Source organism: Pseudomonas sp. CFBP 8758 (genome assembly GCF_014841725.1).
GTDB classification, from domain to species: Bacteria; Pseudomonadota; Gammaproteobacteria; order Pseudomonadales; family Pseudomonadaceae; genus Aquipseudomonas; species Aquipseudomonas baltica.
On the sequence record NZ_JACYUK010000005.1, the window covers coordinates 284,279 to 340,812 of the forward strand.

Annotated in this window: 53 protein-coding genes (2 of these 53 running past the window's edge); 29 read left to right on the top strand and 24 right to left on the bottom strand. The window is 63.9% G+C overall.

Annotation, left to right across the window (positions count from 1 at the left end; translation table 11 throughout):
- The 3 genes from dut to argB form a co-directional block, all read left to right on the top strand.
- On the top strand, positions 1–435 hold the 3' portion of the coding sequence (gene dut / locus IFT75_RS13090; protein WP_122479962.1) for a dUTP diphosphatase. The gene continues 21 nt to the left of window position 1, outside the view; only the last 435 of its 456 coding nucleotides appear in the window; the start codon falls outside the window, past its left edge; its stop codon occupies positions 433–435.
- A gap of 1,158 nt (positions 436–1,593) precedes the next feature.
- The gene (locus tag IFT75_RS21415; RefSeq protein ID WP_244652751.1) at positions 1,594–3,018 is read left to right on the top strand and encodes a phosphomannomutase/phosphoglucomutase; all 1,425 of its coding nucleotides are present in this window, start codon (positions 1,594–1,596) and stop codon (positions 3,016–3,018) included.
- Positions 3,019–3,042: 24 nt separating this feature from the next.
- Positions 3,043–3,948, top strand: a complete 906-nt coding sequence (argB, locus tag IFT75_RS13100) for an acetylglutamate kinase (RefSeq protein ID WP_043192190.1) — start codon at positions 3,043–3,045, stop codon at positions 3,946–3,948.
- Positions 3,949–4,353: 405 nt separating this feature from the next.
- Here argB and IFT75_RS13105 read toward each other — a convergent pair whose 3' ends face one another.
- Positions 4,354–4,926 (bottom strand): DUF4124 domain-containing protein, encoded by a 573-nt coding sequence (locus IFT75_RS13105; protein ID WP_244652752.1) that lies wholly within the window; start codon positions 4,924–4,926, stop codon positions 4,354–4,356.
- 31 nt (positions 4,927–4,957) lie between these two features.
- Positions 4,958–5,599 (bottom strand): orotate phosphoribosyltransferase, encoded by a 642-nt coding sequence (pyrE, locus tag IFT75_RS13110; RefSeq protein ID WP_122479964.1) that lies wholly within the window; start codon positions 5,597–5,599, stop codon positions 4,958–4,960.
- A gap of 82 nt (positions 5,600–5,681) precedes the next feature.
- On the opposite strand from pyrE, the gene IFT75_RS13115 reads away from it, so the two are divergent.
- Entirely contained in the window at positions 5,682–6,461 is a 780-nt protein-coding gene (locus IFT75_RS13115) for an exodeoxyribonuclease III (RefSeq protein ID WP_043192186.1), read from the top strand.
- A 156-nt stretch (positions 6,462–6,617) separates the two neighbouring features.
- Here IFT75_RS13115 and rph read toward each other — a convergent pair whose 3' ends face one another.
- Positions 6,618–7,340, bottom strand: a complete 723-nt coding sequence (rph, locus tag IFT75_RS13120) for a ribonuclease PH (RefSeq protein WP_122479965.1) — start codon at positions 7,338–7,340, stop codon at positions 6,618–6,620.
- 247 nt (positions 7,341–7,587) lie between these two features.
- Between rph and IFT75_RS13125 the strand changes: the two genes are divergently transcribed.
- The 6 genes from IFT75_RS13125 to IFT75_RS13150 all read left to right on the top strand — a co-directional run bounded on the left by IFT75_RS13125 (position 7,588) and on the right by IFT75_RS13150 (position 12,826).
- Positions 7,588–8,451, top strand: coding sequence for a YicC/YloC family endoribonuclease (locus IFT75_RS13125; protein ID WP_122479966.1), 864 nt, complete (start codon positions 7,588–7,590; stop codon positions 8,449–8,451).
- Between the two features lie 12 nt (positions 8,452–8,463).
- A complete protein-coding gene (gene gmk / locus IFT75_RS13130; RefSeq protein WP_122479967.1) occupies positions 8,464–9,084 on the top strand; it encodes a guanylate kinase in 621 nt (206 codons plus the stop codon).
- Positions 9,085–9,181: 97 nt separating this feature from the next.
- The gene (gene rpoZ, locus IFT75_RS13135; protein WP_043192179.1) at positions 9,182–9,445 is read left to right on the top strand and encodes a DNA-directed RNA polymerase subunit omega; all 264 of its coding nucleotides are present in this window, start codon (positions 9,182–9,184) and stop codon (positions 9,443–9,445) included.
- 63 nt (positions 9,446–9,508) lie between these two features.
- Positions 9,509–11,620 carry a bifunctional GTP diphosphokinase/guanosine-3',5'-bis pyrophosphate 3'-pyrophosphohydrolase gene (gene spoT, locus IFT75_RS13140; RefSeq protein ID WP_122479968.1) on the top strand — a complete coding sequence of 704 codons (2,112 nt, stop codon included), beginning with the start codon at positions 9,509–9,511 and terminating at the stop codon, positions 11,618–11,620.
- Positions 11,621–11,651: 31 nt separating this feature from the next.
- Positions 11,652–12,032 carry a RidA family protein gene (locus IFT75_RS13145; RefSeq protein ID WP_122716145.1) on the top strand — a complete coding sequence of 127 codons (381 nt, stop codon included), beginning with the start codon at positions 11,652–11,654 and terminating at the stop codon, positions 12,030–12,032.
- 59 nt (positions 12,033–12,091) lie between these two features.
- The gene (locus tag IFT75_RS13150; protein ID WP_192055128.1) at positions 12,092–12,826 is read left to right on the top strand and encodes a hypothetical protein; all 735 of its coding nucleotides are present in this window, start codon (positions 12,092–12,094) and stop codon (positions 12,824–12,826) included.
- Positions 12,827–12,844: 18 nt separating this feature from the next.
- Here IFT75_RS13150 and IFT75_RS13155 read toward each other — a convergent pair whose 3' ends face one another.
- Positions 12,845–13,696: an SDR family oxidoreductase gene (locus IFT75_RS13155; RefSeq protein WP_192055129.1), complete on the bottom strand. Its 852-nt coding sequence runs from the start codon at positions 13,694–13,696 to the stop codon at positions 12,845–12,847.
- Between the two features lie 195 nt (positions 13,697–13,891).
- Here IFT75_RS13155 and exbB point away from each other — a divergent pair, with 195 nt between their 5' ends.
- The 6 genes from exbB (at position 13,892) to IFT75_RS13185 (ending at position 20,619) form a co-directional block, all read left to right on the top strand.
- Positions 13,892–14,872 (top strand): tonB-system energizer ExbB, encoded by a 981-nt coding sequence (exbB, locus tag IFT75_RS13160; protein WP_192055131.1) that lies wholly within the window; start codon positions 13,892–13,894, stop codon positions 14,870–14,872.
- A 3-nt stretch (positions 14,873–14,875) separates the two neighbouring features.
- Positions 14,876–15,301, top strand: coding sequence for a TonB system transport protein ExbD (gene exbD, locus IFT75_RS13165; RefSeq protein ID WP_122479972.1), 426 nt, complete (start codon positions 14,876–14,878; stop codon positions 15,299–15,301).
- Complete coding sequence (locus IFT75_RS13170) at positions 15,298–16,041, top strand: energy transducer TonB (protein ID WP_122479973.1); 744 nt, start codon at positions 15,298–15,300, stop codon at positions 16,039–16,041. Before exbD ends, IFT75_RS13170 begins: the two co-directional genes overlap by 4 nt.
- Positions 16,042–16,134: 93 nt before the next feature.
- Entirely contained in the window at positions 16,135–17,061 is a 927-nt protein-coding gene (locus tag IFT75_RS13175) for a hydrogen peroxide-inducible genes activator (RefSeq protein WP_122479974.1), read from the top strand.
- The gene (gene recG / locus IFT75_RS13180; protein WP_192055133.1) at positions 17,058–19,133 is read left to right on the top strand and encodes an ATP-dependent DNA helicase RecG; all 2,076 of its coding nucleotides are present in this window, start codon (positions 17,058–17,060) and stop codon (positions 19,131–19,133) included. Before IFT75_RS13175 ends, recG begins: the two co-directional genes overlap by 4 nt.
- 88 nt (positions 19,134–19,221) lie before the next feature.
- Positions 19,222–20,619: an aminoacyl-tRNA deacylase and HDOD domain-containing protein gene (locus IFT75_RS13185; protein WP_192055135.1), complete on the top strand. Its 1,398-nt coding sequence runs from the start codon at positions 19,222–19,224 to the stop codon at positions 20,617–20,619.
- Positions 20,620–20,635: 16 nt separating this feature from the next.
- Here IFT75_RS13185 and IFT75_RS13190 read toward each other — a convergent pair whose 3' ends face one another.
- The 3 genes from IFT75_RS13190 to IFT75_RS13200 all read right to left on the bottom strand — a co-directional run bounded on the left by IFT75_RS13190 (position 20,636) and on the right by IFT75_RS13200 (position 21,858).
- On the bottom strand, positions 20,636–21,007 hold the full coding sequence (locus IFT75_RS13190) for a helicase (RefSeq protein ID WP_122479975.1): 372 nt from the start codon (positions 21,005–21,007) through the stop codon (positions 20,636–20,638).
- Between the two features lie 183 nt (positions 21,008–21,190).
- On the bottom strand, positions 21,191–21,472 hold the full coding sequence (locus IFT75_RS13195; protein WP_122479976.1) for an HU family DNA-binding protein: 282 nt from the start codon (positions 21,470–21,472) through the stop codon (positions 21,191–21,193).
- 218 nt (positions 21,473–21,690) lie between these two features.
- Positions 21,691–21,858 (bottom strand): rubredoxin, encoded by a 168-nt coding sequence (locus IFT75_RS13200; protein ID WP_122479977.1) that lies wholly within the window; start codon positions 21,856–21,858, stop codon positions 21,691–21,693.
- Positions 21,859–22,038: 180 nt separating this feature from the next.
- On the opposite strand from IFT75_RS13200, the gene IFT75_RS13205 reads away from it, so the two are divergent.
- Both IFT75_RS13205 and ubiA read left to right on the top strand, forming a co-directional pair.
- Positions 22,039–22,584, top strand: a complete 546-nt coding sequence (locus IFT75_RS13205) for a chorismate--pyruvate lyase family protein (RefSeq protein WP_446731069.1) — start codon at positions 22,039–22,041, stop codon at positions 22,582–22,584.
- The gene (gene ubiA / locus IFT75_RS13210) at positions 22,584–23,474 is read left to right on the top strand and encodes a 4-hydroxybenzoate octaprenyltransferase (RefSeq protein WP_122479979.1); all 891 of its coding nucleotides are present in this window, start codon (positions 22,584–22,586) and stop codon (positions 23,472–23,474) included. Before IFT75_RS13205 ends, ubiA begins: the two co-directional genes overlap by 1 nt.
- A 54-nt stretch (positions 23,475–23,528) precedes the next feature.
- On the opposite strand, the gene IFT75_RS13215 is transcribed toward ubiA, so the two are convergent.
- Positions 23,529–23,924 (bottom strand): COG4315 family predicted lipoprotein, encoded by a 396-nt coding sequence (locus tag IFT75_RS13215; protein WP_122479980.1) that lies wholly within the window; start codon positions 23,922–23,924, stop codon positions 23,529–23,531.
- Between the two features lie 144 nt (positions 23,925–24,068).
- Between IFT75_RS13215 and phoB the strand changes: the two genes are divergently transcribed.
- The 3 genes from phoB to IFT75_RS13230 all read left to right on the top strand — a co-directional run bounded on the left by phoB (position 24,069) and on the right by IFT75_RS13230 (position 27,846).
- Complete coding sequence (phoB, locus tag IFT75_RS13220) at positions 24,069–24,758, top strand: phosphate regulon transcriptional regulator PhoB (protein ID WP_192055139.1); 690 nt, start codon at positions 24,069–24,071, stop codon at positions 24,756–24,758.
- Between the two features lie 35 nt (positions 24,759–24,793).
- Positions 24,794–26,095 carry a phosphate regulon sensor histidine kinase PhoR gene (gene phoR, locus IFT75_RS13225; RefSeq protein WP_122479982.1) on the top strand — a complete coding sequence of 434 codons (1,302 nt, stop codon included), beginning with the start codon at positions 24,794–24,796 and terminating at the stop codon, positions 26,093–26,095.
- 410 nt (positions 26,096–26,505) lie between these two features.
- The gene (locus tag IFT75_RS13230) at positions 26,506–27,846 is read left to right on the top strand and encodes a hemolysin family protein (RefSeq protein WP_043192150.1); all 1,341 of its coding nucleotides are present in this window, start codon (positions 26,506–26,508) and stop codon (positions 27,844–27,846) included.
- Between the two features lie 141 nt (positions 27,847–27,987).
- Here IFT75_RS13230 and IFT75_RS13235 read toward each other — a convergent pair whose 3' ends face one another.
- The 8 genes from IFT75_RS13235 to IFT75_RS13270 all read right to left on the bottom strand — a co-directional run bounded on the left by IFT75_RS13235 (position 27,988) and on the right by IFT75_RS13270 (position 38,414).
- Positions 27,988–28,884: a peptidoglycan DD-metalloendopeptidase family protein gene (locus IFT75_RS13235; protein WP_185794657.1), complete on the bottom strand. Its 897-nt coding sequence runs from the start codon at positions 28,882–28,884 to the stop codon at positions 27,988–27,990.
- Between the two features lie 70 nt (positions 28,885–28,954).
- Complete coding sequence (locus IFT75_RS13240; RefSeq protein ID WP_122479984.1) at positions 28,955–29,860, bottom strand: response regulator; 906 nt, start codon at positions 29,858–29,860, stop codon at positions 28,955–28,957.
- Between the two features lie 140 nt (positions 29,861–30,000).
- Positions 30,001–30,759, bottom strand: coding sequence for a phosphate signaling complex protein PhoU (phoU, locus tag IFT75_RS13245; protein ID WP_043192144.1), 759 nt, complete (start codon positions 30,757–30,759; stop codon positions 30,001–30,003).
- A gap of 55 nt (positions 30,760–30,814) precedes the next feature.
- The gene (gene pstB / locus IFT75_RS13250) at positions 30,815–31,648 is read right to left on the bottom strand and encodes a phosphate ABC transporter ATP-binding protein PstB (RefSeq protein WP_122479985.1); all 834 of its coding nucleotides are present in this window, start codon (positions 31,646–31,648) and stop codon (positions 30,815–30,817) included.
- Between the two features lie 138 nt (positions 31,649–31,786).
- Positions 31,787–33,457, bottom strand: a complete 1,671-nt coding sequence (pstA, locus tag IFT75_RS13255) for a phosphate ABC transporter permease PstA (protein WP_192055141.1) — start codon at positions 33,455–33,457, stop codon at positions 31,787–31,789.
- Between the two features lie 16 nt (positions 33,458–33,473).
- Positions 33,474–35,507, bottom strand: coding sequence for an ABC transporter permease subunit (locus IFT75_RS13260; RefSeq protein ID WP_446730960.1), 2,034 nt, complete (start codon positions 35,505–35,507; stop codon positions 33,474–33,476).
- A gap of 457 nt (positions 35,508–35,964) precedes the next feature.
- The gene (locus IFT75_RS13265) at positions 35,965–36,963 is read right to left on the bottom strand and encodes a phosphate ABC transporter substrate-binding protein PstS (protein WP_192055144.1); all 999 of its coding nucleotides are present in this window, start codon (positions 36,961–36,963) and stop codon (positions 35,965–35,967) included.
- A 161-nt stretch (positions 36,964–37,124) separates the two neighbouring features.
- Positions 37,125–38,414 (bottom strand): MFS transporter, encoded by a 1,290-nt coding sequence (locus tag IFT75_RS13270; protein ID WP_122479989.1) that lies wholly within the window; start codon positions 38,412–38,414, stop codon positions 37,125–37,127.
- Positions 38,415–38,739: 325 nt separating this feature from the next.
- Here IFT75_RS13270 and IFT75_RS13275 point away from each other — a divergent pair, with 325 nt between their 5' ends.
- Together IFT75_RS13275 and IFT75_RS13280 are read left to right on the top strand one after the other, a co-directional pair.
- On the top strand, positions 38,740–39,141 hold the full coding sequence (locus IFT75_RS13275; protein ID WP_043192132.1) for an acyl-CoA thioesterase: 402 nt from the start codon (positions 38,740–38,742) through the stop codon (positions 39,139–39,141).
- A 51-nt stretch (positions 39,142–39,192) separates the two neighbouring features.
- A complete protein-coding gene (locus IFT75_RS13280) occupies positions 39,193–40,095 on the top strand; it encodes a D-hexose-6-phosphate mutarotase (protein ID WP_185794653.1) in 903 nt (300 codons plus the stop codon).
- A 132-nt stretch (positions 40,096–40,227) separates the two neighbouring features.
- Here IFT75_RS13280 and IFT75_RS13285 read toward each other — a convergent pair whose 3' ends face one another.
- The 5 genes from IFT75_RS13285 to IFT75_RS13305 form a co-directional block, all read right to left on the bottom strand.
- Positions 40,228–40,761 (bottom strand): DUF3299 domain-containing protein, encoded by a 534-nt coding sequence (locus tag IFT75_RS13285; RefSeq protein ID WP_192055145.1) that lies wholly within the window; start codon positions 40,759–40,761, stop codon positions 40,228–40,230.
- A 140-nt stretch (positions 40,762–40,901) separates the two neighbouring features.
- On the bottom strand, positions 40,902–41,150 hold the full coding sequence (locus IFT75_RS13290) for a GlsB/YeaQ/YmgE family stress response membrane protein (RefSeq protein WP_122479992.1): 249 nt from the start codon (positions 41,148–41,150) through the stop codon (positions 40,902–40,904).
- A 93-nt stretch (positions 41,151–41,243) separates the two neighbouring features.
- Complete coding sequence (locus IFT75_RS13295) at positions 41,244–42,326, bottom strand: 5-(carboxyamino)imidazole ribonucleotide synthase (protein ID WP_192055146.1); 1,083 nt, start codon at positions 42,324–42,326, stop codon at positions 41,244–41,246.
- Between the two features lie 11 nt (positions 42,327–42,337).
- A complete protein-coding gene (gene purE, locus IFT75_RS13300; protein ID WP_122479994.1) occupies positions 42,338–42,829 on the bottom strand; it encodes a 5-(carboxyamino)imidazole ribonucleotide mutase in 492 nt (163 codons plus the stop codon).
- Between the two features lie 314 nt (positions 42,830–43,143).
- Positions 43,144–44,052, bottom strand: a complete 909-nt coding sequence (locus IFT75_RS13305; RefSeq protein ID WP_122479995.1) for a LysR substrate-binding domain-containing protein — start codon at positions 44,050–44,052, stop codon at positions 43,144–43,146.
- Between the two features lie 273 nt (positions 44,053–44,325).
- Between IFT75_RS13305 and IFT75_RS13310 the strand changes: the two genes are divergently transcribed.
- From IFT75_RS13310 to IFT75_RS13320, 3 genes are all read left to right on the top strand, one after another.
- On the top strand, positions 44,326–45,750 hold the full coding sequence (locus IFT75_RS13310; protein ID WP_122479996.1) for an aspartate ammonia-lyase: 1,425 nt from the start codon (positions 44,326–44,328) through the stop codon (positions 45,748–45,750).
- Between the two features lie 213 nt (positions 45,751–45,963).
- Positions 45,964–47,406 carry an alanine/glycine:cation symporter family protein gene (locus IFT75_RS13315; RefSeq protein ID WP_185794650.1) on the top strand — a complete coding sequence of 481 codons (1,443 nt, stop codon included), beginning with the start codon at positions 45,964–45,966 and terminating at the stop codon, positions 47,404–47,406.
- A gap of 12 nt (positions 47,407–47,418) precedes the next feature.
- The gene (locus IFT75_RS13320) at positions 47,419–48,417 is read left to right on the top strand and encodes an asparaginase (RefSeq protein ID WP_185794649.1); all 999 of its coding nucleotides are present in this window, start codon (positions 47,419–47,421) and stop codon (positions 48,415–48,417) included.
- A 410-nt stretch (positions 48,418–48,827) separates the two neighbouring features.
- Here the strand turns inward: IFT75_RS13320 and IFT75_RS13325 are convergent, their stop codons facing one another.
- Positions 48,828–50,039 (bottom strand): YeeE/YedE family protein, encoded by a 1,212-nt coding sequence (locus tag IFT75_RS13325; protein ID WP_185794648.1) that lies wholly within the window; start codon positions 50,037–50,039, stop codon positions 48,828–48,830.
- Between the two features lie 366 nt (positions 50,040–50,405).
- Here IFT75_RS13325 and IFT75_RS13330 point away from each other — a divergent pair, with 366 nt between their 5' ends.
- The 3 genes from IFT75_RS13330 to IFT75_RS13340 all read left to right on the top strand — a co-directional run bounded on the left by IFT75_RS13330 (position 50,406) and on the right by IFT75_RS13340 (position 54,566).
- Positions 50,406–50,852 carry a GNAT family N-acetyltransferase gene (locus IFT75_RS13330; RefSeq protein ID WP_192055147.1) on the top strand — a complete coding sequence of 149 codons (447 nt, stop codon included), beginning with the start codon at positions 50,406–50,408 and terminating at the stop codon, positions 50,850–50,852.
- Positions 50,853–50,860: 8 nt separating this feature from the next.
- The gene (locus tag IFT75_RS13335) at positions 50,861–51,544 is read left to right on the top strand and encodes a GNAT family N-acetyltransferase (protein WP_122480001.1); all 684 of its coding nucleotides are present in this window, start codon (positions 50,861–50,863) and stop codon (positions 51,542–51,544) included.
- Positions 51,545–51,605: 61 nt separating this feature from the next.
- The gene (locus IFT75_RS13340; RefSeq protein ID WP_192055148.1) at positions 51,606–54,566 is read left to right on the top strand and encodes an autotransporter family protein; all 2,961 of its coding nucleotides are present in this window, start codon (positions 51,606–51,608) and stop codon (positions 54,564–54,566) included.
- 75 nt (positions 54,567–54,641) lie between these two features.
- Here the strand turns inward: IFT75_RS13340 and oadA are convergent, their stop codons facing one another.
- Together oadA and IFT75_RS13350 are read right to left on the bottom strand one after the other, a co-directional pair.
- Entirely contained in the window at positions 54,642–56,465 is a 1,824-nt protein-coding gene (gene oadA / locus IFT75_RS13345) for a sodium-extruding oxaloacetate decarboxylase subunit alpha (RefSeq protein WP_185794645.1), read from the bottom strand.
- Positions 56,466–56,476: 11 nt separating this feature from the next.
- Positions 56,477–56,534, bottom strand: partial view of an acetyl-CoA carboxylase biotin carboxylase subunit gene (locus tag IFT75_RS13350; protein ID WP_122480004.1) — the end only. 1,358 nt of this gene lie beyond the right edge of the window; the window shows 58 of its 1,416 coding nt (coding positions 1,359–1,416); the start codon falls outside the window, past its right edge; it ends in the stop codon at positions 56,477–56,479.

The following is a 56,534-nucleotide window of genomic DNA, read 5'->3' on the forward strand; positions in this document are numbered from 1 at the left end:
ATCCTCGACCCACGCCTGGGCCGGGACTTCCCGCTGCCGCACTACGCCACACCCGGCTCCGCCGGCCTGGACCTGCGCGCCATGTTGCAGCAAGACACACTGCTGGCACCTGGGCAGACCTTGCTGATTCCTACCGGCCTGTCGATCTACATCGGTGATCCGGCCCTGGCGGCGCTGATCCTGCCGCGCTCGGGCCTGGGCCACAAGCATGGCATCGTGCTGGGTAATCTGGTCGGCCTGATCGACTCCGATTACCAGGGCGAACTGATGGTTTCGTGCTGGAACCGTGGCCACACCGAGTTCACCCTGACAGTGGGCGAGCGCATCGCCCAGCTGGTATTGGTGCCGGTGGTGCAAGCCCATTTCGAGCTGGTCGAAAGCTTCGACGAAAGCCAGCGCGGGACCGGCGGTTTCGGTCACTCCGGCACCCAGTAAACGGCCATGCAGAGCAGGCGGCCGTGGCGAGACCATGCCGTTCCAACGCGTTCAATGCGGAGATGACAGGTGAAAGGATTTCCTCGCAATGCCAAGACGGCCGAGCACGGCCAGGCTTCGAACGCACGGCCCAACGCCGGCAACCAGGCGTTGCTGCTCGCCATTGCCGGGGTACTTGCCGCCCTGCTGCTGATCTGGTTTCTGGTAGTTGCACCGCTGGCCGGCCGCGCCTTCCAGAACGCCGAGGCGAGTGCCGCCGCGCCTTTCACCGCGGGCCTGGACGCTGCGATCGCGCGTCAGGCCGGCCAGGCGGCCGCCCTGGCCCATTCACCTGCACTCATGGCCGCGCTGGCCAGCCAGGACCCCGCAGGTATCGCCCAGGCCGCCAATGCAGTGCCGTTGATCGACGGCCTGCAAGGCGTGCGCCTGAACCTGCCGGGACAGGCCAAGGTCGACCAGCAGGGCGCGGCCCCGATCAATTTTGCCGTACTGGACATGCTCAGCCGCGCCGAACGCGGTGTTGCCACCCCGCCTGAAGCCTACAAGGTCAACGGACGCTGGTGGATCTACACCGTCGCGGCCGTCCAGCAAGGCCCGCAGTCACCCGTGCTGGGCACACTGCTGCTGGGGTTCGACATGCAGCCACTGGTCAAGGCGCTGGCATTGCCCGACGCCGAGTTCGGCCAGTTGCGCCTGCAGCAAAGCGTACTGGGCAGCCCACCGCAACTGCTGGTCGAGCAAGGCAGCAACGCGTCTGCCACACGCTATCCGTATGCGACTTCCAACCCCAACTGGCGCCTGGAATTCAGCCCGGGGCCGTTGTTCCAACCGCCCTTCGCCTGGAGTTCGCTGGGCCTGATGATGCTGGCGGCGGCAATTGCCATTGGCTGCGCGGCGCTGGCGGTGCGTCTCGCCCAGCGCCAGCTGTATGCGCGCATCGAGGCCGATGCGCGGCAACTCGAGCAGTTGCTCGACGAGTTGTCCGGCGGCAAGGCGGTCAAGGCGTTCGGCCTCAGCCTGGCGCCACTCAACGGCCTGGCACAGGGCCTGGCGCGGCTGTCGCTGCGTGAAGGCAGCGCGCAACCCACCGACGGCACTGCCGCTGCGCCAGCGCCTGCTGCGGACAATTGGACCAATCCGATCTTTCAGGACACCGACATGCTCGAAGTCGACGCGGCGGAGCCTGACCCTGACCCAGGCACCCTGCCACCGGCGCTGCCCCACGGGATCTTTCGCGCCTATGACATCCGCGGCATCGTCGGCAGTACCCTGAATGCCGACACGGCCTACTGGGTCGGCCGCGCCGTCGGTGCGCAAAGCCTGGCCATGGGCGAGGCCAACGTCAATGTCGGCCGGGACGGACGCCTGTCCGGGCCGGAGCTGGTGCAGCCGCTGATCCAGGGGCTGGTCGACGCCGGCTGCCACGTCAGCGACGTGGGCCTGGTGCCGACACCGGCGTTGTACTATGCCAACCACGTGCTGACCGGACGTTCCGGGGTGATGCTCACCGGCAGCCACAACCCGCCTGACTACAACGGCTTCAAGGTGGTGATCGCCGGCGACACGCTGGCCAACGAACAGATCCTGGCATTGCACCAGCGCCTGCTGCACAACGACCTCAGCCAGGGCCAGGGCAGTGTCGAACAGGTGGACATCCTGCCGCGCTATGTCGCGCAGATCCGCGATGACATCGTGCTCACCCGTCGACTCAAGGTGGTGGTCGACTGCGGCAACGGCGCCGGCGCGGTGGTAGCCCCGGAACTGATCCAGGCCCTGGGGTGCGAGGTCATCCCGCTGTTCTGCGAGGTCGACGGGCATTTCCCCAATCACCACCCGGACCCGAGCAAGGCCGCCAACCTGCAGGCACTGATCGCCAAGGTGGACGAAAGCGGCGCCGACCTGGGCCTGGCCTTCGATGGCGACGCCGACCGTGTGGGCGTTGTGACCAATACCGGTCGCATCATCCATCCCGATCGCCTGCTGATGCTGTTCGCGCGCGATGTGCTGTCGCGTAATCCCGGTGCCGACGTGATTTACGACGTCAAGTGCACGCGCCGCCTGGGCCCGCTGATCAAGGAGCACGGCGGGCGTCCGGTGATGTGGAAGACGGGGCATTCCCTGATCAAGAAAGAGATGAAGCGCACTGGCGCGCTGGTGGCCGGGGAAATGAGCGGGCACATCTTCTTCAAGGAGCGCTGGTTCGGCTTCGACGACGGCATCTACAGCGCCGCGCGACTGCTGGAAATCCTCAGCCGGGAAAACCTCAGCGCCGAAGAGGTGTTCGCTGCATTCGCCGACGACGTGTCCACGCCCGAACTGAATATCCCGGTGACCGAAGACAGCAAATTCGGCCTCATCGACGCCTTGCACCAAAGCGCCCAGTGGGGCGACGCGCAGCTCACCACCATCGATGGCGTGCGCGTGGACTACCCTAGAGGCTGGGGCCTGGTCCGTGCCTCCAACACCACGCCGGTGCTGGTGACACGCTTCGAAGCCGAAGACGCCGAGGAACTCGAACGAATCCAGGGCGTCTTCCGTACCCAGCTGTTGAAAGTCGCACCTGACCTGCACCTACCGTTCTGACCACTTGTTTCACTGGAGCCCCGCATGACCCTCGAACGTGATGCCGCCACCAACGTCGCCAAGGTATTGTCCGAAGCGCTGCCCTATATCCGCCGCTTTGTCGGCAAGACCCTGGTGATCAAGTACGGCGGCAACGCGATGGAGAGCGAAGAGCTCAAGACCGGTTTCGCCCGTGACATCGTGTTGATGAAGGCTGTCGGCATCAACCCGGTGGTGGTGCACGGCGGCGGGCCGCAGATCGGCGACCTGCTCAAGCGCCTGTCCATCGAGAGCCATTTCGTCGACGGCATGCGGGTTACCGATGCGCAGACCATGGACGTGGTGGAGATGGTGCTGGGTGGCCAGGTCAACAAGGACATCGTCAACCTGATCAACCGCCACGGCGGCAGCGCCATCGGCCTGACCGGCAAGGACGCCGAGCTGATCCGCGCGCGCAAGCTCACGGTGACTCGCCAGACGCCTGAAATGACCAAGCCGGAAATCATCGACATCGGCCACGTCGGGGAAGTCACCGGGGTCAACACCGATCTGCTGAACATGCTGGTCAACGGTGATTTCATTCCGGTGATCGCGCCCATCGGCGTCGGCCCGGACGGTGAGTCCTACAACATCAACGCCGATCTGGTAGCGGGCAAGGTGGCCGAGGCGCTCAAGGCCGAGAAGCTGATGCTGCTGACCAACATCGCCGGCTTGATGGACAAGGAAGGCAATGTACTGACCGGCCTGACCACCGAGCAGGTCGCCGGTCTGATCGCTGACGGCACCATCTATGGCGGCATGCTGCCCAAGATCCGCTGCGCACTGGAAGCGGTCCAGGGCGGCGTGACCACCTCGCACATCATCGACGGCCGCGTTCCCAACGCCGTGTTGCTGGAAATCTTCACCGACAGCGGTGTCGGTACCCTGATCAGCAACAAGAAAATCGGTTGATCCGACAGCGGTGCGCCAGACGCACCGCAGCGATCGCCGACGCGGCTCGCGCCGCTGCTACAGAATTCCCGACCCCCTGTAACAGCAGCACAAGCCGCGTCGCCCGCAAACGATCCCTGTAGCAGCGGCGCAAGCCGCGTCGGCGGTAAATGCCCCCCGTAGCAGCGGCGCAAGCCGCGTCGGCGGTAAATGCCCCCCCGTAGCAGCGGCGCAAGCCGCGTCGGCGATGAATGCTCCCCTGTAGCAGCGGCGCGAGCCGCGTCGGCGGTGAATGCTCCCCTGTAGCAGCGGCGCGAGCCGCGTCGGCGATGAATGCTCCCCTGTAGCAGCGGCGCGAGCCGCGTCGGCGGTGAATGCGGTGCATCAGGCAGAACGCGGTAAGGCCCGACGCGGCTTGCGCCGCTGCTACAGGGGATTTTCGAGAAGTTTGACCAGTTGGGTTCGCTGCTGCGCAAAGCCGGCGTCGGCTTCGCTGCGCGATTGCTGCAGCCTGGCGATGCGGGTTTGCAGCTCGGCGACTTGAGCGTGCACATCACGCAGCTGGTCGAGCATCGACGTCGACACCTCCTGACCTGCACGTTCCTGGGCGGCAGCCTGCCCCTGCAATGTCGCCTGCTGACCCTGCAAAGTCTTCACGTTCGCCGTGGCCACGGCAATCAGCGCATCGATTTCCGCCCGGCGACGGGCACAGGCCTTGTCCAGCTCTTCTACCGATGGATAGCGCTCGAGCAGCTGCGCATCGGCCTGCGCCTGCACATCGGCCTGCTGCTTGAGACGCAGTTCCTCGGCCGTGGGTGCAGGTGGCACCGTCTGCACCACCCGACCGGTCTGGTTGAGCACCTGGTAACCCTTGCCCACGTACTCCGGGGGCACGCCCTGGCGATCCAGCACGGTCACGCCCCGGCTATCGACGTAGCGATAGAGCAGCATGCCCGGCGCCTCGGCCGCCGTTGCCGCCAGCACCGGCAGCAGGCTCATCGCCGCCACCGCCAGGCTCAGACGCACGTGCTCAGATACCGTATTGCGCACGGTAGGCTTCGACCGCCGGCAGATGCTGCTTGAGCTGCGCATCGTCGGCGAGAAATTCCAGCACCTGGTTCAGCGAAACGATACTGACCACCGGCACGGCGAAGTCACGCTCCACCTCCTGGATGGCCGACAGCTCGCCGTTGCCACGCTCCTGGCGATTCAGGGCGATCATGACTCCAGCAGCAGTGGCACCCTGCTGCTGGATGATCTGCATCACTTCACGGATGGCCGTACCGGCGGTGATCACGTCGTCGATGATCAGCACGTTGCCGGCCAACGGCGAGCCGACCAGGCTGCCACCTTCACCGTGCGCCTTGGCTTCCTTGCGATTGAAGCACCAGGGCACGTCCAGCTGGTGCCTTTCGGCAAGTTGCACGGAAGTGGCGGCCGCCAGGGGAATACCCTTGTAGGCAGGGCCGAACAACACGTCGAAGGCAATGCCGCTGTCAACGATGGCTGCGGCATAATAGCGCGCCAGTTCGGCCAGTGCGGCGCCGGTATTGAACAGGCCGGCATTGAAGAAATAAGGGCTGGTACGCCCTGATTTCAGGGTGAATTCGCCGAAACGCAGAACGCCTCGATCAATGGCAAAACGAATGAAGTCGCGCTGATAGGCCTGCATCGAAAAAGTCCCGGATACCACGGATTTAGCTAATTAGGTAGAGCTCGGGTATCATACACGCACAAGATTTTTGGGGCCATGTATGCGGATCATCAGTGTGAACGTCAATGGTATTCAGGCGGCAGTCGAGCGCGGGTTGCTCAGTTGGCTGCAGGCCCAGAATGCCGACGTCATCTGCTTGCAGGACACCCGTGCTTCCGCCTTTGAACTGGACGATGCCGCCTTCCAACTGGACGGCTACTTCCTTTATGCATGCGATGCCGAAGTGCCCGCCCAAGGCGGCGTGGCGCTGTACTCGCGGTTGCAACCCAAGGCGGTCATCAGTGGGCTGGGTTTCGAGACAGCCGACCGCTACGGGCGTTATCTGCAGGCAGATTTCGACAAGCTCAGTATTGCCACCCTGCTGTTGCCTTCGGGCATGAACGGCGATGAAGACTTGAACCAGAAGTTCAAGCTCATGGACGACTTCGGCAAGTACCTGGACAAGCAACGGCGCAAGCGTCGCGAATACATCTACTGTGGCTCGCTGTATGTAGCGCAACAGAAACTCGACATCAAGAACTGGCGCGACAGCCAGCAGTCGCCGGGCTTCCTGGCACCCGAGCGCGCCTGGATGGACGAAATCGTCGGCAACATGGGTTACGTCGACGCACTGCGCGAAGTCAGCCGCGAAGGCGACCAGTACAGCTGGTGGCCCGACAACGAACAGGCCGAGATGCTCAACCTGGGCTGGCGCTTCGACTACCAGCTGCTCACACCTGGCCTGCGACGTTTCGTGCGCAGCGCGCGCCTGCCGCGCCAGCCGCGTTTTTCCCAGCATGCGCCACTGATCGTGGACTACGACTGGACCCTGACGATCTGATCGCCAGGCACAAAAAAGCCGACCCTTCGAGGTCGGCTTTTTTGTTTGCTTCTTGCAGAGCTTGAAACACCACAAAAGGCCCTCTTCCACAAAAGGCCCGTTGCTATGAAAAGCTCGCCCCTGGAGAGAGCCTGCCCCCCCCCACAGAGGTTTGCATCACTCGCCCAGGGCGACTTTCTGCAAGGCGAAGATTTCTTCCATGCCGTGCTGAGCCAGCGCCAGCATGGCGTTCAGCTCGGCGGGCTGGAACGGCGCGCCTTCGGCGGTGCCCTGCACTTCGATGAAACCACCGGTGCTGGTCATCACCACGTTGAGGTCGGTCTCGGCGGCGGAGTCTTCCAGGTAGTCCAGGTCCAGGACCGGCTCGCCCTGATACATGCCCACCGATACTGCAGCGATCATCTGCTTGAGCGGATCGCCGCCTTTCAGGCCGCCGCGCTTCTTGACCATTTTCAAGGCATCGACCAACGCCACCATGGCACCGGTAATGGACGCGGTACGGGTACCGCCATCAGCCTGGATCACATCGCAATCGACGTAGAGGGTGATGTCGCCCAGCTTGCTCATGTCGAGCGCTGCGCGCAGCGAACGGCCGATCAGGCGCTGGATTTCCAGGGTGCGACCGCCTTGCTTGCCACGGCTCGCCTCACGCTGGTTACGGTCGCCGGTGGCGCGTGGCAGCATGCCGTATTCGGCGGTTAGCCAGCCTTGGCCCTGGCCTTTGAGGAAGCGCGGAACGCCGTTTTCGACGCTGACGGTGCAGATCACCTTGGTGTCGCCGAACTCTACCAGCACCGACCCTTCGGCGTGCTTGGTGTAGTTGCGAGTGATGCGGATCGAGCGGAGCTGATCGGCGGCGCGACCACTTGGACGTTTCATCGGGATACCTGTACTGGACTCAAATCTGACGGGCATTATAGGGCGTCCGACCACGAATTGCCCGCGCGGGGTCTGAGCGGGACATTGCAGATGGCCTCTGCGCCGGCACAGGGCTCACCGCCCGCCCGCTGCCACAGTGTGTGCAATGCCATGCGGGGATGGACAAGGCAGCATTGGGAGCCAGCGCCAGGTTGCGCTACAATCCTGCGCCTCGATTCATCCTCCACCGCCTGCGAGGTTTCCCCCCATGGTGCACAGCATGACCGCCTTCGCCCGCTGCGAACGCGCCGCGGCCCAGGGCACCCTGAGCTGGGAGCTGCGCTCGGTCAATCACCGCTACCTGGAACCGCACCTGCGCCTGCCCGAGGCCCTGCGCGACCTCGAAGGCTCGGTGCGCGAAGCTCTGCGCCAGGGCCTCTCGCGCGGCAAGGTCGAATGCACCCTGCGCTACACCGAGGAAACCGGCGGCCAGCCCCTGCAGGTCGATCGTGAACGCGCCACCCAACTGATAGCCGCCGCCGAGACCATCGCCGGCTTGATCAAGCAGCCTGCGCCACTCAACCCGCTGGAAGTGCTGGCCTGGCCTGGCGTGCTGGTGGCCGATGCCAGCGATCCGCAGGCCTTGAGCACGGCGGCCAACGAATTGTTCGCTCAGGCGCTGGCCGAGCTGAAGCATGGCCGCGTGCGCGAAGGCGCCGAACTGGCCCGACTGATCAACGACCGGCTCGATGCCATGAGCAGCGAGGTCGCCACCTTGCGCAGCCTGGTACCGCAGATGCTCAGCACGCAACGGCAGAAGATCCTCGATCGCTGCGCCGACCTGCAGGTCGAACTCGATCCGCAGCGCCTGGAGCAGGAAATGGTCCTGTTGGCGCAGAAAAGCGACGTGGCCGAAGAGCTCGATCGCCTCGCCACCCACGTTACCGAAGTGCGTCGCGTGCTCAAGGCCGGCGGCGCCGCCGGCCGACGCCTGGATTTCCTCATGCAGGAACTCAACCGCGAAGCCAACACCCTGGGCTCCAAAGCCTTCGACCCACGTAGTACGCAGGCTGCCGTCAACCTCAAGGTGTTGATCGAGCAGATGCGTGAACAAGTGCAGAACATTGAGTAAGGCCAACCCTTCATGAACCACAGCACCGGCACCCTGTACATCGTTTCGGCCCCTTCGGGCGCTGGCAAGACCAGCCTGGTCAAGGCCCTGATCGACGCCCAGCCGTCCATTCGCGTCTCGGTCTCGCATACCACCCGCGCCATGCGGCCAGGCGAAGCCTGCGGCGTGAACTACCACTTCGTCGACCGCGAAACCTTCATAGACATGATCGGCCATGGCGATTTCCTGGAGCAGGCCGAAGTGTTCGGCAACCTCTACGGCACGTCCCAGAGCCACCTGCAGCAGACGCTCGACGAAGGCCACGACCTGATCCTGGAAATCGACTGGCAAGGCGCCGAGCAGGTGCGTCGGCTGATGCCAGGGGCGCGCTCGATCTTCATTCTGCCGCCTTCGCAACTGGCGCTGCGCCAGCGCCTGACCAACCGCGGCACCGACAGCGACGAGATCATCGAGACGCGCATGCGCGAAGCGGTCAGCGAGATGAGCCACTATGTGGAATACGATTACCTGATCATCAACGACGACTTCGCCTCGGCCCTGGAAGACCTGAAAGCGGTGTTTCGCGCCAACCGCCTCCAGCAGCAGGCGCAGCAGCAAAGGCACGGCAATTTGCTGGCCGAGCTGCTTGCCTGAAAACAAAGCTTCCCTAAACGCTGGTGATTTTTTAAACTGTCTAGTCCGCTCGCCCATCCGGGCTGCGCGCATAATCGCATTTGCTACGAGGAAGACCATGGCCCGCGTAACCGTTGAAGACTGCCTAGAACACGTGGATAACCGTTTCGAGCTGGTCATGCTCTCCACCAAGCGCGCTCGCCAACTGGCGACCGGCGGCAAAGAGCCGAAAGTGGCGTGGGAAAATGACAAGCCTACCGTGGTAGCCCTGCGTGAAATCGCCGAAGGCCTGATCGACTATGCTGCTATCGCTGAAGCTGAAATCGTTGAAGACGAGCCCCTCTTCGCAGCGTTCGAAGACGAGGCCAACGAGGCCGTCTGAGTCCATGCCCGGTCGACGCTGTACGGCGCGAGGTTCTATCCCACATCGGCAGGAGGTTTTCCCTTGCCGAGCATAGACGCCCTCGCCGATCGCCTGTCGACCTACCTCGGCAAGGAACAGGTCAACCTGGTCCGCCGAGCGTACTTCTACGCCGAACAAGCCCACGACGGCCAACGCCGTCGCAGCGGTGAAGCCTACGTCACGCATCCGCTGGCGGTGGCAGGCATTCTCGCCGACATGCACATGGACCATCAGAGCCTGATGGCGGCCATGCTGCACGATGTGATCGAAGACACCGGTATCGCCAAGGAAGCACTCAGTGCCCAGTTCGGCGAAACCGTGGCCGATCTGGTCGACGGGGTCAGCAAGCTGACCCAGATGAACTTCGAGACCAAGGCCGAGGCCCAGGCGGAAAACTTCCAGAAAATGGCCATGGCCATGGCCCGGGATATCCGCGTCATCCTGGTCAAGTTGGCCGACCGCCTGCACAACATGCGCACCCTCGAGGTGCTGTCCGGCGAAAAGCGCCGGCGCATCGCCAAGGAAACCCTGGAGATCTACGCGCCCATCGCCAACCGCCTGGGCATGCACAACGTGCGCGTCGAATTCGAGGACCTGGGCTTCAAGGCCATGTACCCGATGCGCTCGGCGCGTATCTACCAGGCCGTCAAGCGCGCCCGGGGCAATCGCAAGGAACTGGTCAACAAGATCGAGCAGTCCCTGGCCCATTGCCTGTCGGTGGATGGCATCGAGGGCGATGTCAGCGGGCGGCAGAAACACATCTATGGCATCTACAAGAAGATGCGCGGCAAGCGTCGTGCCTTCAACGAGATCATGGATGTGTATGCGTTCCGCATCGTGGTCGACAAGGTCGACACCTGCTACCGCGTGCTGGGCGCCGTGCACAACCTGTACAAGCCGCTGCCGGGTCGCTTCAAGGACTACATCGCGATCCCCAAGGCCAATGGCTACCAGTCGCTGCACACCACCCTGTTCGGCATGCACGGCGTGCCCATCGAGATCCAGATCCGCACCCGTGAAATGGAAGAGATGGCCAACAACGGCATCGCTGCCCATTGGCTGTACAAGTCCAGCGACGACGAACAGCCCAAGGGCACCCATGCCCGTGCCCGCCAGTGGGTCAAGGGCGTGCTGGAAATGCAGCAACGTGCCGGCAACTCGCTGGAATTCATCGAGAGCGTGAAGATCGACCTGTTTCCGGACGAGGTCTACGTGTTCACCCCCAAGGGTCGCATCATGGAGCTGCCCAAAGGCTCCACCGCAGTGGACTTCGCCTATGCGGTGCACACCGACGTGGGCAACAGCTGCATTGCCTGCCGCATCAACCGACGCCTGGCTCCGCTCTCCGAGCCGCTGCAGAGCGGCTCGACGGTGGAAATCGTCAGCGCGCCCGGCGCCAGGCCCAACCCGGCCTGGCTCAACTTCGTGGTCACCGGCAAGGCCCGCACGCACATTCGCCACGCCCTGAAGCTGCAGCGCCGCTCCGAGTCGGTGAACCTGGGCGAACGCCTGCTCAACAAGGTGCTCAATGGTTTCGACAGCGCTCTGGACACGATCCCCGCCGAGCGCATTCAGGCGATGCTGGCCGAATACCGCCTGGAACTCATCGAAGACCTGCTCGAAGACATCGGCCTGGGCAACCGCATGGCCTATGTGGTGGCTCGACGCCTGCTGGCGACCGATGGCGGCGAGCAGCTGCCCAGCCCCGAGGGGCCGCTGGCCATCCGCGGCACCGAAGGCCTGGTGCTCAGCTATGCCAAGTGCTGCACGCCGATTCCCGGCGACCCGATCGTCGGTCACCTGTCGGCGGGCAAGGGCATGGTGGTCCACCTGGAAAACTGCCGCAACATCAGCGAAATCCGCCACAATCCGGAGAAGTGCATCCAGCTGGGCTGGGCCAAGGACGTCACGGGCGAGTTCAATGTCGAACTGCGCGTGGAGCTCGAACACCAGCGCGGCCTGATCGCGCTGCTGGCCAGCAGCGTCAACGCGGCCGATGGCAACATCGAGAAAATCAGCATGGACGAACGCGATGGCCGCATCAGCGTGGTCCAGCTGGTGGTCAGCGTGCACGACCGCGTGCACCTGGCTCGCGTGATCAAGAAACTGCGCGCCCTGGCAGGCGTCACCCGTCTCACGCGTGTGCGTGCGTGAGGCGCAGAACCTTCATTTCAAGGAGCTGTTCATGACCAAGACCGTAATCACCAGCGACAAGGCCCCGGCCGCCATCGGCCCCTATTCCCAAGCCATCAAGGCTGGCAATACCGTCTACATGTCCGGCCAGATCCCACTGGATCCCACTACCATGGAGCTGGTCGAAGGGTTCGAAGCCCAGACCGTGCAGGTCTTCGAGAACCTCAAGTCGGTGGCCGAGGCGGCCGGTGGTTCGTTCAAGGACATCGTCAAACTCAACATCTTCCTGACCGACCTGGGCCATTTCGCCACGGTCAACGAAGTGATGAGCCGCTATTTCCAGCAGCCCTATCCGGCCCGTGCCGCCATTGGCGTTGCCGCCCTGCCCAAAGGCGCGCAGGTTGAAATGGACGCTATCCTGGTCATCGAATAAGCCGCTTCGCGCGCTGCGGCCACTGGCTGCAGCGCCGTTCGCCAGCAAGGACTTCCTTCATGCGTCACGCGCTCGCCCTATCTCTGGCCGCCCTGTTCCTGGGCGGCTGCGCCAGCCACGAAAACGTGGACCCCAACGGCGTCTGGATCAATCAGAAAGCCATCGATGCCGCGGCCAAGGGCGCAAGCCTGCGCCAGGCGCTGCTGGCCAACGGCCCGACCCTGGAGTGGTCGATCGACACCGTGGCCGGCCAGGCCCGGTTCAGCAATGGCTTCGAAGAGGGCGAAGGCAAGCTGCTGCCCCAGGCCGACGGCCAGCTCAAGGTGGACTTCTACGGTAACGGCGAAGACACCCTGAAGGTCGACGGCGATACCCTGCAGCAGGCAGCGAGCGATAACAGCCCGGTGCAGACGTTCAGCAAGTCGGCGACGCCCGTGCGTGCGGACACGCCAGCGGGCGCCACGTTCGAACAGGCGCTGTATACCGCCTACATGGGCGGCGACTGGAAAGTGGTCGAAGGCCCGGGCAAGGGCGGCGTGGCGCATTTCCTTCCCGACGGCCGCATCGACGGGCTGGCCGGCCTGGATCGCTATGCGCTGTGCCTGGCGGGCGACTGCGCCGCCATGAGTGGCGAGTTCGACAGCATGTGGCTGGAACAGCAACAGCGCGGCAATGCGTTCATCTTTCGTCGCAACGGCAACCAACTGGAAATCCTGCAGGCGCTCAACCAGGCCCAGGATGACGAAATGCCCAACCTGGTGCCCGGCACCCGGCGCTGGTTGCTCAGCAAGTAACACCAGGCGAATGCACGATTATCGTTCCAGCAAGGCTGCGTAGCCCTCACGGTAGGTGGGGTACTGCGGCAGCCAGCCGAGCGCCTTGGCGCGCGCATTGCTGCAGCGCTTGGAACCGGTGCGGCGAATGCTCTGGGTCTGCGACCGATGGGTGACGCCAAGGTACGCCCGCAGCCAGTCCACGACCTCGTGCAGTGCTGCCGGGGCGTCGTCGACACCTATATAGCAATCGTCCAGCACCTCACCCCGAGCATCCGCTTGCAGCACGAACGCCAGCAGGCCGGCGGCATCGTCCGCGTGAATGCGGTTGCCATACAGCGGTGGCTGCGACGCGACCTGATACCCCTCGCGCACCTGAGCCGCCAACCGCTCACGGCCAGGACCATAGATGCCGGTCAAGCGCACAACGGTCGCCGGCACCGGGGCGTTCAGCGCCAGTTGCTCGGCCTTGCGCATCAGCTGCCCGGAAAATCCGCCTGGCGCTACCGGCGAGGTCTCATCGACCCACTCCCCTTCGCTCTGTCCGTACACGCTGCTGCTGGACACGAAGACTATTCGACTGGGTGTCTGCCGGTTCTCTGCCAACCAGGCCAGCACATGGCGCAGACCGTCGACATAGGCCGCCTGATAACCCGCCTCGTCATGCTGGGTGGCGGCCACGCAATACAGCAGGTAATCCAGGGGCTCCCGTGGCCAGGCGTCGGGGCATCGTGCCTGATGCAGGTCGGCGGCGACGCCGAGCACACCGGTGGGCAGCTGCTCGACCTGTCGCCGCAGGCCGTACACGCGCCAGTTCAGCGCCAACAGACGGCGGGCGACGCGACTGCCGATATCGCCGCAACCGGCTATCAATACAGTGGGTGAGGTCATGCGCAGGGCTCCTGAATGTCAGGCGTCGAGCCTACCTGCGCCGGGGCTTTGGCGGCCAGCGGAATTAAATAAGTTACATTATTACTTTTGCTAACAAGAATTACTTGCAATAATACTTCCCCAATCTGTTCTCGGCCTTTCGCGAGGCCTTGAAGAACGTTGACCCCTTTTTCTCTCTTCTCAGGTCCGGCCAGCATGATTCGCAAACACCCTTCCGCTTCGCCAAACCAGCCACGCGCATGGAGCGCCATTGCAGCGTTGCTGCTGGGCCTGGCCATCGCCCCGCTGTCATTCGCCGACGCCACCGCTCCGAACAATGCATCCAATACGGCGCCCGCCAGCACCGCAGCCGCGGCACCAGTACCCGCCGCACCGGCCAATACCGTGCCTGCTGCGGCTCCTGCGCAGGGATCCGAGCAACTGGCCCCGGCGCCGGCCGAGCAGGCGCTGGTCGAGGACACCACCCTGGGCATGGGCCACGACCTGTCGCCCTGGGGCATGTACCAGAACGCCGACATCGTGGTGAAGGCCGTAATGATCGGCCTGGCCATCGCCTCGATCATCACCTGGACCATCTGGATCGCCAAGGGCTTCGAGCTGTTGGGCGCCAAGCGTCGCCTCAAAGGTGAAATTGCCGCGCTGAAGAAGGCCGCCAACCTGAAGCAGGCAAGCGAGACTGCCACCCGCAAGGGCACGCTGGCCAACCTGCTGGTACACGACGCGCTCGAAGAAATGCACCTGTCGGCGAATGCGCGCGAGCGTGAAGGCATAAAGGAGCGCGTCAGCTTCCGTCTCGAGCGCCTGGTAGCTGCCTGCGGCCGCAACATGAGCATGGGCACCGGCGTGCTGGCCACCATCGGTTCCACCGCACCCTTCGTCGGCCTGTTCGGCACCGTATGGGGCATCATGAACAGCTTCATCGGCATCGCCAAGACCCAGACCACCAACCTGGCGGTGGTCGCACCCGGCATCGCCGAGGCCCTGCTGGCCACGGCACTGGGCCTGGTGGCGGCCATTCCCGCGGTGGTCATCTACAACGTTTTCGCCCGCTCCATCGCCGGCTATAAGGCGCAGGTATCGGACGCTTCGGCGCAGGTGCTGCTGCTGGTCAGCCGCGACCTGGACCACCAGCCAGGCGAGCGCGCAGCTCAGCCGCAGATGGTCAAGGTGGGCTGACCTATGGGCCTGCACCTGAACGAAGGCGGCGATGATCTCGCCGAGAACCATGAAATCAACGTGACGCCGTTCATCGACGTCATGCTGGTGCTGCTGATCATCTTCATGGTCGCCGCCCCCCTGGCGACTGTGGACATCAAGGTCGACCTGCCCGCGTCCACCGCCAAGCCGGCGCCGCGGCCCGAAAAACCGGTATTCCTGAGCGTCAAGGCCGATCAGAACCTGTACGTGGGCGATGACCGGATCGAGCGTGCGCAGCTGGGCCAGATTCTCGACGCCAAGACTCACGGCAACAAGGACACGACCATCTTCTTCCGGGCCGACAAGGGCGTGGATTACGGCGACCTGATGGAAGTGATGAACACCCTGCGCGGCGCGGGCTACCTGAAGGTAGGCCTGGTCGGACTCGAGACGGCAGCCAAGCAATGATCACGACGCGCCAGAAAACGACGCGTTATGGTGCCAGTCTGGCGGTAGTCCTCGGCGTGCACGCAGTTGCCGTGGTGATTGCCTTGAACTGGCCCGCGCCGCAGCCTATCGAGCTGCCGCCGCAGGCCATGATGGTGGAGATGGCGCCGCTGCCCGAGCCTGCGCCACCGCCGCCACCCCAGGTCGTCACACCCCCTCCGCCGCCCGAACCGGTGGTAGAGGATCCGTTGCCGAAGCTGGCCGAAGCGCCCAAGCCGACCATCTCCGTGCCCAAGCCGACGCCGCCCAAGCCCAAGCCCAAACCGCAGCCGCCCAAGGTCGAGAAGAAACCCGAACCGCCCAAGGAGCAACCGCCGGCCGAACAGACCGTCGACAGCCGCCCTGCTCCCCCGCAACCGGCCAAGCCGGCAGCGCCCGCGCCAAGTGTGCCATCCAACAGCAACGCGCTGCCCAGCTGGCAGAGCGACCTGCTGCGTCATCTGGCCAAGTACAAGAAGTACCCCGAAGACGCACGTCGTCGCGGCATGACCGGGGTCAACCGCTTGCGCTTCGTGGTGGACGCCGACGGCAAGGTGTTGTCTTACTCCCTGGCCGGCGGTTCAGGCAGTGCCGCACTGGATCGCGCGACCATGGAGATGATCCGTCGAGCGCAACCCTTGCCCAAGCCGCCGGCCGAGATTCTGGTTAACGGCAGCCTGGAAGTGGTCGCACCTTTCGTCTACTCGCTGGACAAGCGCTGAATCGCGGATATTGATGCGTTTCAGCACGGTTGATAACGTGCGTCTATCGGTTGCAGCCGCTATGCTGGGCTCGCAACTTCATGGACGCACGTTATGACCCTCACAGAATTGCGCTACATCGTTACCCTGGCCCAGGAACAACACTTCGGCCACGCTGCCGAACGCTGCCACGTCAGCCAGCCTACCCTGTCGGTAGGCGTCAAGAAGCTCGAGGACGAGCTCGGCGTGCTGATCTTCGAACGCAGCAAGAGCGCCGTGCGCCTGACCCCGGTGGGTGAAGGCATCGTCGCCCAGGCACAGAAGGTGCTCGAGCAGGCCCAAGGTATTCGCGAACTGGCCCAGGCTGGCAAGAACCAGCTGACGGCCCCGCTCAAGGTCGGCGCCATCTACACCGTCGGCCCGTACCTGTTCCCGCACCTGATTCCGCAGCTGCACCGCGTTGCGCCGCAGATGCCGCTGTACATCGAGGAAAACTTCACTCACATCCTGCGCGACAAGCTGCGCAACGGTGAGCTGGACGCGGTGATCATCGCGCTGCCGTTCAACGAAGCCGATGTACTGACCCTGCCGCTCTATGACGAGCCGTTCTACGTGCTGATGCCTGCCGACCACCCATGGACGCGCAAGGAAACCATCGACTCGGGCCTGCTCAACGACAAGAGCCTGTTGCTGCTGGGTGAAGGCCACTGCTTCCGCGACCAGGTACTGGAAGCCTGCCCCACCCTGACCAAGGGTTCGGAGGGTGCCAAGCACACCACCGTCGAGTCCAGTTCGCTGGAAACCATTCGGCACATGGTCGCGTCGGGCCTGGGTGTTTCGATCCTGCCGCTCTCGGCAGTCGACAGCCATCACTACGCCCCCGGCATCATCGAAGTCCGCCCACTGACCCCGCCGACGCCGTTCCGCACCGTGGCCATCGCCTGGCGCGCCAGCTTCCCGCGGCCCAAGGCGATCGAGATCCTCGCCGACTCGATCCGTCTGTGTTCGGTGGCCAAACCGGTGGGCCGCGACGCGCCATGACCGAGCTGGCTCAGGTAGCGGTCACCGCGCTCAAGGGCGTGGGCGAGGCCATGGCGGAAAAACTCGCCAAGGTCGGTCTTGAAAACCTGCAGGACGTGTTGTTCCACTTGCCCCTGCGCTATCAGGACCGTACCCGCGTGGTGCCGATCGGCGCCCTGCATCCCGGCCAGGATGCGGTCATCGAGGGGGTGGTCAGTGGCGCCGACGTGTCCATGGGCAAGCGACGCAGCCTGCTGGTACGCCTGGGCGATGGCAGCGGTTCGTTGAGCCTGCGCTTCTATCACTTCAGCAATGCCCAGAAGGAAGCGCTCAAGCGCGGCACGCACCTGCGTTGCTACGGCGAAGCGCGGCCCGGCGCTTCGGGGCTGGAGATCTACCACCCCGAATACCGCGTCCTGACCGGTGAAGAAGACATTCCGGTCGAACAGAACCTGACGCCAATCTACCCGACCACCGAAGGCCTGACCCAGCAGCGTCTGCGTCAGTTGTCCCAGCAGGCCCTCGACCTGCTGGGGCCGCGCAGCCTGCCCGACTGGTTGCCCCTGGAGTTGGCGCGCGAGCATCGACTGGCGCCGCTGGACGAAGCGATCCGCTACCTGCATCGTCCACCACCGGACGCCGATCTCGAGGAGCTTGCGGTCGGTCATCACTGGGCTCAGCACCGCTTGGCCTTCGAAGAGCTGCTGACCCATCAGCTTTCGCAGCAACGCCTGCGCGAAAGCCTGCGTGCCCAGCGTGCACCCGCCCTGCCCCTGGCCAAAGACCTGCCGGGGCGCTACCTGCACAACCTGGGTTTTGCACCGACCGGGGCGCAGCGTCGGGTCGGCGCGGAAATAGCCTACGACCTGAGTCAGCCGGAGCCGATGCTGCGCCTGGTGCAGGGCGACGTCGGCGCCGGCAAGACGGTGGTGGCTGCGCTGGCTGCGCTGCAGGCGCTGGAGGCGGGCTATCAGGTTGCCCTGATGGCGCCGACCGAGATTCTCGCCGAACAGCATTTCATCACCTTCCAGCGCTGGCTCGAACCGCTGGGCATCGAAGTCGCGTGGCTGGCCGGCAAGCTCAAGGGCAAGGCGCGGGTCAGTGCACTGGAGCGTATCGTCGGCGGCGCGCCCATGGTGGTGGGTACCCACGCGCTGTTTCAAGCCGAGGTGCAGTTCGCCCGCCTGGCCCTGGTGATCATCGATGAGCAGCATCGTTTCGGCGTGCAGCAACGTCTGGCGCTGCGGCAGAAAGGCGTGGGCGGCACCCTGTGCCCGCACCAGTTGATCATGACCGCCACGCCCATCCCGCGGACCCTGGCCATGAGCGCCTACGCCGACCTCGACACCTCGGTGCTCGACGAGCTGCCACCCGGGCGCACGCCCGTCAACACCGTGCTGGTGGCCGACAGTCGTCGCCCGGAAGTGGTGGAGCGGGTGCGCGCCGCCTGTGCCGAGGGCCGCCAGGCCTATTGGGTCTGCACCCTGATCGAGGAATCCGAAGAGCTGACCTGTCAGGCCGCGCAGAGTACCTTCGAAGAGCTGACCCTGGCCCTTGGCGAGCTGCGCGTCGGACTGATCCACGGGCGCATGAAGCCGGTCGAGAAGGCCGCGGTGATGGCGCTGTTCAAGGCCGGCGAACTGCAGCTGCTGATCGCTACCACGGTGATCGAAGTCGGGGTCGATGTACCCAACTCCAGCCTGATGATCATCGAGAACCCGGAACGTCTCGGGCTTGCCCAGCTTCACCAGTTGCGCGGTCGAGTCGGTCGCGGCAGTGCCGCCAGCCACTGCGTGCTGCTCTACCACCCGCCACTGTCGCAGATCGGTCGGGAACGGCTGGGCATCATGCGCGAGACCAATGACGGCTTCGTGATCGCCGAAAAGGACCTGCAGCTGCGGGGCCCTGGCGAGATGCTCGGCACCCGGCAGACCGGACTGCTGCAGTTCAAGGTCGCCGACCTGATGCGCGACGCCGACCTGCTGCCGGCCGTGCGCGACGCTGCTCAAGTGCTGATCGAACGCTGGCCCGGGCACGTCACGCCGCTGCTGGAACGCTGGCTGCGCCACGGGCAGCAATACGGTCAAGTCTGACGCGCGCCGGAAACTTGCGCGATAGAGGTCTCGGTTTCCCAGACAAGCTGAGTATACTGAGACGAATGTAGGACAATGGATGCAGACCATGAATGAATATGCGCTGGAAGCCGTCACTCCGCACGCCGCCTCGGTGATCCAGAAGATGCTCGACGATTTCGGCATCGCCTGGAGCCAGGTGGACGCACAGCACGTGACCGCTGCCGATGCCAGTCGTACGATCCAGGCCGTGCTGCTGGCCGATGCGATCGGCGCGCTCATGGTGCTGTTTCCGCAGAGCAAGCTGCTGGACCTCAGCCGCCTGGCCGAATTGACTGGGCGCAAGCTCACCGCGGTGCCCGAAGAGCGCCTGATGAAGATGCTGGGCAAGCACCAGCTGACCGTGCTCCCGGCCCTGCCGATCCTCACCAGTTCGCCGTGCCTGTACGATGAGCGCCTGATGCTCGAACCCACGCTGCTGATCAGTTCCGGGGAACCGGGTACATGGCTGGAGATCAGCGGCGACGATTTCCGCAAGATGCTCACCAAGGCCAGCTCGGGCGTGTTTGGCGAACCACTGGCCAATGTTCGCCCCAACCTTGATCGTCCCGACGACGACAGCCAGGAAATCGACCGCGCCGTGCAGAATTTCACTGCACGGCGAATCCAGCAGCGCCTGGAGTCGACCATCGAGATTCCACCGCTGGCGGCCACTGCGCAGAAAATCATCAAGCTGCGTGTCGACCCCAACGCGACCATCGACGACATCACCGGCGTGGTCGAAACCGACCCGGCGCTGGCCGCGCAAGTGGTCAGCTGGGCCGCTTCACCCTACTACGCGTCACCGGGCAAGATCCGTTCGGTGGAAGATGCCATCGTCCGCGTGCTGGGTTTCGACCTGGTCATCAACCTGGCGCTGGGCCTCGCCCTGGGCAAGACCATGAGCCTGCCCAAGGATCATCCTCAGCACGCCACGCCCTACTGGCACCAGTCCATCTACGTCGCAGCGGTGATCGAAGGCCTGACGCGTGCCATGCCTCGGGCCAGTCGTCCGGAGGCAGGCCTCACTTATCTGGCCGGTTTGCTGCACAACTTTGGCTACCTGCTGCTCGCCCACGTCTTTCCGCCGCATTTTTCCTTGATCTGTCGCCACCTGGAGGTCAATCCGCATCTGCAACATGACTTCGTCGAGCAGCACCTGCTGGGTGTCACCCGCGAGCAGATGGGTGCCTGGCTGATGCGCTATTGGGAAATGCCGGAAGAGCTGAGCACGGCGCTGCGCTTTCAGCATGACCCTGGCTACACCGGCGAGCACGCCGCCTACGCCAACCTGGTCTGCCTGGCCATCCGCTTGCTGCGCAGCCGCGGTATCGGCAGTGGCGAGCAACACATTCCGGACGCCCTGCTCGAACGCCTGGAGCTGAGCCGAGACAAGGCCGAAGATGTCGTGAGCAAGGTGCTGGAAGCCGAAGCGCTGTTGCGCGAGCTGACCCACCAGTTCGACTGACCGGTGCGCGGGTGCCTCAGCGCTTTTTCGGCCTGAGGTACTTCATCGCGCCCTGGAACCACACGACCAGTGCCGGATTGCCCTTGATCTGAATGTGCTTGTCCTGGATGCCTTGCATGAAGGCCAGCTGTTTATTGCTGGCCTGCAAGGTGTCGTAGCCGTATCCGGCATCCCTGAAGGCAATCGCGAAGGCCGGCTGCGCCACGCTGCCGCTGCGGCTGGTCACGCGTTGATCACGCACGGTGAAGTGCCGAGCGATCTTGCCGTCCTGTGTCTGCAGCTGGAACACCAGGTCCTTGTCCTTGAGTTGCTGGGCGAATGCCGGATTGTTGCGGCTGGCGCGGGCCATCATCAGGCCCATGGCCCAGAGCAGAAGGCGGAATTTCATGGCGAAGTCTCGGCACGGGAAAGTGCCGGCGAGTGTACCGGCAATGCCTTGGCCAAGGCAGCCCGGCTACGCCTGGGCACGATGTTTGGCAGGTATGCCGGCAGTGGCGGCGGCGCGTACGTCGCAGGCACCCGGCGAACCGGGTGCCATGGGACTGCGCTCAGCGGCGCGGCAGCAGACACCTCACTTGGTGGTGTTCACGCTGTCCTTGAGAGATTTCCCAGGCTTGAAGGCAACGGTATTGCTGGCCTTGATCTTCACCGGCTCGCCGGTCTGCGGATTCTTGCCGGTGCGGGCGCCGCGGTGACGCTGGATGAAGGTGCCGAAGCCCACCAGGGTGACACTGTCCTTGCGATGCAGTGCGCCGGTGATTTCTTCGAGTACGGCATTCAAGACGCGGTTGGCCTGTTCCTTGGTCAGGTCCGCTTTTTCAGCAATGGCATCTACGAGCTCTGGTTTACGCATGGTGAAGCCTCTCATTGACGGTTTTTGTTTTTATTGGCGGCTGCCTGGAGGACGGCGACGCCCAACTCGCCGCAGGCTCTACGCTGCGGCAGACGGAGTGAGAATGGCACGCTGCACGAGGGCGCGCCAGTGTCTGCCACGGGTTTGTTGCGGCCAGATGCCGGTTATTCCGACAGAACGGCGCCGATCCGCACGCCGGGCCTGCCTGTGGGTAGCAATCAGCCGATCTCGATCATTTCGAAATCCATCTTGCCCACGCCACAATCGGGGCAAAGCCAGTCTTCGGGCACGTCTTCCCAGCGGGTTCCGGGGATGATCCCGTCCTCGGGCCAGCCATCGGCTTCGTTGTAGATCAGGCCACAGACGATACATTGCCACTTCTTCATCATTTCCCCTTGGTATTCAGGCGGTCTGGCGGGCGCTCGATGGTGTGACGTTGTCGCCCGGCTCTCGCGGTTTGTACTGATCAACGCCGTGCGATGCAAGCTTCATCAGGCGCGGGCAGCCAATCGGCGTTGGCAAACATGATAAGCTCGGCGTCTTTCCGGCCGACCCGATCCACTAACGTGCCCCACTCAGGATACCCCTCCCCCGACTGGCAATGCCTGGCCGATGCCGAACCGCTGGTACACGACTGGCTGTTCGACCCAGGCTCCCTGACCCGCCGCTTGATCCAGCTCAGCGATGATCATTTCGGCGTCACCGTGCTGCTGCAGGACTGGCAGCCGCTGCGCGATGAAGAATGCCTGGCGCTGGGGGTGCCGCCGGCCAGCCAGGGCTGGGTGCGCGAGGTCTGCCTGCTCGGTCACGGCCAGCCGTGGGTGTTCGCCCGCAGCGTGGCGGCGCGCAGCGGCCTGCAGGCCAGCGACCTGGATCTGCAGGCGCTGGGCAACCGTTCGCTGGGCGAGCTGTTGTTCTGCGACCCGGCGTTCGTCCGCGGCCCCATCCAGACCTGCCGCTACCCGGCCCGGTGGCTGCCCGCGCAGCAGGCTGGCGAGGGCCTGTGGGCGCGGCGCTCGCGTTTCGACCGCGGCCCGCTGGCGGTGCTGGTTGCCGAAGTATTCCTGCCGCCGCTGTGGCAAGCCGTTCGTACCCAAGTGGAGAGCCGTTGATGTACCAGAGCCTGCTCAAGTCGCTGAACCGGCTGAACCCGCGCGCCTGGGATTTCGTCCAGCTCACGCGCATGGACAAGCCCATCGGCGTCTACCTGCTGCTCTGGCCGACGCTGTGGGCCTTGTGGATCGCCGGCGAAGGTCGGCCTTCGCTGGCCAACCTGGCGATTTTCGTTGCCGGCGTGGTGTTGATGCGTGCGGCCGGCTGCGTGATCAACGATTTCGCCGACCGCAAGGTCGACGGACACGTCAAACGTACCGAAGCGCGGCCACTGGTCAGCGGCAAGATCAGCAGCAAGGAAGCACTGGTGTTCTTTGCCGTACTGGTCAGCATCAGTTTCATTCTGGTGCTGTGCACCAACGCCCAGACCATCGGCCTGTCGGTCGGCGGTCTGGTATTGGCGGCGAGCTACCCGTTCATGAAGCGCTACACCTACTACCCACAGGTGGTGCTGGGCATGGCGTTCTCGTGGGGCATGCCGATGGCGTTCACCGCCGAAACCGGCGAGCTGCCAGCCGCCGCCTGGCTGCTGTGGATCGCCAACCTGCTGTGGACGGTGGCCTACGATACCTATTACGCCATGACCGACCGCGACGACGACCTGCGCATCGGGGTGAAGTCGACCGCCATCCTGTTCGGCGCTGCCGATCGGCTGATCATCGTCATTCTACAGGGGCTGGCGCTGGCCTGCCTGCTGCTGGCCGGCGCGCGGTTCGGCCTCGGCGGCTGGTTTCATGCAGGCCTGGCGGTAGCCGCCGTGTGCTTCGGCTGGCAGTGGTGGCACAGCCGCGAGCGCGAGCGGATGGCCTGCTTCAGGGCATTTCTGCACAACCACTGGGTGGGCCTGGCGATTTTCGTCGGTATCGTGCTCGACTATGCGTTGCGTTGAGGCGCGTTGCGTCGATGCCGTCCCTGGCAGCTGCAGCGTAGCGCGCGAAGCGGATCAGTCTTCTACAGGGCGCGCCACCTGCCAGGCATTCTCCTTCTTGCCATCGCCACTGGTTTCGCCAGGCTTCTTGTCGCCCTTGTAGGTGTACAACGGGCTGCCCATGTAGGCCCATTGCAGGCTGCCGTCGTCGCGGCTGAGCACGGTCCAGTCGCCATCGTCGCTGGCGCCCTTGTCGGCCATCAGCGGCGGCCAGTTCTTGGCGCAGTCGGCGTTGCACGTCGATTTGCCGTCTTCGTCCTCGGCGTAGGTATAGAGCGTCATGCCGCGACCATCGACGAATGCCTTGCCCGGTTCCAGGCGCGGATGATCGGCGGCCATCGCCATGCCGGACAGCGTCAGCGCCAGGGCGCCACACAGGGCCGTCCAGGCCGAAGTCGTGCGAGTCTTCATGAGTGCTTCTCGTCTTCAATGAATAGGGATTTACAGCTTAGTACAGTCTGACTAATTTGATACGCTCGAACACCTGTCACACGACTGCAATAATTGCGTTATCTAATGCGGCGCATGACAGGGTAATGACAAGAGGTTCGCACAATGGCTGGCAGGAGCATTCTCATCGTCGACGATGAGGCACCGATCCGCGAAATGATCGCCGTGGCCCTGGAAATGGCAGGCTACGACAGCCTCGAGGCGGAGAACGCGCAGCAGGCCCACGCGATCATCGTCGACCGCAAACCCGATCTCATCCTGCTCGACTGGATGCTGCCCGGCACCTCGGGCATCGAATTGGCCCGGCGCCTCAAGCGCGACGAGCTGACCGGCGATATCCCGATCATCATGCTCACCGCCAAGGGCGAGGAAGACAACAAGATCCAGGGCCTGGAAGTCGGTGCCGACGACTACATCACCAAGCCGTTCTCGCCGCGCGAACTGGTGGCCCGGCTCAAGGCCGTGCTGCGCCGCGCCGGCCCCAGCGATGGCGAATCGCCGATCGAAGTCGGCGGCCTGCTGCTCGACCCGATCAGCCATCGCGTCACCATCGACGGCAAGCCTGCCGAAATGGGCCCCACCGAATACCGCCTGCTGCAGTTCTTCATGACCCATCAGGAGCGTGCCTACACCCGCGGGCAGTTGCTCGACCAGGTCTGGGGTGGCAACGTCTATGTCGAAGAGCGCACCGTGGACGTGCATATCCGGCGCCTGCGCAAAGCCCTGGGTGACGCCTACGAAAATCTGGTACAAACCGTGCGCGGCACCGGTTACCGCTTCTCCACCAAGAACTGAACCGGCAGGCTTTCACAGCAAAGGATGCGCGATACGTGAAACAAGACTGGTATGCCACCCTGGTGCGTCACATGCTGCTGCTGGTGGCGGGGTGCCTGTTGGTCGGGATGCTCACTGGCCACTACGGCTGGTGCCTGGCAGCGGGGCTGGCGGTGTACCTGGCCTGGACCCTCAAGCAACTGTTGCGCCTGCACCGCTGGCTGCGCGAGCACCAGCCCGACCAACCGCCGCCCGACGGTTATGGCCTGTGGGGTGAAGTGTTCGACAGCATCTATCACATGCAGCGCCGCGATCAGCGCGCGCGCGGGCGGCTGCAGGCCGTGATCGACCGCGTGCAGGAGTCCACTGCGGCGCTGCGCGATGCGGTGATCATGCTCGACGCCGACGGCAACCTGGAATGGTGGAACCGCGCCGCCGAAACCCTGCTGGGGCTCAAGACCCCACAGGACAGCGGCCAACCGGTGACCAACCTGATACGCCATCCACGCTTCAAGGAATACTTTGCGCACGAGCAGTACGCCGAGCCTCTGGAAATCCCCTCGCCGGTCAACGACCGCCTGCGCGTGCAGTTTCTGATCACCCGCTACGGCAACAACGAACACCTGATGCTGGTGCGCGATGTGACCCGCATTCATCAGCTGGAGCAGATGCGCAAGGATTTCGTGGCCAACGTGTCCCACGAGCTGCGCACGCCGCTGACGGTGATCACCGGCTACCTGGAAACCCTCCTGGACAACGTCGAAAACGTCAATCCACGCTGGACCCGGGCCCTGCAGCAGATGGAGCAGCAAGGCGTGCGCATGCAGACCCTGCTCAACGATCTGCTGTTGCTGGCCAAACTGGAAGCCACCGACTACCCCTCGGACAACCTGCCGGTGGCGGTCACGCCTCTGCTGCAGAGCATCGTCAGCGACGCGCGGGCCTTGTCCGGGCCGCGTAACCAGACGATCAGCCTGGACATCGAAAACGATGTACTGCTCAAGGGCAGCGAAGCCGAGTTGCGCAGTGCGTTCTCCAACCTGGTGTTCAACGCGGTGAAATACACGCCGGAACAGGGGACCATCCGCGTGCGCTGCTGGGCCGATGCCCAGGGCGCCCATCTGCGGGTCCAGGATTCGGGAATCGGCATCGACGCCAAGCATCTGCCGCGCCTCACCGAACGCTTCTACCGAGTGGACTCGAGCCGGGCTTCCAACACCGGCGGTACCGGACTGGGCCTGGCCATCGTCAAGCACGTGCTGCTGCGCCATCGGGCCACGCTGGAGATCAGTAGCGTGCCGGGCCGTGGCAGCCTCTTCACCTGCCACTTCTCGGCGGTGCAGGTGGTGATTCGGTAACCGCGCAGGGCGCGATCCTGTCGCAGGCGCGGCCATTGGCCGCGAAGCAGGCGCTGCGGTGCAGGGGGGAGCGCGGCACGCCCTTCGCGGCCACGGACCGCTCCTACGGGAATCGTGGTGTTCCTGTAGGAGCGGTCATTGGCCGCGAAGCAGGCGCTACGGTGCAGGGGGGAGCGGCGCGCCCTTCGCGGCCACGGACCGATCCTACGGGAATCGTGGTGTTCCTGCAGGAGAGGCCATTGGCCGCGAAGCAGGCGCTGCAGTCTGTTGGGAGAACGCTGCATATGGCAGCCTTATCGGCGCACCCCACTAGGCAAGTGCCCGCCCAGCCGTTACATTGCCAAACACATTACCCGCGCCGGGTATCGCCTCACTTCCCTTCCAGCACACGGACACCGTAAAACGCCACCATGGACCCTTCCACAGGCATCTCCCTTTCGTCATTGTTCGCCGACTTCGGCATGATTCTTTTCGCTCTGTTCCTGGTATTGCTCAACGGCTTCTTCGTTGCCGCCGAGTTCGCCATGGTCAAACTGCGCTCGACGCGCGTGGAAGCCATCGCCAAGAAGCATGGATGGCGCGGCAGCATCCTGCGTACCGTGCACAGCCAGCTGGACGCCTACCTGTCCGCCTGCCAGTTGGGCATCACCCTGGCCTCGCTGGGCCTGGGCTGGGTCGGTGAACCGGCGTTCGCGCACATACTCGAACCCCTGCTGGGCGCAGTCGGCGTGCAGTCGCCGGAAGTGATCAAGGGCGTGTCGTTCTTCAGTGCCTTCTTCGTCATCTCCTACCTGCACATCGTGGTCGGCGAGCTGGCGCCCAAGTCCTGGGCAATCCGCAAGCCCGAGCTGCTGTCGATGTGGACGGCCGTGCCGCTGTATCTGTTCTACTGGGCGATGTACCCGGCCATCTACCTGCTCAACGCCAGCGCCAACGGCATTCTGCGCATCGCCGGCCAGGGCGAGCCCGGCCCGCACCACGAACATCACTACAGCCGCGACGAGCTCAAGCTGATCCTGCATTCGAGCCGTGGCCAGGACCCCAGTGACCAAGGCATGCGCGTGCTGGCGTCGGCAGTGGAGATGGGCGAGCTGGAAGTGGTCGACTGGGCCAACTCCCGCGAAGACCTGGTGAGCCTGGAATTCAACGCGCCGCTCAAGGAAATCCTGGCGATGTTTCGCCGGCATAAATTCAGCCGCTATCCGGTGTACGACACCGAGCGCGAAGAATTCGTCGGCCTGTTGCACATCAAGGACCTGCTGCTGGAGCTGGCCGCACTCGACCACCTGCCGGAGTCGTTCAACCTGGCCGAGCTGACCCGCCCGTTGGAGCGCGTATCGCGGCACATGCCGCTGTCGCGCCTGCTGGAGCAGTTCCGCAAGGGCGGCGCACACTTCGCCCTGGTGGAGGAAGCAGACGGCAAGATCATCGGTTATCTGACCATGGAAGACGTGCTGGAAGTCTTGGTCGGCGATATTCAGGACGAACATCGCAAGGCCGAGCGCGGCATCCTCGCCTATCAGCCCGGCAAGTTGCTGGTGCGTGGCGACACGCCGCTGTTCAAGGTCGAGCGGCTGTTGGGCGTGGACCTGGATCACATCGAGGCGGAAACCCTGGCAGGCTTGATCTACGAGACCCTCAAGCGGGTGCCCGAGGAAGAAGAGCTGCTGGAAGTCGAAGGGCTGCGCATCATCATCAAGAAGATGAAGGGGCCCAAGATCATCCTGGCCAAGGTGCTCAAGATCGAGTGATATGTGGCAGGTCGGTGCCAGCTGCGAGCAGGCCGGGCACTGTGCAGTGACCTTGCTGGCCTCTTCGCGGGTAGAACCCGCTCCCACATGGGTCAGTAGCACAAAGGTCTGCTCACGCAGGGGGTGGTTCCTGCGACGAGGCTACTGGCCGCCGACGGCAAAGTTGGGGAGCACGCCCAGTGGCCGGTCGAACTGGTAGGGGATCGATTCCAGCGCCAGGCCGACGTTGCGCTGCACCACGAAATGCAGGTGCGGGCCGGTGCTGTTGCCGGTGTTGCCCGAGCGCGCCAGCGCCGAACCGACACTGACCTGCTGACCCTCCCTGACGCTGACCGAACCGCGCATCAGGTGCAGATAGACGCCCATGGTGCCGTCCTCGTGGAGGATGCGCACGAAGTTGCCCGACGGGTTGTCACCGCGATTGTCCTGCTCGTTTTCCACCTTGATCACCGTGCCGCCGCGCGCCGCTATGATCGGCGTGCCTTCGGGCATGGCGATGTCCATGGCATAGCGCCCCTTGGCGCCGAAATGGCTGTATTTGCCATTCGGGCCCTGGGTCAGGCGGAAAGGTCCGCCGCGCCATGGGAACGGATAGCGATAACCATGCGCCTCGCCCTGCGGGTCACCGATCGAGGACACCAGCGTTTGCGCATAGCCCAACGGCTTGCCGGCCTGCTGGGCCGTGAGCACCACCAGGCTGACGCTGCTGCGCGCGGGCACCACCCGGCGGATGCTGCTGGGCGGCAGGCCTTGCACGTTGCGCAACTTGCTCAGCTTGAGCTCGACCTCGACGGGCGCGTAGAGATCGTTGCGCACCATGAAATTGGCGCTGCCCTTGCCTTTCTTCACCTCCAGACGAACCTGCCGGTCGATGCGCTCGACGATGCGCTCGCGCAGCACGAAGACCCGCGCGCCGGGCACGGGCCGGTCGGTATAGGAGGTGACGCCATCGGCATTGGTGAACTTGTAGACGGTCGCCGCCTGAGCCATGGGGGCGGCCGCGAGCAGGCCGCAGATCAGCAGGAGGCGATAGACCATGGGGGCGATGTCTGAAGGGGAACGAGCGCCAAGATTAGCAGGTATCGGCGCAGCGGCAATGTGCCATCTGTCAGGCGCCTGGCACGAAATGTTTCTGCACCGATCCACGGGCGATCAAGCGCGAAACGTAGTCGAGCTTCTGCGCATCCTGGTCGAGAAAACGGAACGTCAGCTGCAGCCAGTCGCTGTCGGGCTTGGGCTCGAAGGCGGCGACGGCGTGCAGGTAGCCGTTGAGACGAGCCACCTCGGCATTCTCGCCCTGCTCAAGGTCCAGGACGGCCAACTCCAGCACCTGGGGCAACACGGCTGCGCGGCGTACCACCAGCAACGCTTCCTTGAGGCTCAGGGCCTTGATCACGCACTGCTGGCTGCCACCCGGCAAGCGCAGTTGGCCCTGCCCGCGGCCCATGGGCGCTGAAGCTCGCGGGGGCGGCGGCGCTGCACCTGCCAACAGTGGGCTGGCAGGACGAGACGCCGGTGCTGCAGCCCGTGCAGGCTCGGCACGGCCCGAGGTCAACGCACTGAGTGAATCGTTGGCAAAGGCCGAAGCGGCCTGCTGGCGAGTCGGCGCCCCGGCGGCCAATGCCTGCAGCTTGCCGACCTTGGCCAGGGCCTTCTTGACCTTGGTCATCAGCTGTTCGTTGGTGAACGGCTTGCCGATGTAATCGGAAACGCCGGCCTGGATCGCCTGCACGACGTTTTCCTTGTCGCCTCGACTGGTCACCATGATGAAGGGCAAGGTCTTGCTGTTTTCCTGCTCGCGGGTCCAGGTCAGCAGTTCAAGGCCTGACATTTCCGGCATTTCCCAGTCGCACAGCACCATGTCGTAACTGTTGTGCATCATCAAGGACTGCGCCTTGCGTCCGTTGACTGCATCTTCGACGACGATGCCGGGAAAGGCATTGCGCAGGCATTTCTTCACCAGATCGCGGATGAACGGCGCGTCATCCACTACCAGTACACTGATCTTGCTCATCGACCGCTCCTGAAAACCGCGCAGGCATTACCGCTCGCCAAGGGCCACGTGCCACGTGGCGTGGCTGGCCACACGGCTGCCTCGCTTCGACCCACAATGAAAAACGCCCGGCAAAGGCCGGGCGTTCGTGTCGGGCCACCTTACTTATCGTCAGGTTGGTCCAGAACATTAGCGCTGTCGAGGGTGCCTTCGACTTCCTGCTTCATGCGCTTGAGGCCCATATGCCGCACATCGGTACCGCGCACCAGGTAAATCACCAGTTCGGAGATGTTGCGCGCATGGTCGCCGATGCGCTCCAGCGAGCGCAGCACCCAGATCACGTTGAGCACTCGGGAGATGGAGCGCGGGTCTTCCATCATGTAGGTCACCAGCTCGCGCAGCGCCGTCTTGTACTCGCGGTCGATGGTCTTGTCGTACTGCGCCACCGACAGGGCCAGGTCGGCGTCGAAGCGGGCGAAGGCGTCGAGCGCGTCGCGCACCATGATGCGTACCTGGTCGCCGATGTGCCGCACCTCGACGTAGCCACGCGGCGACTCGCCCTCCTCGCACAGCTGGATGGCGCGACGGGCGATCTTGGTCGATTCGTCGCCGATGCGCTCCAGGTCGATCACCGACTTGGAAATGCTGATGATCAGCCGCAGGTCGGAGGCCGCGGGCTGTCGACGTGCGAGGATGCGCAGGCATTCCTCGTCGATGTTGCGCTCCATCTGGTTGATCTGCTCGTCGACCTCGCGCACCTGCTGGGCCAGGCCGGAGTCGGCCTCGATCAGCGCGGTGACCGCGTCGTTGACCTGCTTCTCGACCAGCCCGCCCATGGCCAGCAGGTGGCTGCGCACCTCCTCGAGTTCGGCGTTGAACTGCTGCGAGATGTGATGGGTGAGGCCTTCTTTACTGATCATGGGTCGAATCCTTGGTGCGTCCACTCGGGATGATGCCAGCAACCGCTGCGAAGCCCTAGCCGTAGCGACCGGTAATGTAGTCTTCGGTCTGCTTCTTGGCGGGATTGGTGAACAGCGTGTCGGTATCGCCGAACTCCACCAGCTTGCCCATGTACATGAACGCCGTGTAGTCCGACACCCGCGCGGCCTGCTGCATGTTGTGGGTCACGATGACGATGGTGTACTTGGACTTGAGCTCGTAGATCAGCTCTTCGACCTTGAGCGTGGAAATCGGGTCGAGCGCCGAGCACGGTTCGTCGAGCAACAGTACCTCGGGCTCGACGGCGATGGTGCGGGCGATCACCAGACGCTGCTGCTGGCCGCCGGACAGGCCCAGCGCCGACTCGTGCAGGCGGTCCTTGACCTCGTCCCACAAGGCTGCGCCCCTGAGCGCCCACTCGACCGCTTCATCGAGGATGCGCTTCTTGTTGATGCCCTGGATGCGCAGGCCGTAGACCACATTCTCGTAGATGGTCTTGGGGAACGGGTTGGGCTTCTGGAACACCATGCCGACACGGCGACGCAGCTCGGCGACGTCCTCGCCCTTGCTATAGATGTCGTGGCCATAGAGGTTGATGGCACCCTGTACGCGGCAGCCATCGACCAGGTCGTTCATGCGGTTGAAGGTGCGCAGCAGGGTCGACTTGCCGCAGCCCGACGGGCCGATGAAGGCGGTCACGCGCTGCTTGGGAATGTTCATGCCGATGTCGAACAGCGCTTGCTTGTCGCCGTAGAACAGGCTCAGGCCGGGCACTTCGATGGCCACGGTCTCTTTCGCCAGGTTCAGGCTCTGCTTGTCGCGCCCCAGGGCCGACAGGTTGATGCCATGGGATGGGTTTTCATGCTGCATGGCAGACTCCAGAGGCTGTCAAATTCGGTTCAACGTTGGAATATTCCGGGGGCTGTGATGAGCTGTTCGCGGGCGGAGCGCTCACCGCCCTTGCGGGAGCGGGCTCTGCCCGCGAAGGGGCCATCACTGAAACACCCCTCAACTGTCCAGCGCCTTGTACTTCTCGCGCAAGTGGTTACGAATCCACACCGCCGACAGGTTCAGCGTAGCGATCACCAGCACCAGCAGCAATGCGGTGGCATACACCAGCGGTCGCGCGGCCTCCACGTTGGGGCTCTGGAAACCGACGTCGTAGATATGAAAGCCCAGGTGCATGATCTTCTGGTCCAGGTGCAGGTACGGGTAGTTGCCGTCCAGCGGCAGCGACGGCGCCAGCTTGACCACACCCACCAGCATCAACGGCGCCACCTCGCCAGCAGCGCGGGCCACGGCCAGGATCATGCCGGTCATCATTGCCGGGCTGGCCATGGGCAGGACGATCTTCCACAGGGTTTCCGCCTTGGTCGCGCCGAGGGCGAGCGAGCCCTCGCGCACGGTCCGCGGAATTCGTGCCAGGCCCTCCTCGGTGGCCACGATCACCACCGGCACCGCCAGCAGGGCCAGGGTCAGCGACGCCCACAACAGCCCCGGCGTGCCGAAGGTCGGCGCCGGCAGGGCCTCGGGAAAGAACAGCCGATCGAGCGAGCCACCGAGCACATAGACGAAGAACCCCAGGCCGAACACGCCATAGACGATGGCCGGTACACCCGCCAGGTTGTTCACCGCAATGCGGATCAGACGCGTGAAGGTATTCTGCTTGGCGTACTCACGCAGGTAGACCGCCGCCAGTACGCCGAACGGCGTGACGATGACGGCCATGATCAGGGTCATCATCACCGTGCCGAAGATGGCCGGAAAGATCCCGCCCTCGGTGTTGGCTTCGCGCGGGTCATCGCTGAGGAATTCCCACATCTTGCTGAAATAGAAACCCAGCTTGGTCAGCGTATTCATGGCATTGGGCTGATAGGCGTGGACGATCTGGCCCAGCTGAACCTCGATTTCCTTGCCGTTGGCGTCACGCACCGTGACGCTGTCGCGATTGACCTGGGCATGCAGCGCGCCCAGGCGGGTTTCGATGTCTTTGTAACTCGCGTCGAGCTCGGCGCGCTCGGCGTCCATGTCGGCCTGCGCCACAGGCGAGAGTTGGCCTTCGAGCTCCAGTCGGCGGGCCTGCAGGCGCAGCCTTTCCAGGCCGGCGTTGACCTTGCCGATATCGGACTTCTCCAGCCGCCTCAGTGCCTCCGCCAGGTCGCTGACCCGGGTGATGCGGCTTTGCAGTTCCGGCCAGGCAGTTTCGCCCTCGGCCACGACCTTGCCTTGTTCCTTGATATTGACCAGGTAGCCATAGAAATTGCCCCACTCGCGCCGCTCCAGCGCCATGAGCTCGGGCGGGGTGCTCTGCTCGACCAACCAGTCGCCGACGATCCAGGTGAAATCGGCACCATTGATGTCGCGGTTGCCGACCTTGACCAGCTCGCGGGTCATGAGTTCGGGGCCGCTGTCCGGCACCGGCAGGCCGGCACTTTTCAGACGTTCGCGCGGCACCTCTTCCTTCTGCACGATTTCGCCGATGACCAGGTGGTTGGCCATTCCCGGCACGTTGTAGCTGGCGTGTATCAGGTCGGCCGGCCAGAAATGTGCCAGGCCACGCACGGCGATCACCGCCAGCAGCCCCAGGGTCATGATCACCGCGATGGACACGGCCCCGCCGCTCAGCCATACGCCGGGCGAGCCGCTCTTGAACCAGCCTTTCAGGGAGTTCTGCTTCACAGCTGGCTACCTTTTCTCAAAGCGATGAATACTTTTTGCGCAGGCGCTGACGAATCAGCTCGGCCGCGGTGTTCATGACGAAGGTGAACAACAGCAGCACCAGGGCCGAGAGGAACAGCACGCGGTAGTGACTGCCGCCTACTTCCGACTCGGGCATTTCCACCGCGACGTTGGCCGCCAGGGTGCGCAGGCCTTCGAACAGGTTCATTTCCATGACCGGTGTGTTGCCGGTGGCCATCAGTACGATCATGGTCTCGCCCACGGCCCGGCCCATGCCGATCATCAGCGCCGAGAAGATGCCTGGGCTGGCGGTCAGAATCACCACCCGGGTCAAGGTCTGCCAGGGTGTGGCGCCCAGCGCCAGCGAACCCAGGGTCAGGCCCCGGGGCACGCTGAACACGGCATCTTCGGCAATCGAATAGATGTTCGGAATGACCGCGAAGCCCATGGCCAGACCGACCACCAAGGCGTTGCGCTGATCGTAGGTGATGCCCAGGTCGTTGCTGATCCACAGGCGCATGTCGCCGCCGAACCACCAGGTTTCCAGGAACGGGCTCATGTACAGCGCAAACCAGCCCACCAGCAGGATCACCGGGATCAGGATCGCGCTTTCCCAACCGTCCGGAATGCGCAGGCGGATCGACTCCGGCAGGCGACTGACCACGAAACCTGCGCTCAGGATGCCCAGCGGGGTAAGCAGGAGCAGGCTGAAGATACCGGGCAGGTGACCTTCGACATAAGGTGCCAGGAACAGGCCGGCGAAGAAGCCGAGGATCACCGTGGGCATGGCTTCCATCAGCTCGATGACCGGCTTGACCTTGCGGCGCATGCCGGGGGCCATGAAGTAGGCGGTGTAGATCGCTGCGGCAATGGCCAGCGGCGCGGCCAGCAGCATTGCGTAGAACGCTGCCTTCAAGGTGCCGAACGTCAGCGGCGCCAGGCTCATCTTGGGTTCGAAATCGGTGTTGGCTGCGGTCGACTGCCAGACATAGGCCGGTTTGTCGTAGTTTTCGTACCAGACCTTGCTCCACATCGAGCTCCACGAAACTTCCGGATGCGGGTTGTGCAGGGTCAAGGGCTGCAACGCGCCGTTGGCTTCGACCATGAGCTTGTTGGCCCGCGGCGCCATGGCGTAGATACCCGCGCCGTCGACCACGGGCTCGACCAGCAGGGTGCGGTGCGCCGTGCTGTGGAAAACCCCCAGCTGGCCGGATGCATCCAGGGCGGTGAAGCCCTTGCGCCGCTGTTCGGAGCTGATCTGGATGATCGGCGCGTGCCCCATCTGGAAGGTACGGATCTGCTTGAGGCGTGGTTCGCCGTCTTCGTCGCGAGCCATGAACCATTGCGCCAGGCCGCCCCTGGAGTCGCCGATGATCAGCGAGATACCGCCGACCAACTGGGCGCTGGCGGTGATCTGGGTGTCGGCGTTTTCGCTGAGCTTGTAGCGGCCGTTCATGCTGCGGTCGCGCAGGCTGAAAACATCGACCTGGGCACGGCCATTGATCACGTAAAGCCACTGCTGGCGCGGGTCGATGAAGATCGCCTTTACCGCCTGGTTCATCTGCGGCAGCTCGATGCGCTTCTGCTCGTTGGCGACCTCGCCGGTCATCATGTTTTCTTCGCGGGTGAGCTGCAGCACGTGGAGCTGGTCACCGGTCGAGCCGGCCAGGATCAGGCTGGAATCGCTGGCATTGATGCTCACCCGCTCCAGCGCGCGGCCCTGGGGGTCGAGCTCGATGGGAGCGTTGCCGTAGGGGTATTCGATCGCCGGGGTGACGGTCTTGTTGCCACCCGGGTAAGTCACCCGGTAGGTGTGGCGAAACACCAGAGCCTGGCCGTTGGACAGGCCCAGTACCACCAGTGGCGCACCTGGCTGGTCCTTGGCGCTGGCGGTCACGGTCACGCCGGCGGGAATCGGCAACGCCGTGCGCGACAGCTCTTCCCCGGTATGAGCATTGAAGAACAGTGCCGTGCCCTGCTCCGAGACGCGCATGCCCGCCTCGTTCTGCTCTTCGAGCGCATAAACCAGAGGCTTGCCGGCATCCTGCAGCCAAGCGGGATGCAGCGGCGGCTCGACCGTCAGGTCTGCGCCTTTGAACAGCGGCACCACCACGTAGGCGAGAAAGAAGAAGATCAAGGTGATCGCGGCCAGCACGGCCAGGCCACCGACCAACACATACCAGCGCGTGAAGCGATCCTTGAGCGCGCGAATACGCCGCTTGCGCTGCATCTCGGGCGTGTTGAAATCGATGCGCTTGGGTGGAGAAGTCGGGGTCATCGGGGAATTGGCCAGATCGTTCATGCGCACACCCTAGCGATCCTGTATGACAGAAACATGACAATGAGGTGACGCGACAAAAACGCCGGCCGGCTCAAGGCCGTCGGCGAATGGATGTAGGTTAATCCCGTAGGAGCGGTCTGTGGCCGCGAACCTGTCACTGCGGTGCATCAGGTGTGCCGCGGCGCTCGTTTCGCGGCCACTGGCCGCTCCTACGGGGTGGCGATGTTTATTGCTTGGCGACGTCTGCGCCTTCCTTCAGACCCAGGTCGGCCAGGGCCTTGGCGGCGACTTTGGCCGGCAGGGGAATGTAGCCATCCTTGACCACGACTTCCTGGCCCTGCTTGGACAGCATCAGCTTGACGAACTCGGCCTCCAGCGGCGCCAGCGGCTTGTTCGGCGCCTTGTTGACGTACACATAGAGGAAGCGCGACAACGGATACTTGCCGTTCAGGGCGTTTTCCTCGGTGTCTTCGATGAACTCGCTGGTGCCTTTCTTGGCCAGCGGCACGGTCTTCACACTGGCGGTCTTGTAACCGATACCCGAGTAGCCAATGCCATTGAGCGAGCTGCTGATCGACTGTACCACCGAGGCCGAGCCTGGCTGCTCGTTGACGTTGGGCTTGTAGTCACCCTTGCACAGGGCCTCTTCCTTGAAATAGCCATAGGTACCGGACACCGAATTGCGCCCGAACAGCTGCACCGGTTTGTTGGCCAGGTCGCCGGTCACGCCCAGTTCGCCCCAGGTCTTCACATCGGCCTTGGCGCCACACAGGCGAGTGGACGAGAACACCGCGTCGACCTGTTCCATGGTCAGGTGCTGGATCGGGTTGTCCTTGTGCACGAACACGGCCAGGGCGTCGACGGCCACCGGAATGGCCGTGGGCTTGTAGCCGTATTTCTGCTCGAAGGCCGCCATTTCGGTGTCCTTCATCTTGCGGCTCATGGGCCCCAGGTTGGCGGTGCCTTCGATCAGCGCCGTGGGCGCGGTGGCCGAACCTGCTGCCTGGATCTGGATGTTGACGTTCGGGTATTCCTTCTTGTAGTTCTCGGCCCACAAGGTCATCAGGTTGGCCAGGGTATCGGAGCCCACACTGGACAAGTTGCCCGACACGCCAGTGGTCTTGACGTAGGCAGGGATGGAAGGGTCGACGGCGGCTACCGCATTGCCAGTGGCAACGCCTGCGGCGACGAAGGTCATGGCGGCCATCAAACGCGTGAGTTTCATGCCTTGCTCCTAGCAAATCCAGAAAAGGGTGTTGACTCGGCGCTCGGTATTGGCGGGCCGTGGGGACACTCTATGAAAGGATTGTGACAGTAGGATGAATGGCCATCATCCTCCGTGCGGGCCTCGTTCGCTGGCTCTGCCAGCGAACGAGGCCAACGGATTCAGCGCTTCTTGGCCATCAGGTACAACCCGCACAAGAAGCCGATCACACAGATCGCCGCCACATAATAGGCCGGCCCCATGGGATTGGACTTCATCAGCAGGGTCACTGCCATCGGCGTCAGGCCGCCGAAGATGGCATAGGCCACGTTGTAGGAGAACGACAGGCCGGAGAAACGCACCACTGCCGGGAACGCCTTGACCATCACGTAGGGCACCGCGCCGATCACGCCCACGCACAGGCCAGTCACCGCATACAGCGGAAACAGCCAGTCGGGATGCGCGTGCAAGCTGTGGAACAGGGTCCAGGAGGTGGCCAGCAGCGCCAGGCTGCCGACCACGAACACCTTGCCGGCGCCGAAGCGGTCAGCCAGCGCGCCCGAACCGATGCAGCCCAGGCTCAGGAACACGATGGCCAGGCTGTTGGCCTGCAGCGACTGCTTGGGGGTAAAGCCGTAGAGGGTCTGCAGAATGGTCGGGGTCATCAGGATGACCACGATGATCCCCGCCGAGAGCAACCAGGTCAGCAGCATGGAAATGGCCACGGCCCCACGATGGTCGCGCAGCACCGTGCGCAGCGGCACTTCGGCGGCCAGCGCCTTGCGCTGCTGCAGTTCGGCGAAGACCGGGGTTTCATGCAGCCAGCGACGCAGGTACACCGACGCCAGGCCGAACACACCGCCGATCAGGAAAGGGATACGCCAGGCGTAGTCCGAAACCTCGGCCGGGGTGTAGATGCTGTTGATGGCAGTGGCCATCAGCGAGCCCAGCAGGATCCCGGTGGTCAAGCCGCAGGTCAGCGTGCCGCAGGCATAGCCGACGTTGCGCCCCGGCACATGCTCGGAGACGAACACCCAGGCCCCGGGTACTTCGCCGCCGATGGCCGCGCCCTGGATCACCCGCATCAACAGCAACAGGATGGGCGCAAAGATGCCGATCTGTGCGTAAGTGGGCAGTAGGCCCATGATCAGGGTGGGCACGGCCATCATGAAGATGCTCAACGTGAACATCTTCTTGCGCCCCAACAGGTCACCGAAGTGCGCCATGATGATGCCGCCCAGCGGCCGCGCCAGATAGCCAGCGGCGAAGATGCCGAAGGTTTGCATCAGCCGCAGCCACTCGGGCATGTCGGCAGGAAAGAACAACTTGCCCACCACCGCCGCAAAGAACACGAAGATGATGAAGTCGTAGAACTCAAGTGCACCGCCCAGGGCGGACAACGAAAGTGTCTTGTAATCACTGCGGGTCAGCGGACGCGAAGGCGGAGCGATACTCGAAGGCGCGGCGGTCATGTGATGTTCTCTTATATACAAATCCACAGCTTTGTTGCTGTTTTGGGTTTGGCAGTGCAGGCACGATAGCAAATTGCTAGAAAAAGCACATGGCCTGTATTGGCAATCGCAGTAATTGGACAGCGAACGGTCGTTATGGCGGTTCTGCGCCTATATACTGGCCTTAATTAAAGGGTGTTGTGCGAAAACGCAGCTAGCGTTGTAGCCGATTTCGCAGAGGTACCCTGTGTGCGCCAGTTGAAAGAAAAGCCGTGTAGGCTTTTGTCATTGGCGCCGATCAATGCGCCACTCCAATAAAGCGTCACGGGTCAGAGGCCCCCCCGGCATGATTGAACTCGAACAAGAAGATCCCATTCCCCAAGGCGACCTGGCCTTGCAGATCACCGCGCTGCCACGCGAAACCAACGGCTTTGGCGATATTTTCGGCGGCTGGCTGGTCGCCCAGATGGATCTGGCCGGAACGGCCATGGCCAGCAAGGTGGCCGGTGGACGGGTGGCGACGGTAGCCATCGATCGCATGGCGTTCCTGGTCCCGGTTGCCGTCGGCGCGCAATTGTCCTTCTATACCCAGACCCTGGAGATCGGCCGCAGCTCGATCCAGATGATGGTCGAGGTATGGAGCGACGATCCACTGTCGAGCGAATGGCGCAAGGTCACCGAGGCCGTCTTCGTATTCGTCGCCATCGACGGCAGCGGCCGCACGCGCGCGGTACCACCGCGGCGCTGATGTACCACCGGCGCATCAGCCGACTTTTTGAACCCATAGCGAGAACTCTTCATGTCTGAGCCGCAGGTCGAATCGGTCAAGCTCGATGAACTCAATTGCTGGCGCATCAGCACCGATCAGGCTGAGCTGCTGATCGCGCAACAAGGCGCCCAGGTAATCAGCTATCAGCGTCACGGTCAGCAGCCGCTGATCTGGCCCAACCCGGCCGCCCTCTACAAGCCGGGCAAGGCCGTTCGCACCGGCGTGCCGGTGTGTTGGCCATGGTTCGGCAACCTTGGGCGCAATCCCGAGGCGGTACAGGCCATGCGCACCGCCAGCGACGAGGCACCTGCCCACGGCCTGGTGCGGACGCTGGACTGGGAGTTGCTGGGTATCGACCAGCTCGAATCGGGCATCAAGGTCGAATTGAGCGTGCCGCAGGCAGCTCGCGGTGAATTGCCAGGGTGGCCGCACAAGGTCGAGGTCAGGCTGTGCGTGGTACTTGGCGAGGCGCTGGAGATCACCTTGCACAGTCGCAACCTGGACGACCATCCCGTCAGCCTGAGCCAGGCGCTGCACAGTTACTTTGCGGTGAGCGACGTGCGTCAGGCCACCGTCGAGTGCCTAGGCGGCCTGACCTACATCGAAACCCTGGACGGCTGGCAGCCCCGCCAGCAGGCTGGCGTGCTCGGGTTTGCCGGCGAAACCGACCGGATCTACCTGAATACTCCAGCGCAGCTGAGTTTCGTCGACCCGGGCTGGCAACGGCGGGTGACCCTCGCCTCCACCGGCTCGCGCAGCGCAGTGGTGTGGAACCCGTGGGTCGAGCGCGCCACGGCCTTGCCGGACATGGCCGACGACGGTTGGCAGGGCATGCTGTGCATCGAGACGGCGAACGTCTGGGATGACGTAGTGACGCTGGCACCCGGTGCGGCCTGTGCCATGGGCGTCAGGTTTACAGCTTCAGAGCTTTGATATTTGCAGGCAGGTCCGGCCTCTTCGCGGGCAGAGGGCTCGCCGCCCGCCCCGCTCCCACATGGACGCTGTATGCCCCACTGTGGGAGCGGGCTCTGCCCGCGAAGAGGCCAGACCTGCAAACTCATAAACTCACAAATCCGACTCCTTCACCACCCGCACTTTCTGCGCATCCAGCGCATAAGCCGCATCGGCCAGGTCGTTGCTGACCTTCTCCACCTTGACCTTGCCCGTGACCCACAACGGCGTGTAGATATCGGCCAGCTTCAGCCCCTTGGGGTAGCGCACCAGGATCAACTGGTTCGGCGGCGGCGGCGGAACGTGAATGCACGCGCCTGGGTATGGCACCAGGAAGAACAGCGTGCTGTTGCCCTTGGCATCGCTTTCCAGCGGAACGGGGTAGCCACCGATGCGAATGTCCTTGCCGTTCATGGCCGCCACGGTCTTGGTGGAATACATCACCGCCGGCAGACCCTTGGCTTGCTTCATGCCACCCTTTTCGGTGAACGTGCCCTGCGCCTCGGGTGAGTCGTGGTCGATTTCGGGCATCCGCTCCAAAGCCTGCTGGTCGGCCTTGGGCATCAGCTGCAGCCAGTCGGTTTCCGGCAGTTCAGCATGCGCAGTGGCTGCGGCGAACATGAAGCAGAGCAGTAGAAGTCGGCGCATGGCAGGGCCCAGAGTGGAAAGTCGGCCATTCTAACCACAGCCCAGACGTGACGCAGCCCCCATCGAGGCAAGCTCGAGGGGGGCTGCGGTGCAACCAGTCAGGTACCTGCAGGGCTGCCGCAGGTATCAGGCGCGTTGAGTCAACGCTTCTTGCTGACCATGCCGTAGATCACCAGCAGGATGATCGCGCCGACCAGCGCGCCGAGGAAGCCGGCACCTTCGCCAGCCCGGTAGATACCCAGCGCCTGACCACCGTAGGTCGCAGCCAGGGAACCGGCGATACCCAGCAGAATGGTCATGATCCAACCCATGCTGTCATCGCCAGGCTTCAGAAAACGCGCCAGCAGACCAACGATCAAGCCGATGAAGATAGTCCCGATGATTCCCATGATATTCCCTCTGATATGAACAGGCTTGATGCCAAGCTGCGATAGCAGCCTTGGCGTACAGCCATCAGAGGGTTGATGGTCGGCAATGGTTCCTCAACCCTGGCTAAGGGCCTGAACTTCGGCGATCTGGCGTTGCAACGTGGCGCGATCGGCACAGCGCACGGTGGCATGACCGACCTTGCGGCCAACCTTGAACGCCTTGCCGTAGTGGTGCAGATGGCAGTCGTCGATGGCCGCGACCTGCGCCACTGCCGGCACTTCGCCGATGAAGTTGAGCATGGCGCTTTCGCCGACCTTGGCGGTCGAACCCAATGGCAGCCCGGCCACGGCGCGCAGGTGGTTTTCGAACTGGCTGCACTCGGCGCCTTCGATCGTCCAGTGCCCGGAATTGTGCACGCGGGGCGCGATTTCATTGGCCTTCAAGCCACCATCCACTTCGAAGAACTCGAACGCCAGTACGCCAACGTAGTCGAGCTTTTCCAGCACACGGCCAGCGTAGTCTTCGGCCAGCCCCTGCAGTGGATGCGCGGTGCTTGCCACCGACAGGCGCAGGATGCCGGCCTCGTGGGTGTTGTGCACCAGCGGGTAGAAGCGGGTCTCGCCATCGCGTGCGCGCACGGCGATCAGCGACACTTCGCCGGTAAAGGGCACGAAGCCTTCGAGCAGGCACGGCACGCTGCCCAGTTCGGCGAAGGTCCCGGCCACGTCGGTGGCGCTGCGCAGGACCTTCTGGCCTTTGCCGTCATAGCCCAGGGTACGGGTTTTCAGCACGGCGGGCAGGCCGATGCTGGCCACCGCGGCGTCGAGATCGGCCTGGGACTGGATGTCGGCGAACGTCGGCGTCGGCACGCCCAGGTCCTTGAACATGCTTTTTTCGAACCAGCGGTCACGGGCGATGCGCAGCGCGTCGGCGCTGGGATACACCGGTACGAATTGCGACAGGAACGCCACGGTCTCGGCCGGAACGCTTTCGAACTCGAAGGTGACCAGGTCGACTTCGTCGGCCAACTGGCGCAGGTGATCCTGGTCGCCATAGTCGGCCCGCAGGTGCTCGCCCAGGGGGGCGGCACAGGCATCGGGCGCCGGGTCCAGGAACGCGAAATTCATCCCCAGGGGGGTACCGGCCAAGGCCAGCATGCGGCCCAGTTGGCCGCCACCGATTACACCGATCTTCATGTCAAAGAACCTCAGGCCTGGCGCGGGTCGGGATTGTCCAGAACGTTGTCTGTCTGCTCGGCGCGGAACGTTTTCAGCGCAGTGTGGAACTGCGGGTGCTTGGCGCCCAGGATGCTGGCCGACAGCAGCGCGGCGTTGATCGCGCCGGCCTTGCCGATGGCCAGTGTGGCGACCGGAATGCCCGCCGGCATCTGCACGATGGACAGCAGTGAGTCGACGCCCGACAGCATGGACGACTGCACCGGCACACCCAGCACCGGCAGGTGCGTCTTGGCCGCGCACATGCCTGGCAGATGCGCCGCGCCGCCGGCGCCGGCGATGATCACCTCGATGCCGCGGCTTTCGGCCTCGTCGGCATACTGGAACAGCAGGTCCGGGGTGCGGTGGGCGGAAACCACCTTGACCTCGAAGGGAATACCGAGCTTTTCCAGCATATCGGCGGTGTGGCTAAGGGTGGACCAATCGGACTTGGAGCCCATGATCACGCCAACCAATGCACTCATCGTCGAGCCTCTTCTCTTGGGCGCCCGCAGGCGCGTCAAAAAACAACGAGCCACGCAGGAAGACCGGCGTGGCTCGTTATGCGAATAATGGCCGGAACAGACCGGCCGAAGGCCGCGCAGTATACCGTAAGAATGAAGATTTATTGCAGCCATCTCGACCGACCGTCAAATGGCTGCGAAGCGCGGGTTTGTTGACTTTCAGGTCAGTGAAATCGGCGGTGAACGCTTCGCGGCCACTGGCCGCTCCTACACGAAACACGATGGCTTTGCGTAGGAGCGGCCAGTGGCCGCGAAGGCAGCACCGCCGAATCGAGTCAGGCGCTGCCCGCCGCCGCACCCTCCAACCGCTTCCACAACAGCCGCACATTGGCCTTGCGCACCAACGCACAGCGATACACGCGAATCTCCAACGGCACGTGCCACTGCTGCCCGCCACACACCACCAGCTCGCCGCGAGCCAGCTCGGCGCGTACGCTCAGGCGCGGCACCCAGGCGATCCCCAGGCCTTCGAGCGCCATGCTTTTCAGGCTGTCGGCCATGGCGGTTTCGTACACCGTGGTATAGCGCAGGCTGCGCTGGCGCAGCAGCAGGTTCACCGAGCGCCCGAGAAACGCGCCTGCAGAATAAGCCAGCAGTGGAATGCTGCCCTCGCCTTCCAGGTCGAACAACGGCTGGCCCTGGGCGTCGCTGGCGCAGATGGGCAGCATCTCGGTGGTGCCCAGATGCAGGGACGGAAATATCTCAGGGTCCATCTGCATCGCCGAATCGGGGTCGTAGAACGCCAGCATCAGGTCGCAGCCGCCCTCGCGCAACGCATGCACTGCATCGCCGACGTTGGTGGCCACAAGACGCGTGGCGATGGGCAGGCCGTCGTTGCGCAGTTTCGCGATCCAGCCCGGAAAGAACCCCAATGCCAGCGAGTGCGCTGCAGCCACCTGCATGACTTCACCCTGTCCGCCTTCCAAGTGATGCAGATGACGCAAGACCTCGCCCAGTTGGTCGACCACCGTGCGCGCCGTGACCAGAAACAACTGACCGGCCTCGGTCAACTCGACCGGCGTGCGCGATCGATTCACCAACGTCAGGCCCAGCGCAGCTTCCAGGCTGCGGATACGCCGGCTGAACGCAGGCTGGGTGACGAAGCGGCGTTCAGCCGCTTGTGAAAAGCTGCGGGTGGCCGCCAGTGCGCTGAAATCTTCCAGCCATTTGCTTTCCAGGTTCATGTCGGTTCTCGGTACGTTGATTCGGGCAGCGTGTAACAGCCGGACGCGGCTCGCGCCGCTGCTACAGGGATCCCTTGTAGCAGCGGCGCAAGCCGCGTCGGCGGACAACACCGACGTCATTGGAATACGCCGGATCACCCTTGCGCGTCACATGCGCCATTATGCCGATTATGCATACCCCAGCAAGCATCAGCATTAGCCGCAAATCTGCTACAGGCCTAGCATTGCAAGCATTCCGGCACTTGCCGGGCCTCTACAGAGATTATCTCTATCATGTCCTCCGCTGCATCACTGCGCACTGAAAAAGACCTGCTCGGCGTTCTCGAAGTCCCGGCTGAAGCCTACTACGGCATTCAAACCCTGCGCGCCGTGCACAACTTCCGCCTCTCCGGGGTGCCGTTGTCGCACTACCCCAAGCTGGTCGTGGCCCTGGCCATGGTCAAGCAGGCCGCCGCCGATGCCAACCACCAGTTGGGGCATCTGAACACAGCCAAGCATGCGGCAATCAGTGAAGCGTGTGCCCGCCTGGTGCGCGGCGATTTCCACGATCAGTTCGTGGTCGACATGATTCAGGGTGGCGCCGGTACGTCCACCAACATGAATGCCAACGAGGTGATCGCCAACATCGCCCTGGAAGTCATGGGCCATCAGAAAGGCGAATACCAGTACCTGCACCCCAACAACGACGTGAACATGGCGCAGTCGACCAACGACGCCTACCCGACGGCCATTCGCCTGGGTCTGCTGCTGGGCCACGACGCCCTGCTGGCCAGCCTCGACAGCCTCATCCAGGCATTCGCCGCCAAGGGCGTGGAATTCGCCCACGTGTTGAAGATGGGTCGGACCCAGCTGCAGGACGCCGTGCCGATGACTCTGGGCCAGGAATTCAAGGCCTTCGCCACCACGTTGACCGAAGACCTCAACCGCCTGCGCAGCCTGGCTCCGGAACTGCTGACCGAAGTCAACCTGGGTGGCACCGCCATCGGCACCGGCATCAACGCCGACCCGGGCTATCAGGCCCTGGCCGTGTCGCGCCTGGCCACCATCAGCGGCCAGCCGCTGGTGCCCGCCGCCGACCTGATCGAAGCAACCTCCGACATGGGTGCCTTCGTGCTGTTCTCCGGCATGCTCAAGCGCACTGCGGTCAAGCTGTCGAAGATCTGCAACGACCTGCGCCTGCTGTCCAGCGGCCCGCGTACCGGCATCAACGAGATCAACCTGCCGGCGCGCCAGCCGGGCAGCTCGATCATGCCGGGCAAGGTCAATCCGGTGATTCCCGAAGCGGTCAACATGTGCGCCTTCGAGATCATGGGCAACGACCTGGCCCTGACCATCGCCGCCGAGGGCGGGCAGTTGCAGCTCAACGTCATGGAACCGCTGATCGCCTACAAGATCTTCGACTCCATCCGCCTGCTGCAGCGCGCCATGGACATGCTGCGTGAACACTGCATCGTCGGCATCACCGCCAACGAACAGCGCTGCCGCGAGCTGGTGGAGCACTCCATCGGCCTGGTCACCGCGCTGAACCCCTACATTGGCTATGAAAACGCCACCCGTATCGCTCGCATCGCCCTGCAGACAGGTCGCGGCGTGCTTGAGCTGGTACGTGAGGAAGGCCTGCTCGACGACGCCATGCTGGCCGACATCCTGCGCCCGGAAAACATGATCGCGCCGCGCCTCGTGCCCCTCAAGGCCTGAGCCGGCCGTACGCTCACCAGGTCGAGGGACTAGACACCTCTCACCTTTTGAGGGCTCCGAGAGCAATTTCGGAGCCCTTTTTTTGTGCCGCTGTAACGCCCTGGGTCAAACATCCCACAAGATGAATATGCCCAGTCCTATGCACCAAAAAGCTGCGCGGCCTTACACCTATGGGTATAGTGCCGCCCTTTTGAACTTGACGAGGTAACCCCCATGCTTGAAGTCATCAACGACTTCCTCTCGGGAAAAGTCCTGATCGTGCTTATCGTCGGCCTCGGTGGCTATTTCACCGTGCGCTCGCGCTTCGTCCAACTGCGCCACTTCCTGCACATGTTCAGTGTGTTCCGCGACAGCCTGCGCAACAGTTCAGACCAGCTCAGCTCGTTTCAGGCACTGATGCTCAGCCTGGCCGGGCGAGTCGGCGCCGGTAACATCGCAGGCGTCGGCATTGCCGTGACCCTGGGTGGCCCGGGCGCGGTGTTCTGGATGTGGGTCACCGCCCTGGTGGGCATGGCCAGCAGCTTCTTCGAATGTACCCTGGCGCAGGCCTACAAGCGCTGCGACCCCGACGGCCAATACCGCGGCGGTCCTTCGTTCTACATTCAGCACGGCCTGGGCAAGCGCTGGCTGGGCATGGTCATGGCGGTGCTGTTGCTGCTGACCTTCGGCTTTGCCTTCAACGGCCTGCAATCGCATGCGGTCACCAGTTCGCTGAACGATGCCTTCGGCCTGTCCACCACTTGGACCGGCGTCGGCCTGGCCGCGTTGCTGGGCCTGGTGTTCTTCGGTGGTATCAAGCGAATCGCGGCGGTCGCCGACCTGCTGGTGCCGGTCAAGACCCTGGCCTACATCGCCGTCAGCCTCTATGTGATCGTGCTGCAGTTCGATCAGGTTCCGGAAATGCTGGCGACCATCGTGCGCAGCGCGTTCGGCCTGGACCCGGTATTCGGCGGCCTGCTCGGCAGCGCCATCGTCATGGGCGTGAAACGTGGTGTGTTCGCCAACGAAGCGGGCCTGGGCAGTGCGCCCAACGTGGCCGCCGTGGCGCAGGTCGAACACCCGGTTGCACAGGGCGTGGTGCAGGCGTTCAGCGTCTTCCTCGACACTTTCGTGATCTGTACCTGTACCGCACTGGTGATCCTGCTGTCGGGCTTCTACACGCCGGGCTTCGAGGGCGATGGCATTGCTCTGACGCAGAACTCGCTGGCCAACGTGGTGGGTGAATGGGGCCGGGTGTTCATCAGTGTCGCCTTGTCGCTGTTCGTGTTCACCTCGATCCTCTACAACTATTATCTGGGCGAGAACAGCCTGCGCTTCCTCATCGGCGACAACCGCAAGGCGGTGCTGGTGTACCGCGCGATCGTGCTGTTGCTGATCTTCTGGGGCGCCATCGAAAACCTGGAAACGGTGTTTGCCTTCGCCGACATCACCATGACCCTGCTGGCCTTCGTCAACCTGATCGCTTTGGCCATGCTGTTCAAGACCGGCCTGCGCCTGCTGCGCGACTATGATGCGCAGCGCAGTGCCGGGATCAAGGTACCGGTGTTCGATTCGCGGCAGTTCGCCGACCTCGACCTGGACCTCAAGGCCTGGCCGGTGCCAAATCCGGCAGCAGCCGATGAAAAGGCCCAGGCACCCCTGCCCGTCCAGCGTTAAGGAGGCTTCTGCATGAGCATCGCATCCCCTGCCCGTCATGTGCGGGTGCTGTACACCGGCGGCACCATCGGCATGCAGGCCAGTGCCAATGGCCTGGCTCCGGCTTCGGGCTTCGAGGCGCGCATGCGCGAACAGCTCGCCGCCCAGCCTGAACGGGTGGTGCCGCACTTCAGCTTCGAGGAACTGCTGCCGCTGATCGACAGCGCCAACATGACGCCGGCCTACTGGCAGCGTCTGCGCGAAGCCGTGGTTCGAGCGGTGGATGAGCAGGGGTGCGATGCCGTACTGATCCTGCATGGCACCGACACGCTGGCGTACAGCGCGGCGGCCATGAGTTTCCAGTTGCTGGGGCTCCAGGCACCGGTGCTGTTCACCGGTTCCATGCTGCCTGCCGGGGTGCCCGGCAGCGATGCCTGGGAAAACGTCAACGGCGCCCTGGCAGATCTCGCCAGGGGCCTGGAGCCGGGTGTGCACCTGCATTTCCACGGTGCGTTGCTGCCGCCGACCCGCTGCGCCAAGGTGCGCAGCTCGGGGCGCAATCCGTTTGCCGCATTGCGGCGCACGGGTGGCGCCGCCAGGGTCGCACCGATGCCGGCGGCGCTGGATTATCGCCAGCCACGTCAGCCTGCCAGCATCGGTGTATTGCCGCTGTACCCCGGCCTCGGCGTGCCGCTGTTGCAGGCGGTCGTGGACAGCGGGGTGCAGGCCTTGCTGCTCGAATGCTACGGCAGCGGCACCGGGCCGTCCGACAACGCGGCGTTCCTCGACGCGCTGCGGGCAGCCCAGGCGCGGGGCATCGTGGTCGTGGCGCTGACGCAATGCCAGGAAGGCGGCGTCGAACTGGATGTGTATGAAGCCGGTAGCCGCCTGCGCGATGCAGGCGTGCTCTCCGGCGGCGGCATGACCCGCGAGACGGCACTGGGCAAGCTGCACGCATTGCTGGGTGCAGGCTTGCCGGTGGAAGAAGTCCGCCGCCTGGTAGAACTCGACCTGTGCGGCGAACTGGCCTGATCGAAACCGCGGCGCGCCCTTCGCGCTGCTCCAAGGGTTGCGCACATCCGTAGGAGCGGTCAGCGGCCGCGAAACAGACGCTGCGGTGCATCAGACAGACTGCGGCGCGCCCTTCGCGGCCACGGACCGCTCCTACGAAGCTTGCACGATCCCGTAGGAGCGGTCATCGGCCGCGAAACAGGCGCTGCGGTGCATCAGACAGACTGCGGCGCGCCCTTCGCGGCCACGGGCCGCTCCTGCGAAGCTTGCACGATCCCGTAGGAGCGGTCAGCGGCCGCGAAACAGGCGCTGCGGTGCATCAGACAGACTGCGGCGCGCCCTTCGCGGCCACGGGCCGCTCCTGCGAAGCTTGCACGATCCCGTAGGAGCGGTCAGCGGCCGCGAAACAGGCGCCGCGGTGTCACTGTCACTCAGCAGCCGGTCAGGCGTTCCACACGCGCTTCGTTGGGAAAGAACAACGGACGCAGGCGAACGCCAACGCTGTTGCCGATGAAGGCGGCGACCAGCCACAGCCAGCCATGCAGGCTGCCAGAGGCAATGCCGCTGAAATACGCACCGATGTTGCAGCCATAAGCCAGGCGCGACCCATAGCCTAGTAACAACCCGCCAATCACGGCCGCGATCAGTGACCGGCGCGGGATCTTCAAGCTGGGCGCGAAATGTCCGGCCAACCCCGCCGCCAGCAGTGCACCCAGCACGATACCGATGTCCATGACGCTGGTGATGTCCTCCCACACCGGCGCAGCCAGCGCCTTGGCGTTGGATGCGGTTTGCCAGAACGCCCAACTGCCCACGTCCACGCCCAACCCACTGGCCACTTTCGCCCCCCACAGCGCAAACGCCGAAGTGATGCCCCAAGGCCGCCCGGCCAGCGCCAACGTGGCGAAGTTCAGCAGCGCCAGCGCGACTGCTCCCCACACCAAGGGCCACGGCCCGCGCAGGAACCTGTTCGAACCAGGCGTCGCCCGCACGTCGGGTGTTTCCAGCGCACCATGCCGACGCCGTTCCAGGCCCACCGTCACCCACGCGATCAGCGCGAACACGCCCAAGCTCAGCAACAGCGCCGGCACCACGCCCAGGCTCTTGACGATCGAGATCGCCGGCAACGATGGCAAGGCAAACCACCAGTCCACATGGTGGGTCGCGATCAGTGAGCCACAGATGAAGAACAGCAGGGTCACCAGCATGCGTGCGTTGCCACCACCGACGGTGAACAGCGTCCCCGACGCGCAACCGCCACCCAGCTGCATGCCGATGCCGAAAATGAAGGCACCGAACACCACCGACAAACCGGCGGGCGCGACCAGCCCCACCACCGGCTGGCCGAACAGGCTGCCTACACCCAGAACCGGAAAGAACAGCAGCACCGCCAGCGCCAGCATGACCATCTGCGCCCGCAGCCCTGCGCCTCGGCGATCACTGATGAAAACCCGCCAGGCAGACGTGAAGCCGAACGCTGCGTGATAAAGCGTCAGACCCAGGGCCGCACCGACCGCCCACAACAGCACCTGGCGCGAACCCACCGCAGCGGCGAGAAACACCCCACCGAGCACCAGCAGAGAGATCGCCACCAGCGGCGCACCCAGTGCACGCCGTGGGGCAACAGAAAAAGTCGAACTCATGGCAGCATCCGAATAGAGAGACAAGACAGCGCAGCAGTATAAAACCTAAAGCCAGGTGTTGATGCGTCTCTGCGACCAGAGCGACTTCAGGCCGCAGGTGATCGGTGCCAGGCACCCGCAGGATTTTGTGAACAACCTTCTTGCAACGTTCCCTCGACGCACCGGTCAGAAACTGTCCAACCACGGCTGAGCAAGCCATTTCACTGTATGTAATACCAGATGATTAGCGCGATCTGTGGATAAGCCTGTGTATAACCTTGGGTATAACCCTGTGGATACCTGTGTGGATAATCTTCCGAGTGCTGTTGGATGCACTCGCTCGCACAAGATGCCAAGATGACCGTCACGACCCACCGGAGCACGACCATGTCCGACCTCGCCATTCGTCCTGTTACCGCAGCCGACCATCTTGCCTGGCTGAACCTCTGGCGGGCCTACCAGCTTTTCTACCAGACCGAGATTCCCGACGCCGTGACCCAGGTCACCTGGCAACGCATGCTCGACGACGCCGAACCCATGCACGCGGCGCTTGCCTGGCGCGACGGCGTGGCCATCGGCATGGTTCACTACATCTATCACCGCTCGTGCTGGACCATTGAAAACTCCTGCTACCTGCAGGATCTGCTGGTGGATGCTTCGGTACGCGGTGGGGGCGTGGGTCGCCAGTTGATCGAGTTCGTCTACGCAACCGCCAAGACCGCCGGTTGCGCCAAGGTCCACTGGCTCACCCATGAAACCAACAGCACCGCCATCGGGCTGTACCGGAATATCGCCGAGCAGCCCGGTTTCATCCAATTTCGCAAGCCACTCTAGGAGCTGCCATGCCCACATCCGCCTCCGCATCCGACTGGAAGCCCGTCAAGGCACCCGTGGCGACCACCATGAACGGTCGCTTCATCCGCCTGGAGAAACTCGATCCCAAGCGCCATGGTGAAGACCTCTGGGAAGCCCTGCAGGGGCCGCAGTCCGACGCGCAGCTGTGGGACTACCTGCCCTACGGCCCCTTCAACGACCTGGAGCTGTTCTACATCTGGCTCGACGGCTATGCCATCAGCAACGATCCGCTGGGCTTCTGCGTGGTCGACCAGCACACCGGCAAAGCCGAAGGCATCCTCAGCCTGATGTCCATCGTGCCGGCGCACGGACGCCTGGAAGTGGGCCACGTGGCCTTTGCCGCCTCCATGCAGCGCACGCCCAAGGGGACCGAGGCGATCTACCTGGCGCTCAAGCTGGCATTCGGTCAGGGCTATCGCCGGGTCGAATGGAAGTGCGACAACGCCAACAAACGTTCGCGCCGCGCCGCCGAACGCGTCGGTTTCAGCCTCGAAGGTGTGTTCCGCCAGCACATGGTGGTCAAGGGTCGCAACCGTGACACGGCGTACTTTTCCATCACCCACAGCGAGTGGCCGGCAATCGAGGCAGCGTTCGAGGGCTGGCTGGCGGTAGACAACCAGCCTTCTTCCGGCCAGCGCAAACCCTTGGAACAGTTTCGCGTCGGCGTTTAAATAATTCTGTAAAGACCAGGGGCTATACAGGACGACCTCACTGCAATCAGGTCGTCCGCTCATGCCGTACTCTCCGCACCGCCTCGCCCTTGCCATCGCTCTGCTCGCCCCGGGCACGCCGATGTCGGCGGCCTTCGCCAAAGACCTGCAGATCGATACCGCCATTCAGGCGACGCAAAGCCTGAGCGATACCGATCGCCTGACGGTGAGCAAGGCTGGGAGCATCACGGCCAGTGCCGAGGCGATCAAGCTCAAGGGTTCGGCAGCGGGTACTGGCGTGGTTGTGGATAACTCGGGCCGGCTGATCTCCACTGCCGATCGAGCCATCGACAGCTCCAGTAGCGGCGCAGTGCGCAACTACACCCTGATCAATCGCGCGGGTGCGCTGATTCAAGGCTCGTCCGATGCCTTTCGCATCAAGGACGATTTCAGCCGTGGCGCCATCGTCATCGACAACAGTGGCACGCTGCGCTCGCTGAACAAGCGCGCTATCGATCTGGAAGCCCTGGAAAGCGCTGGCATCGCCACCACCCTCGACAACCGCGCCGGCGGGTTGATCCGCAGCGAAAAGAACGACGCGATGAAAACCGGCATCAATGCCACGATCATCAACCACGGCGAGATATCCACAGGCGACACCTTCAGCCTCGACGACAAGTACGACGGTATCGACGTGGCGGCGGCCACTGGCGTGTCCGTGTACAACCATGGCTTGATCAGCGGCGGCCGCCACGGCCTGACCACGGACGAAGGTGCGCTGCTGTACAACGAAGGCACGCTGATCGGCCGCAATGGCTCGGGCTACGGTTCGGACGGCAACGGCACGGTCATCAACCACGGCCTGATCTCCGGCGATGTGTCCGGCCTGCAGGCCGTGGGTGACGGCGACGGTGTGGACATCGACTACATCGGCCATATCGAGAACTACGGCACCATTCGCGGCACCGGTGCATCCGGTGCCAAGCCAGGCGATCCCCTCAATGCCAGCGAAGGCATCGCCATGGGCGGCGGTTATATGTTCAATGCGGCAGGCGCCACCATCAGCGGCGCCGACAATGCCATCCTGATCGACGATGGCAGCAATGGCTCGGCCCATGGCGCCACCTATCTGGAGAACCATGGCAGCATCAGCGGGCTCAACGGCTTCGGCGTGCAGCTCAATGGCGCCTTCGCCGACACCGTCATAAACGCCGGCTCCATTGGCGGCAGCAATGGACAGGCCCTGCAAATGGGCGCAGGCGATGACCGTTTGACCGTACTTAGCGGTGGTCGCTTCAACGGTGTGGTCGACGGCGGCAGCGGCCGCGATCGTGTGATCCTGGAGGGCAACGCCGGCGGCAGTTTCGGCAACAGCCGCCACTTCGAAACCCTGGAAGTGCAGAGCGGCACCTGGACCCTCACCAGCATCGGCGACTTCAGCGCCGACAGTCGCATTGCCAACGGCGCCACGCTGATCAACCAGGGCAGTATTGCCGGCAACCTCAGCGTTGACCCGGGCGGCGTCTACGCCGGCGGTGGCGCAGTGGGCAACCTGCTCGTCAACGGCACCTTGTCGAGCAACAGCCAACTGGGCACTGCCTTGGTCAACGGCGACCTGACACTGGCACGCGGCGCAACCCTGACGTATGGGGTGAACGCCGATGGCAGCAGTGCGCCGCTGCAGGTCGCAGGCGCGGCCAATCTCGACGGCGCCACCCTGGCCGTTGTCCCGAGCAGTGGCGAATACCCCTGGCAAAGCCGCTACACCGTGCTGCAGGCGGGCAGCGTGAACGGTCGCTTCGGTACGGTGACGAGCGACTACGCCTTTCTGACCCCGACCCTGAGCTACGGCGCGACCGCGGTCGACCTCGACTACACCCGCAACGACATCGCCTTCGCCGACTTCGCCAGCACCACCAATGGCGGCAATGCGGCCCGCAGCCTGGCTGCCGCAAGCAGCGGCACCTTGTACAACGCCCTGCTCGGCACCAGTACCGCCAGCGCAGGGGCGGCCATCGAGCAACTGGCTGGCAGCAGCAACGCCAACCTGGCTGCCGCAACCCTGGCCGGTACCACCCAGGTCGGCAGCAGCATGCTCTCGGCCATGCGCCAGATGGGCAGCGGCAGCGGCCTGCTGGTGGGCCTGGGCGCACAAGACACGCCGGTGCTGGCCGCCAGCGGCATACCCGACCAGGCCCGCAACCTCAACGACCCCAACGCACAGGGCCGTGTCTGGGTCCAGGCACTGGGCAGCTACGGCAAGCTCGATGGCGAACACGGCAGCGATGGCCTCGAACAACGGACTTCGGGCGCCGTGCTGGGCACCGACTGGGCACTGACCCCGGACTGGCGCGTGGGTCTGCTGGGTGGTTACTCGCGTACCGACCTGGACGCATCCGGCGCGGACGGCAAAATCGACAGCTGGCACGCAGGCATCTACGCCCTGCGCCAGAACGGTCCGCTGGCCCTGCGCCTGGGTGCGGCCTACAGCCAGCATGATGGCAACAGCAAGCGCAGTGTCGACTTCGCCGGCTTCAGTGACCGTTTGCGCGGCGACTACAACGCCGACAGCCAGCAAGCCTTCGCCGAACTGGGCTACGATCTGGGCAGCGGCCGGCTCAGCGCCGAACCCTTCGCCAACCTGGGCTACCAGCGCTACAGCCGCGACGGCTACCGCGAAAAAGGCGGAGCCGCCGCCCTTGCCGTGGACGCGCAGACACAGGACAACTTCACCAGCACCTTCGGCGTGCGCTTGGCTCACTTGAGCCAACTGGACAACGGCATGAGCCTGACCCCGCGTGGCAGCCTGGGCTGGCGTCATGCCTATGGAGACGTCGACAACAGCACCCGGCAGGCGTTTGCCAGTGGTGGCAATGCGTTCAGTGTCGAAGGCAGCGCCCTGGACCGCGACAGCCTGATGGTCGAAGCCGGCCTGGACCTGGGTGTCAGTGCGCGGCAGAGCGTCGGCATCGGTTACACCGGCGAGCTGGGTAGCAACAGTCGCAACCATGCTGTGGTCGGCCAGTGGCAGATGCGCTTCTGATCAGTCTCGCGGCTGCCGGGTGGACAAAAAAAAGGGGGCCACCCGGCCCCCAGAGGAAAACCTTGAAACCTGAGATCAGCCCTCGATCTCGATCAGTATCTCGCCGGGGTTCACGCGGTCGCCCTTGGCCACGTGGATCGCCGTGACCTTGCCTGCCACACCGGCCTGGACCTCGGTTTCCATCTTCATCGCCTCGGTGATCAACAGCGCCTGGCCGGCCTTGACCGAGTCACCCAGCTTGACCAGCACATCGACGATATTGCCGGGCATGGCGGTGCTGACATGGCCGGGTTCGCTGGCCTGCTTGCGTTTGCCGATACCGCTGCCGACGAACTCGTTCAACGGCTCGAACACCACCTCTTCAGGCATGCCGTCGATGGACAGGTAGAAGTGCCGCTTGCCTTCGGCCTTGACCCCGACACCGGTGATGTCGACTCGATAGCTCTCGCCGTGCACATCGATGACGAATTCGGTCGGTACCCCTTCACCGCTGCGCGCAACCTGCGCTCCGGCCTCGGGGATCGGCAGCAACACCTCGGGCACCAGCGTGCCGGCGGCACGCTCTTCGAGGAACTTGCGCCCGATGTCGGGGAACATCGCAAACGTCAGTACATCCTCCTCCGACTGGGCCAGCTCGCCGATGTCCTTGCGCAGCTTGTCCATCTCCGGCTTGAGCAGGTCGGCGGGACGTACGTCGATGACCTCCTCGCTGCCGATCGCCTGGCGCCGCAGTTGTTCGTTGACCTTGCCCGGCGCCTGGCCATAGCCGCCTTGCAGGTACAACTTCACTTCGTTGGTGATGGTCTTGTAGCGCTCGCCGGCCAACACGTTGAAGAATGCCTGGGTACCGACGATCTGCGAGGTGGGCGTGACCAGTGGCGGGAAGCCGAGGTCTTCGCGCACCTTGGGGATCTCGGCCAGCACCTCGTTCATGCGGTTCAGCGCGCCCTGCTCCTTGAGCTGGTTGGCCAGGTTGGAAATCATCCCGCCCGGCACCTGGTTGACCTGCACGCGGGTATCGACCGCGGTGAATTCGCTTTCGAACTGGTGGTACTTCTTGCGCACGGCGTAGAAATACAGGCCGATTTCCTGCAGCAGTTCCAGGCTCAGGCCGGTATCGAATTCGCTGCCCTTGAGCGCCGCGACCATCGACTCGGTGCCCGGATGGCTGGTGCCCCACGCGAAGCTCGAGATGGCGGTGTCGATGTGATCGGCGCCATTTTCCACGGCCTTGAGCTGGCACATCGCGGCCAGGCCGGCCGTATCGTGGCTGTGGATGAACACCGGCAGCGACTGCTCGGCCTTCAACGCCCTGACCAGTTCGCCGGTCGCATAAGGCGTCAGCAAGCCCGCCATGTCCTTGATCGCCACCGAGTCGCAGCCCATGGCTTCCATCTGTTTGGCCTGGGCCACGAACGCGGCCACGGTATGCACCGGGCTGGTGGTATAGGCGATGGTGCCCTGGGCGTGTTTGCCGGCTGCCTTCACGGCCTCAATGGCCACGCGCAGATTCCGCACGTCGTTCATGGCATCGAAGATGCGAAACACGTCGATACCGTTGTCGGCCGCCTTGGCCACGAAGGCCCGCACCACGTCATCGCTGTAATGCCGGTAGCCGAGCAGGTTCTGCCCGCGCAGGAGCATCTGCAGACGCGTGTTCGGCAACGCCTCGCGCAGCTTGCGCAGGCGTTCCCACGGGTCTTCCTTGAGGAAGCGCACGCAGGCATCGAAGGTGGCGCCGCCCCATACTTCCAGCGACCAGTAGCCCACCCGGTCGAGCTTGTCGCAGATAGGCAGCATGTCTTCGGTGCGCATGCGCGTTGCCAGCAAGGACTGGTGGGCGTCGCGCAGGATGGTGTCGGTAACGAATATTCGCTTGGAAACAGGCGTATTGGACATTGTTGTGTTCCTCACAGGCCGGCGTGGGCGGCGATGGCGGCGGCGATGGCCAGGGCCAGCTCTTCGGGT

Bases quoted from the DNA above. Each gene is read 5' to 3' on its own strand.
- IFT75_RS21415 (WP_244652751.1), top strand. From the start codon at position 1,594: ATGCTCGAAGTCGACGCGGCGGAGCCTGACCCTGACCCAGGCACCCTG.
- argB (WP_043192190.1), top strand. From the start codon at position 3,043: ATGACCCTCGAACGTGATGCCGCCACCAACGTCGCCAAGGTATTGTCC.
- IFT75_RS13105 (WP_244652752.1), bottom strand. From the start codon at position 4,926: ATGAGCCTGCTGCCGGTGCTGGCGGCAACGGCGGCCGAGGCGCCGGGC.
- pyrE (WP_122479964.1), bottom strand. From the start codon at position 5,599: ATGCAGGCCTATCAGCGCGACTTCATTCGTTTTGCCATTGATCGAGGC.
- IFT75_RS13115 (WP_043192186.1), top strand. From the start codon at position 5,682: ATGCGGATCATCAGTGTGAACGTCAATGGTATTCAGGCGGCAGTCGAG.
- rph (WP_122479965.1), bottom strand. From the start codon at position 7,340: ATGAAACGTCCAAGTGGTCGCGCCGCCGATCAGCTCCGCTCGATCCGC.
- IFT75_RS13125 (WP_122479966.1), top strand. From the start codon at position 7,588: ATGGTGCACAGCATGACCGCCTTCGCCCGCTGCGAACGCGCCGCGGCC.
- gmk (WP_122479967.1), top strand. From the start codon at position 8,464: ATGAACCACAGCACCGGCACCCTGTACATCGTTTCGGCCCCTTCGGGC.
- rpoZ (WP_043192179.1), top strand. From the start codon at position 9,182: ATGGCCCGCGTAACCGTTGAAGACTGCCTAGAACACGTGGATAACCGT.
- IFT75_RS13145 (WP_122716145.1), top strand. From the start codon at position 11,652: ATGACCAAGACCGTAATCACCAGCGACAAGGCCCCGGCCGCCATCGGC.
- IFT75_RS13150 (WP_192055128.1), top strand. From the start codon at position 12,092: ATGCGTCACGCGCTCGCCCTATCTCTGGCCGCCCTGTTCCTGGGCGGC.
- IFT75_RS13155 (WP_192055129.1), bottom strand. From the start codon at position 13,696: ATGACCTCACCCACTGTATTGATAGCCGGTTGCGGCGATATCGGCAGT.
- exbB (WP_192055131.1), top strand. From the start codon at position 13,892: ATGATTCGCAAACACCCTTCCGCTTCGCCAAACCAGCCACGCGCATGG.
- exbD (WP_122479972.1), top strand. From the start codon at position 14,876: ATGGGCCTGCACCTGAACGAAGGCGGCGATGATCTCGCCGAGAACCAT.
- IFT75_RS13170 (WP_122479973.1), top strand. From the start codon at position 15,298: ATGATCACGACGCGCCAGAAAACGACGCGTTATGGTGCCAGTCTGGCG.
- IFT75_RS13175 (WP_122479974.1), top strand. From the start codon at position 16,135: ATGACCCTCACAGAATTGCGCTACATCGTTACCCTGGCCCAGGAACAA.
- recG (WP_192055133.1), top strand. From the start codon at position 17,058: ATGACCGAGCTGGCTCAGGTAGCGGTCACCGCGCTCAAGGGCGTGGGC.
- IFT75_RS13185 (WP_192055135.1), top strand. From the start codon at position 19,222: ATGAATGAATATGCGCTGGAAGCCGTCACTCCGCACGCCGCCTCGGTG.
- IFT75_RS13190 (WP_122479975.1), bottom strand. From the start codon at position 21,007: ATGAAATTCCGCCTTCTGCTCTGGGCCATGGGCCTGATGATGGCCCGC.
- IFT75_RS13195 (WP_122479976.1), bottom strand. From the start codon at position 21,472: ATGCGTAAACCAGAGCTCGTAGATGCCATTGCTGAAAAAGCGGACCTG.
- IFT75_RS13200 (WP_122479977.1), bottom strand. From the start codon at position 21,858: ATGAAGAAGTGGCAATGTATCGTCTGTGGCCTGATCTACAACGAAGCC.
- ubiA (WP_122479979.1), top strand. From the start codon at position 22,584: ATGTACCAGAGCCTGCTCAAGTCGCTGAACCGGCTGAACCCGCGCGCC.
- IFT75_RS13215 (WP_122479980.1), bottom strand. From the start codon at position 23,924: ATGAAGACTCGCACGACTTCGGCCTGGACGGCCCTGTGTGGCGCCCTG.
- phoB (WP_192055139.1), top strand. From the start codon at position 24,069: ATGGCTGGCAGGAGCATTCTCATCGTCGACGATGAGGCACCGATCCGC.
- IFT75_RS13230 (WP_043192150.1), top strand. From the start codon at position 26,506: ATGGACCCTTCCACAGGCATCTCCCTTTCGTCATTGTTCGCCGACTTC.
- IFT75_RS13235 (WP_185794657.1), bottom strand. From the start codon at position 28,884: ATGGTCTATCGCCTCCTGCTGATCTGCGGCCTGCTCGCGGCCGCCCCC.
- IFT75_RS13240 (WP_122479984.1), bottom strand. From the start codon at position 29,860: ATGAGCAAGATCAGTGTACTGGTAGTGGATGACGCGCCGTTCATCCGC.
- phoU (WP_043192144.1), bottom strand. From the start codon at position 30,759: ATGATCAGTAAAGAAGGCCTCACCCATCACATCTCGCAGCAGTTCAAC.
- pstB (WP_122479985.1), bottom strand. From the start codon at position 31,648: ATGCAGCATGAAAACCCATCCCATGGCATCAACCTGTCGGCCCTGGGG.
- IFT75_RS13265 (WP_192055144.1), bottom strand. From the start codon at position 36,963: ATGAAACTCACGCGTTTGATGGCCGCCATGACCTTCGTCGCCGCAGGC.
- IFT75_RS13270 (WP_122479989.1), bottom strand. From the start codon at position 38,414: ATGACCGCCGCGCCTTCGAGTATCGCTCCGCCTTCGCGTCCGCTGACC.
- IFT75_RS13275 (WP_043192132.1), top strand. From the start codon at position 38,740: ATGATTGAACTCGAACAAGAAGATCCCATTCCCCAAGGCGACCTGGCC.
- IFT75_RS13280 (WP_185794653.1), top strand. From the start codon at position 39,193: ATGTCTGAGCCGCAGGTCGAATCGGTCAAGCTCGATGAACTCAATTGC.
- IFT75_RS13285 (WP_192055145.1), bottom strand. From the start codon at position 40,761: ATGCGCCGACTTCTACTGCTCTGCTTCATGTTCGCCGCAGCCACTGCG.
- IFT75_RS13290 (WP_122479992.1), bottom strand. From the start codon at position 41,150: ATGGGAATCATCGGGACTATCTTCATCGGCTTGATCGTTGGTCTGCTG.
- IFT75_RS13295 (WP_192055146.1), bottom strand. From the start codon at position 42,326: ATGAAGATCGGTGTAATCGGTGGCGGCCAACTGGGCCGCATGCTGGCC.
- purE (WP_122479994.1), bottom strand. From the start codon at position 42,829: ATGAGTGCATTGGTTGGCGTGATCATGGGCTCCAAGTCCGATTGGTCC.
- IFT75_RS13305 (WP_122479995.1), bottom strand. From the start codon at position 44,052: ATGAACCTGGAAAGCAAATGGCTGGAAGATTTCAGCGCACTGGCGGCC.
- IFT75_RS13310 (WP_122479996.1), top strand. From the start codon at position 44,326: ATGTCCTCCGCTGCATCACTGCGCACTGAAAAAGACCTGCTCGGCGTT.
- IFT75_RS13315 (WP_185794650.1), top strand. From the start codon at position 45,964: ATGCTTGAAGTCATCAACGACTTCCTCTCGGGAAAAGTCCTGATCGTG.
- IFT75_RS13320 (WP_185794649.1), top strand. From the start codon at position 47,419: ATGAGCATCGCATCCCCTGCCCGTCATGTGCGGGTGCTGTACACCGGC.
- IFT75_RS13325 (WP_185794648.1), bottom strand. From the start codon at position 50,039: ATGAGTTCGACTTTTTCTGTTGCCCCACGGCGTGCACTGGGTGCGCCG.
- IFT75_RS13330 (WP_192055147.1), top strand. From the start codon at position 50,406: ATGTCCGACCTCGCCATTCGTCCTGTTACCGCAGCCGACCATCTTGCC.
- IFT75_RS13335 (WP_122480001.1), top strand. From the start codon at position 50,861: ATGCCCACATCCGCCTCCGCATCCGACTGGAAGCCCGTCAAGGCACCC.
- IFT75_RS13340 (WP_192055148.1), top strand. From the start codon at position 51,606: ATGCCGTACTCTCCGCACCGCCTCGCCCTTGCCATCGCTCTGCTCGCC.
- oadA (WP_185794645.1), bottom strand. From the start codon at position 56,465: ATGTCCAATACGCCTGTTTCCAAGCGAATATTCGTTACCGACACCATC.